This is a genomic window from Arthrobacter sp. 05T423 (assembly GCF_056396245.1).
The window spans coordinates 55,889-107,164 of record NZ_JBFTLC010000016.1 but is presented as its reverse complement, the minus strand read 5'-3'; the positions used below and the strand labels follow the sequence as shown (position 1 = coordinate 107,164).

Annotated in this window: 48 protein-coding genes; 26 read left to right on the top strand and 22 right to left on the bottom strand. The window is 65.8% G+C overall.

Annotated elements, in window-relative coordinates:
- Both AC1DFE_RS13520 and AC1DFE_RS13515 read left to right on the top strand, forming a co-directional pair.
- Nucleotides 1-231, top strand: a 231-nt coding sequence (locus tag AC1DFE_RS13520; protein WP_476906388.1) for an SRPBCC family protein, incomplete at its 5' end; no start/stop codon positions are given.
- Between the two features lie 108 nt (nucleotides 232-339).
- A complete protein-coding gene (locus tag AC1DFE_RS13515; protein WP_476906387.1) occupies nucleotides 340-1,590 on the top strand; it encodes a macrolide family glycosyltransferase in 1,251 nt (416 codons plus the stop codon).
- Here AC1DFE_RS13515 and AC1DFE_RS13510 read toward each other — a convergent pair.
- On the bottom strand, nucleotides 1,587-2,408 hold the full coding sequence (locus AC1DFE_RS13510) for an IclR family transcriptional regulator (RefSeq protein WP_476906386.1): 822 nt from the start codon (nucleotides 2,406-2,408) through the stop codon (nucleotides 1,587-1,589). The two genes, AC1DFE_RS13515 and AC1DFE_RS13510, sit on opposite strands and share 4 nt — an antisense overlap.
- A 362-nt stretch (nucleotides 2,409-2,770) precedes the next feature.
- On the opposite strand from AC1DFE_RS13510, the gene hxlA reads away from it, so the two are divergent.
- Entirely contained in the window at nucleotides 2,771-3,394 is a 624-nt protein-coding gene (gene hxlA / locus AC1DFE_RS13505; RefSeq protein WP_476906385.1) for a 3-hexulose-6-phosphate synthase, read from the top strand.
- Nucleotides 3,395-3,536: 142 nt separating this feature from the next.
- Here hxlA and AC1DFE_RS13500 read toward each other — a convergent pair whose 3' ends face one another.
- Both AC1DFE_RS13500 and AC1DFE_RS13495 read right to left on the bottom strand, forming a co-directional pair.
- Nucleotides 3,537-3,887, bottom strand: coding sequence for a hypothetical protein (locus AC1DFE_RS13500; protein ID WP_476906384.1), 351 nt, complete (start codon nucleotides 3,885-3,887; stop codon nucleotides 3,537-3,539).
- 267 nt (nucleotides 3,888-4,154) lie between these two features.
- Nucleotides 4,155-5,171, bottom strand: coding sequence for an EAL domain-containing protein (locus tag AC1DFE_RS13495; RefSeq protein WP_476906389.1), 1,017 nt, complete (start codon nucleotides 5,169-5,171; stop codon nucleotides 4,155-4,157).
- Nucleotides 5,172-5,397: 226 nt separating this feature from the next.
- Between AC1DFE_RS13495 and AC1DFE_RS13490 the strand changes: the two genes are divergently transcribed.
- Nucleotides 5,398-5,937 (top strand): hypothetical protein, encoded by a 540-nt coding sequence (locus AC1DFE_RS13490; protein WP_476906383.1) that lies wholly within the window; start codon nucleotides 5,398-5,400, stop codon nucleotides 5,935-5,937.
- A gap of 161 nt (nucleotides 5,938-6,098) precedes the next feature.
- Here AC1DFE_RS13490 and AC1DFE_RS13485 read toward each other — a convergent pair whose 3' ends face one another.
- On the bottom strand, nucleotides 6,099-6,515 hold the full coding sequence (locus AC1DFE_RS13485; RefSeq protein ID WP_476906382.1) for a response regulator transcription factor: 417 nt from the start codon (nucleotides 6,513-6,515) through the stop codon (nucleotides 6,099-6,101).
- A gap of 758 nt (nucleotides 6,516-7,273) precedes the next feature.
- Between AC1DFE_RS13485 and AC1DFE_RS13480 the strand changes: the two genes are divergently transcribed.
- Nucleotides 7,274-8,743: a CBM96 family carbohydrate-binding protein gene (locus AC1DFE_RS13480; protein WP_476906381.1), complete on the top strand. Its 1,470-nt coding sequence runs from the start codon at nucleotides 7,274-7,276 to the stop codon at nucleotides 8,741-8,743.
- Nucleotides 8,744-8,756: 13 nt separating this feature from the next.
- Here the strand turns inward: AC1DFE_RS13480 and AC1DFE_RS13475 are convergent, their stop codons facing one another.
- Together AC1DFE_RS13475 and AC1DFE_RS13470 are read right to left on the bottom strand one after the other, a co-directional pair.
- Complete coding sequence (locus AC1DFE_RS13475) at nucleotides 8,757-9,224, bottom strand: hypothetical protein (RefSeq protein ID WP_476906380.1); 468 nt, start codon at nucleotides 9,222-9,224, stop codon at nucleotides 8,757-8,759.
- Between the two features lie 144 nt (nucleotides 9,225-9,368).
- Nucleotides 9,369-10,040, bottom strand: coding sequence for a GntR family transcriptional regulator (locus tag AC1DFE_RS13470; RefSeq protein WP_476906379.1), 672 nt, complete (start codon nucleotides 10,038-10,040; stop codon nucleotides 9,369-9,371).
- A 144-nt stretch (nucleotides 10,041-10,184) separates the two neighbouring features.
- Here AC1DFE_RS13470 and AC1DFE_RS13465 point away from each other — a divergent pair, with 144 nt between their 5' ends.
- The 7 genes from AC1DFE_RS13465 to purU are packed head-to-tail and all read left to right on the top strand — an operon-like array spanning nucleotide 10,185 to nucleotide 19,008.
- On the top strand, nucleotides 10,185-11,540 hold the full coding sequence (locus AC1DFE_RS13465) for a serine hydroxymethyltransferase (RefSeq protein ID WP_476906378.1): 1,356 nt from the start codon (nucleotides 10,185-10,187) through the stop codon (nucleotides 11,538-11,540).
- Nucleotides 11,537-12,757 (top strand): sarcosine oxidase subunit beta family protein, encoded by a 1,221-nt coding sequence (locus tag AC1DFE_RS13460; RefSeq protein ID WP_307105398.1) that lies wholly within the window; start codon nucleotides 11,537-11,539, stop codon nucleotides 12,755-12,757. The genes AC1DFE_RS13465 and AC1DFE_RS13460 overlap by 4 nt, the downstream gene beginning before the upstream one ends.
- Nucleotides 12,758-12,784: 27 nt before the next feature.
- The gene (locus AC1DFE_RS13455; protein ID WP_476906377.1) at nucleotides 12,785-13,156 is read left to right on the top strand and encodes a sarcosine oxidase subunit delta; all 372 of its coding nucleotides are present in this window, start codon (nucleotides 12,785-12,787) and stop codon (nucleotides 13,154-13,156) included.
- Nucleotides 13,153-16,104, top strand: a complete 2,952-nt coding sequence (locus tag AC1DFE_RS13450) for a sarcosine oxidase subunit alpha family protein (protein WP_476906376.1) — start codon at nucleotides 13,153-13,155, stop codon at nucleotides 16,102-16,104. Before AC1DFE_RS13455 ends, AC1DFE_RS13450 begins: the two co-directional genes overlap by 4 nt.
- The gene (locus AC1DFE_RS13445; protein ID WP_476906375.1) at nucleotides 16,097-16,732 is read left to right on the top strand and encodes a sarcosine oxidase subunit gamma; all 636 of its coding nucleotides are present in this window, start codon (nucleotides 16,097-16,099) and stop codon (nucleotides 16,730-16,732) included. Before AC1DFE_RS13450 ends, AC1DFE_RS13445 begins: the two co-directional genes overlap by 8 nt.
- Nucleotides 16,732-18,105 (top strand): L-serine ammonia-lyase, encoded by a 1,374-nt coding sequence (locus tag AC1DFE_RS13440; RefSeq protein WP_476906374.1) that lies wholly within the window; start codon nucleotides 16,732-16,734, stop codon nucleotides 18,103-18,105. Before AC1DFE_RS13445 ends, AC1DFE_RS13440 begins: the two co-directional genes overlap by 1 nt.
- Nucleotides 18,106-18,108: 3 nt before the next feature.
- A complete protein-coding gene (gene purU, locus AC1DFE_RS13435) occupies nucleotides 18,109-19,008 on the top strand; it encodes a formyltetrahydrofolate deformylase (protein ID WP_476906373.1) in 900 nt (299 codons plus the stop codon).
- A gap of 176 nt (nucleotides 19,009-19,184) precedes the next feature.
- Here purU and bcp read toward each other — a convergent pair whose 3' ends face one another.
- The 7 genes from bcp to AC1DFE_RS13400 all read right to left on the bottom strand — a co-directional run bounded on the left by bcp (nucleotide 19,185) and on the right by AC1DFE_RS13400 (nucleotide 26,826).
- The gene (bcp, locus tag AC1DFE_RS13430) at nucleotides 19,185-19,664 is read right to left on the bottom strand and encodes a thioredoxin-dependent thiol peroxidase (RefSeq protein WP_476906372.1); all 480 of its coding nucleotides are present in this window, start codon (nucleotides 19,662-19,664) and stop codon (nucleotides 19,185-19,187) included.
- A gap of 81 nt (nucleotides 19,665-19,745) precedes the next feature.
- Nucleotides 19,746-20,459, bottom strand: coding sequence for a winged helix-turn-helix domain-containing protein (locus AC1DFE_RS13425; RefSeq protein WP_476906371.1), 714 nt, complete (start codon nucleotides 20,457-20,459; stop codon nucleotides 19,746-19,748).
- 10 nt (nucleotides 20,460-20,469) lie between these two features.
- On the bottom strand, nucleotides 20,470-21,813 hold the full coding sequence (gene allB / locus AC1DFE_RS13420) for an allantoinase AllB (protein WP_476906370.1): 1,344 nt from the start codon (nucleotides 21,811-21,813) through the stop codon (nucleotides 20,470-20,472).
- Nucleotides 21,806-23,032 carry a glycerate kinase gene (locus AC1DFE_RS13415; protein ID WP_476906369.1) on the bottom strand — a complete coding sequence of 409 codons (1,227 nt, stop codon included), beginning with the start codon at nucleotides 23,030-23,032 and terminating at the stop codon, nucleotides 21,806-21,808. The genes allB and AC1DFE_RS13415 overlap by 8 nt, the downstream gene beginning before the upstream one ends.
- 56 nt (nucleotides 23,033-23,088) lie before the next feature.
- Complete coding sequence (gene gcl, locus AC1DFE_RS13410; protein ID WP_476906368.1) at nucleotides 23,089-24,867, bottom strand: glyoxylate carboligase; 1,779 nt, start codon at nucleotides 24,865-24,867, stop codon at nucleotides 23,089-23,091.
- Between the two features lie 215 nt (nucleotides 24,868-25,082).
- Entirely contained in the window at nucleotides 25,083-25,961 is an 879-nt protein-coding gene (locus tag AC1DFE_RS13405; RefSeq protein WP_476906367.1) for a 2-hydroxy-3-oxopropionate reductase, read from the bottom strand.
- A gap of 64 nt (nucleotides 25,962-26,025) precedes the next feature.
- A complete protein-coding gene (locus AC1DFE_RS13400; protein ID WP_476906366.1) occupies nucleotides 26,026-26,826 on the bottom strand; it encodes a hydroxypyruvate isomerase family protein in 801 nt (266 codons plus the stop codon).
- Nucleotides 26,827-27,031: 205 nt separating this feature from the next.
- Between AC1DFE_RS13400 and AC1DFE_RS13395 the strand changes: the two genes are divergently transcribed.
- Nucleotides 27,032-27,166, top strand: coding sequence for a hypothetical protein (locus AC1DFE_RS13395; RefSeq protein ID WP_476906365.1), 135 nt, complete (start codon nucleotides 27,032-27,034; stop codon nucleotides 27,164-27,166).
- A gap of 89 nt (nucleotides 27,167-27,255) precedes the next feature.
- Here the strand turns inward: AC1DFE_RS13395 and AC1DFE_RS13390 are convergent, their stop codons facing one another.
- Nucleotides 27,256-27,669: an SRPBCC family protein gene (locus AC1DFE_RS13390; protein WP_476906364.1), complete on the bottom strand. Its 414-nt coding sequence runs from the start codon at nucleotides 27,667-27,669 to the stop codon at nucleotides 27,256-27,258.
- Nucleotides 27,666-27,980 carry an ArsR/SmtB family transcription factor gene (locus AC1DFE_RS13385; protein WP_476906363.1) on the bottom strand — a complete coding sequence of 105 codons (315 nt, stop codon included), beginning with the start codon at nucleotides 27,978-27,980 and terminating at the stop codon, nucleotides 27,666-27,668. The genes AC1DFE_RS13390 and AC1DFE_RS13385 overlap by 4 nt, the downstream gene beginning before the upstream one ends.
- 303 nt (nucleotides 27,981-28,283) lie before the next feature.
- Here AC1DFE_RS13385 and AC1DFE_RS13380 point away from each other — a divergent pair, with 303 nt between their 5' ends.
- Nucleotides 28,284-28,490: a hypothetical protein gene (locus AC1DFE_RS13380; RefSeq protein WP_476906362.1), complete on the top strand. Its 207-nt coding sequence runs from the start codon at nucleotides 28,284-28,286 to the stop codon at nucleotides 28,488-28,490.
- Nucleotides 28,491-28,708: 218 nt separating this feature from the next.
- Here AC1DFE_RS13380 and AC1DFE_RS13375 read toward each other — a convergent pair whose 3' ends face one another.
- From AC1DFE_RS13375 to AC1DFE_RS13360, 4 genes are all read right to left on the bottom strand, one after another.
- Nucleotides 28,709-29,668 carry an SRPBCC family protein gene (locus AC1DFE_RS13375; protein ID WP_476906361.1) on the bottom strand — a complete coding sequence of 320 codons (960 nt, stop codon included), beginning with the start codon at nucleotides 29,666-29,668 and terminating at the stop codon, nucleotides 28,709-28,711.
- Between the two features lie 651 nt (nucleotides 29,669-30,319).
- A complete protein-coding gene (locus AC1DFE_RS13370; RefSeq protein ID WP_476906360.1) occupies nucleotides 30,320-31,168 on the bottom strand; it encodes a PhzF family phenazine biosynthesis protein in 849 nt (282 codons plus the stop codon).
- 184 nt (nucleotides 31,169-31,352) lie between these two features.
- Complete coding sequence (locus AC1DFE_RS13365; RefSeq protein WP_476906359.1) at nucleotides 31,353-31,871, bottom strand: YbaK/EbsC family protein; 519 nt, start codon at nucleotides 31,869-31,871, stop codon at nucleotides 31,353-31,355.
- Nucleotides 31,868-32,380, bottom strand: a complete 513-nt coding sequence (locus tag AC1DFE_RS13360) for a hypothetical protein (RefSeq protein ID WP_476906358.1) — start codon at nucleotides 32,378-32,380, stop codon at nucleotides 31,868-31,870. The genes AC1DFE_RS13365 and AC1DFE_RS13360 overlap by 4 nt, the downstream gene beginning before the upstream one ends.
- A 161-nt stretch (nucleotides 32,381-32,541) precedes the next feature.
- On the opposite strand from AC1DFE_RS13360, the gene AC1DFE_RS13355 reads away from it, so the two are divergent.
- From AC1DFE_RS13355 to AC1DFE_RS13330, 6 genes are all read left to right on the top strand, one after another.
- Nucleotides 32,542-34,311 (top strand): ABC transporter ATP-binding protein, encoded by a 1,770-nt coding sequence (locus AC1DFE_RS13355; protein WP_476906357.1) that lies wholly within the window; start codon nucleotides 32,542-32,544, stop codon nucleotides 34,309-34,311.
- Nucleotides 34,308-36,389 (top strand): ABC transporter ATP-binding protein, encoded by a 2,082-nt coding sequence (locus AC1DFE_RS13350; RefSeq protein WP_476906356.1) that lies wholly within the window; start codon nucleotides 34,308-34,310, stop codon nucleotides 36,387-36,389. The genes AC1DFE_RS13355 and AC1DFE_RS13350 overlap by 4 nt, the downstream gene beginning before the upstream one ends.
- Nucleotides 36,390-36,935: 546 nt before the next feature.
- Nucleotides 36,936-37,439, top strand: a complete 504-nt coding sequence (locus AC1DFE_RS13345) for a site-specific integrase (RefSeq protein ID WP_476906355.1) — start codon at nucleotides 36,936-36,938, stop codon at nucleotides 37,437-37,439.
- Entirely contained in the window at nucleotides 37,439-37,915 is a 477-nt protein-coding gene (locus tag AC1DFE_RS13340) for a tyrosine-type recombinase/integrase (RefSeq protein WP_476906354.1), read from the top strand. Before AC1DFE_RS13345 ends, AC1DFE_RS13340 begins: the two co-directional genes overlap by 1 nt.
- A complete protein-coding gene (locus tag AC1DFE_RS13335) occupies nucleotides 37,912-38,844 on the top strand; it encodes a tyrosine-type recombinase/integrase (protein ID WP_476906353.1) in 933 nt (310 codons plus the stop codon). Before AC1DFE_RS13340 ends, AC1DFE_RS13335 begins: the two co-directional genes overlap by 4 nt.
- Before the next feature lie 474 nt (nucleotides 38,845-39,318).
- Nucleotides 39,319-39,858: a tyrosine-type recombinase/integrase gene (locus AC1DFE_RS13330; protein WP_476906352.1), complete on the top strand. Its 540-nt coding sequence runs from the start codon at nucleotides 39,319-39,321 to the stop codon at nucleotides 39,856-39,858.
- A gap of 1,027 nt (nucleotides 39,859-40,885) precedes the next feature.
- Here the strand turns inward: AC1DFE_RS13330 and AC1DFE_RS13325 are convergent.
- The 3 genes from AC1DFE_RS13325 to AC1DFE_RS13315 all read right to left on the bottom strand — a co-directional run bounded on the left by AC1DFE_RS13325 (nucleotide 40,886) and on the right by AC1DFE_RS13315 (nucleotide 43,539).
- Nucleotides 40,886-41,395 carry a DUF6036 family nucleotidyltransferase gene (locus tag AC1DFE_RS13325; protein ID WP_476906351.1) on the bottom strand — a complete coding sequence of 170 codons (510 nt, stop codon included), beginning with the start codon at nucleotides 41,393-41,395 and terminating at the stop codon, nucleotides 40,886-40,888.
- Between the two features lie 48 nt (nucleotides 41,396-41,443).
- Nucleotides 41,444-41,989, bottom strand: coding sequence for a hypothetical protein (locus AC1DFE_RS13320; RefSeq protein WP_476906350.1), 546 nt, complete (start codon nucleotides 41,987-41,989; stop codon nucleotides 41,444-41,446).
- A 440-nt stretch (nucleotides 41,990-42,429) separates the two neighbouring features.
- Nucleotides 42,430-43,539 carry a LacI family DNA-binding transcriptional regulator gene (locus AC1DFE_RS13315; protein ID WP_476906349.1) on the bottom strand — a complete coding sequence of 370 codons (1,110 nt, stop codon included), beginning with the start codon at nucleotides 43,537-43,539 and terminating at the stop codon, nucleotides 42,430-42,432.
- Nucleotides 43,540-43,858: 319 nt separating this feature from the next.
- Between AC1DFE_RS13315 and AC1DFE_RS13310 the strand changes: the two genes are divergently transcribed.
- From AC1DFE_RS13310 to AC1DFE_RS13285, 6 genes are all read left to right on the top strand, one after another.
- Nucleotides 43,859-44,950, top strand: coding sequence for a sugar ABC transporter substrate-binding protein (locus tag AC1DFE_RS13310; RefSeq protein ID WP_476906348.1), 1,092 nt, complete (start codon nucleotides 43,859-43,861; stop codon nucleotides 44,948-44,950).
- Nucleotides 44,951-45,021: 71 nt separating this feature from the next.
- On the top strand, nucleotides 45,022-46,599 hold the full coding sequence (locus AC1DFE_RS13305) for a sugar ABC transporter ATP-binding protein (protein WP_476906347.1): 1,578 nt from the start codon (nucleotides 45,022-45,024) through the stop codon (nucleotides 46,597-46,599).
- Between the two features lie 38 nt (nucleotides 46,600-46,637).
- The gene (locus AC1DFE_RS13300; protein WP_476906346.1) at nucleotides 46,638-47,696 is read left to right on the top strand and encodes an ABC transporter permease; all 1,059 of its coding nucleotides are present in this window, start codon (nucleotides 46,638-46,640) and stop codon (nucleotides 47,694-47,696) included.
- 58 nt (nucleotides 47,697-47,754) lie between these two features.
- The gene (locus tag AC1DFE_RS13295; RefSeq protein ID WP_476906345.1) at nucleotides 47,755-48,705 is read left to right on the top strand and encodes an aldo/keto reductase; all 951 of its coding nucleotides are present in this window, start codon (nucleotides 47,755-47,757) and stop codon (nucleotides 48,703-48,705) included.
- 45 nt (nucleotides 48,706-48,750) lie between these two features.
- Nucleotides 48,751-50,403, top strand: coding sequence for a GMC family oxidoreductase (locus tag AC1DFE_RS13290; protein ID WP_476906344.1), 1,653 nt, complete (start codon nucleotides 48,751-48,753; stop codon nucleotides 50,401-50,403).
- A 36-nt stretch (nucleotides 50,404-50,439) separates the two neighbouring features.
- A complete protein-coding gene (locus AC1DFE_RS13285; protein WP_476906343.1) occupies nucleotides 50,440-51,153 on the top strand; it encodes a gluconate 2-dehydrogenase subunit 3 family protein in 714 nt (237 codons plus the stop codon).
- Nucleotides 51,154-51,276 lie beyond the last annotated feature (123 nt).

The window sequence follows — 51,276 nt, the reverse complement described above, 5'->3', positions numbered from 1 at the left end:
GACTTCGACGCGTGCGAACGCTGCCAGCCGGGCATGGGCTCCAAGTCCTACGCCAAGGGCGGCGTGCTGGTTCCGAGCGAGCACCACATCGGCGCGTTCCACGACTGGATCCACGAACTGGTCGGCGACGTCCCGCCCACAGGAGAAGCACTCCTGGGCATCAACGAGAACACCCCGCCACTGGAGGAACGCGCCGAAACCCTCCAACGCAAAGAAACCCCCGCAACCTAAGGCACGCCTAAACGGCCGATGATTGAGCCTCCCGAAATCGCGGGAGGCTCAATCGCTTTTTAAGCGCGTACGATGATCCTGTCGCTGCCCGGCGAAGGAGTATCTGCCATGCATTTCGCCTTTGTTTGTCTGCCTGCCACGGGCCACGTGAACCCGACGCTTCCGGTGGTCGCAGAGCTGGTTCGCAGGGGCCACCGCGTCACGTATGCCACCTCGGCCAAGTACGCGGACGCCGTCGAATCTGCCGGGGCCATCTTTTTCGAGAACGGCGAGGACCTGTCCGCGCAGTTCCCCAGGTTCGGCAACACGGCTCCAGGCGGTTCCGCGGACGACGCCGGCCGGTCGCCCCGGGCGGGCATGCTCGCGGGGCTAGGGTCAGGGATGATGTCCGGACTGCTCGAACGGCTTCTGGAGAGGGCACGGGAAGAGTTTCCCGCCCTGGTGGCCAGGCTGGCTGCCGATCGGCCGGATGCGGTCTGCTACGACGCCATGACCCTTGCCGGGAAGATGGCCGCCATGAAACTTTCCCTGCCCGACATCGCGTTGCTGCCGACCTATGCCACCAATGAACATTTCTCGATGCGGGAGCTGATGCCGGCCCGTCCGCCGGCAGAAATGCTACGCGCCTGGAAACAGGTCCGTCAGCTTATCGAGGACTTCGCCAGCGAGCAGGGCCTGGCAGGGTTCAACTTTATGGAAGGACCCTCGGCGTCCTTGAACATCTGCTTCATCCCGCGGGAATTCCAACCGGCGGGGGACACGTTCGATGAGCGTTTCCACTTCGTGGGCCCCAGCCTTGGCCGGAGGGGAAATGAGGAGGAGTGGCAGCCCCGCCTGAAAGACGCGCCGCTACTGTTCATTTCGCTGGGAACCACCCCGCTGAACGACCGGCCGGGCTTCTTCCGGATGTGCCTGGAAGCCTTTGCCGGCACTGAATGGCAGGTGGCCATGGCCATCGGCGACCGCCTGAATGTGGCCGAACTGGGGGAGATTCCGCAGAACGTTGAAGTCCGGCCCTTCTTTCCGCAGCTGGATGTTTTGCGCCACGCCGACGTTTTCCTCTCCCATACGGGGATGAACTCGACCATGGAGGCGCTGTATCTGGGCGTCCCGATTGTTGCGTCTCCGCTGCAGCCTGAGCAGGAGGCCAACGCCCGCCGCGTCGAGGACTTGGGTTTGGGACACCGACTTCCTGCCGATGGACTCACCCCGGAAATGATTCGGGGCGCCGTGACGGACGTCAGTCAGGACCAGGGGATCCGGAGCGCCATTGCAGCGATGAGTCAGCGCGTTCGCGGCTCCGGCGGGGCGACGGCGGCCGCAGACGCCATGGAGCAGTACCTGTTGGACTTGGCCTAGCGGCGCGTGTAACCCATGTTGGCGCTGATCCGCAGGCCGGCCAGCCCCAGTCCCTCGATGAGGCCGGGAGTTTTCTCCGGGTCGAAGCGGAAGGCCGGGCCGGAGATGCTGACAGCGCCGATGACCGTTCCCAGGTGGTTGTAGACCGGCACTGCCATCGAGTTCAGCCCGATTTCGAACTCTTCAAGGACCACCGCATAGCCGTCGTGGGCGACGTCGAGAAGCTGCTTTTCGAGTTTGTCACGGCTTGTAATGGTCCGCTGGGTGCGGGCCGGCAAACCGGTCTCCTTCAGGATCCGTTCCCGTTCTTCCACAGTCAGCGCCGCCAACAAAACTTTGCCGCTCGACGTCGCGTGCAAAGGAGTCAAGCTGCCCACCCAGTCATACGTAGCCAATGTTGACGGCCCCATGGCCTGGTCCACGTTCACGGCGTAATTGGACCGGAGTACGGCAAGGTTCACCGTTTCCTTGAACTCGTCGGCCAGGCTTTCGAGAACAGGGCGTGCCTCGCGGACCAGGCTCAGCCGGCCGGGAATGGAACTGGCCAGGCGCAGGATGCCGAAGCCCAGCTGATACTTGCCCCGTTCGCTGTTCTGGTGGACCATCTCCCTGCTCACCAGGGAGCCGAGGAGCCTGGACGCCGTGGACTTGTGAATGCCCATTTCCGCGGCAATCTCACTCACGCCTGCATGGCCTTCGCGGGCCAGGATCTCCAGGACGGCGAGGGCCCGGTCCACAGACTGGACGCCGCCATGCTGGCCACCCTCGCCCTCGCCCTCGGCGTCGGCATCGGATTCAAGGACGTTGTTCGAAGCCATGTCCTGATCCTATGCCGGGAAGTGTGACGGAGCCGACATTGCGTTAAGCCGGGTTAACACCTGCACGCAATCTCAGGAGCCGCCTATCCCTTTGGGTGGGAAAGACTGTCCGATCATGGCGTAGTGCACGCCCCCTTAGCGTTCCAAGATGGAAGGGCAGCATCGTCGATCCAGCGGACAGTCGCCCGGGTGGATCGGGAACAGGTTGCCGCCCTCGCTTCAGAAATCCGGCGCGGCGAGCGGATCTTCGTCACGGGTGCCGGCCGCAGCGGCCTCGAGCCCCGGTCAGCAGTCTCGCGACAATGAGCCTCGAAAAAGCCAACCAGCCATCAAAACCCACTCAATAACTAAGGAATAGACACATGAAACTCCAAGTCGCTATCGACCTCCTCACCACCGAAGCCGCCCTCGAACTGGCCGGCAAGGTTGCCGAACACGTCGACATCATCGAACTCGGCACGCCCCTGGTGAAGAGCGAAGGGCTCTCCGTCATCACCGCCATCAAGAACGCCCACCCGGACAAGATCGTCTTCGCTGACCTAAAGACCATGGATGCCGGCGAACTTGAAGCCGACATCGCGTTCAAGGCCGGCGCCGACCTGGTCACCGTGCTCGGCGCGGCCGACGACTCCACCATCGCCGGCGCCGTCAAGGCTGCCAAGGCCCACAGCAAAGGCGTCGTCGTCGACCTCATCGGCGTCGCAGACAAGGTCACCCGCGCCAAGGAAGTCCGCGCTCTGGGTGCCAAGTTCGTCGAGATGCACGCCGGCCTGGACGAGCAGGCCAAGCCCGGCTACAACCTGAACGTGCTCCTGAGCGCCGGCGAGGAATCCCGCGTTCCGTTCTCCGTGGCCGGCGGCGTGAACCTTTCCACCATCGAGGCGGTCCAGCGTGCGGGCGCCGATGTGGCCGTCGTCGGCGGTTCCATCTACAGCGCCGCGGACCCGGAGCTGGCCGCGAAGGAACTGCGCGCAGCTATCATCTAGGTCTTTCTCACCAACGCCGACGGCGGCACCGCCGCCGGGGCGGCCCTCACCGGGAGGTGGGGGCCGCCATTGGCGTTGGAAGCAGGCCGTTCCGGAAACAGGGCTACGGTGACCCGGCTGCTCGTGTGGAACGCCGGTGCGGCTAGGAACACGAATCCCCGTCTGGCTCGAGACCGGGCAGGGACTTGAGGACAACCTCCAGCCCAGCACCGTTCGGTGACTGGCCAGCGGACTGACCCGATGCGCCTGCGTCAGCGGCGGCCTCCACCCCAGCCTCCACCCCGACCTCTGCCGGCCTGTTCTTGCTGCGGTGGGTGGTCCTGTGCTCCGCGCGGGCGTGGTGGGCCGGGGAAGTAGCTGATACCAGGATCACGGCATCGTGGGTGATCTGTTGTTTCGCCTGCCCCTGCGCGGCTAGTGTTCCACTGCCGGCCGCCGCCACGAGGATGGCTATGCCCGCCACGGCGGCGGCCCTACGCGTACGTGTTTTCATGCTGGCCTCTTCCGGACCTGTCGGCCGAGATCTCCAGCGCGGGCGCCAAGGAGAAGTGGCCCTTTCTCGAAAGTTACGCCTGCTCGGCCGAGACAAAAAGCCCGCCGGTCAGATTAAGAGGGAACTCCCAGCTTGGCTCGAGCTTCCGACTACATCCGCAGAGAAGTGATGGGAGCCTCCTGTCACGAAGCCGCACAGCGGCAGCCATGCCACTCCTTGAAAAGTGCGCTCAAAGAGTGGCCCATAAAAACCGAGTGCGCACTGTTTTTATCCGCGACCCTCCACCGGATCGGTGTGGCCGGTCCACGCAGCCCAGTCCCTGGGATCCACCGACGGCCTGCCGAGCAGGTAGCCCTGGCCTCTGAGGATTCCCATTTCCACGACGGCGGCCAGTTCCTCGGTACTTTCGATTCCCTCGGCGGATAGCGTGGCGCCGGTTTCCTCGGCAAGTTCGAAAACCGAAGGGGCGGCAGCCAGCCCGGCGCCTGTTGCCACGGCGCCGGCGAGGAAGTCGCGGTCCACTTTGATGATGTCCGGCAGCAGGTGCAGGATCTGCTTCGCCGAGGTGGCGGCTGGCCCTGACCCGTCCACGGCAAGGCGCACCCCCCGCTGGCGCAGTGGTCTCAGGACCGCGGCAAGTGCGGCCAGTTGCCCATCCGCAAGGTCGCCCATGATTTCGATGACCATCCTGTCCGGCGCGACGGTCCCGCCCAGCATCAGCGTCTGCACACGGGGGTCTGCGCACGCTGTTGGACTGAGGTTGAACGATGCGAACAGGTGGGGCGGAATCTCTGCTGTTGCGGCGAGAGCGAGATGCAGGGCGGCGATTTCAAGGTCAGGCCCCAGCCCCATGGCGGCAGCTCCGCGGAACCAGATGTCGGCGCTGGTTCCTTCATGGCTGACGAACCGCGCCAGCGCCTCAACTCCGATCACTTCTCCGCCGGGCAGTTGCCGGATGGGCTGAAAGGCCGTCAGCAGCATCCTCGTTCCCTGGCCGGCCGGGGTGTGCTCGGATGCAGCCTCCCCTGAATCATAAGCTGCATCCTCTAGCGAGGAATCCGGGACGTTCCGGGTGCTGACCAGGTGGTGCAGCAGAGCCTGTTCAGGCTCATCCATGTGCGCCGCCAGCAGGTCGAGCAGCTGCTCCCTGGCCCAGGCCTTCTGCGGATCGGAGTCTGCCAGGACGTCGCTGATGATCTCCAGCACCTGGCGCCGAAGCGTTTCTCCGTCCACGTTACGGAACAGTTCCGGTGTATGTTCACCGTCCGGAGGCGACTCGTCCATGGCCTTCACACTACTCCTCGGTAGTTGATGCCGCGATTGACGGGAAGGCTCAAGGCCGCCGCCGCTGCCCTGGCCAGGGACGCCGGTTTCCCAGTTTCAGGGCTCACAGCCTCCTGACAGTGTCCGAACAGCGGTGCCCTAACCTGCTGCCGGATCTTTGGTGAAGGGGCTAGGACAGATGCCCTTCCGTTCAAAGCCGTATCGCACGGCCGATTAAGGAGACACCATGTCACGAACCAAGAGAATCACCCTCGGCATCACCGCTGGCGCCCTGGCGGCGGGCGCCGGCCTGGGGGTTACCGGAATGGCCTCGGCCGCCACCACTCCGAGCCCCAGCGCAACGTCGAGCACATCGACGGACAAAAGCGCATCGACTGACGGATTCAGGGGCCACAAGGGCGACCGCGGCCAGATTGCGGCAGACCTTGCCACCAAGCTGGGTGTTGACGAAGCGAAGGTGACCGCGGCAATCCAGGCGTTCCGTGATGCCAACAAGCCGACAACGGCGCCTACGGAGGGCACCGGACCTGACCGCACAGCCCAGGATGCCGCAATGGCCAAAAACTTGGCGACGGCACTCGGAGTGGATGAATCCAAAGTCACTGCGGCCCTGACGGAAATCCGCACGGCGGAGCAGGCGGAACACGCAGCCGCGCTGAAGACCAAGATGGACACGGCTGTCAAGGACGGCACCCTGACCCAGGCCGAAGCCGATGCCGTCACGAAGGCCGTCGAGAAAGGCGTGATCGGAGGTGGCGGCCACTAGAAACTCCTACACGAGGCTGCCGGCACCGTCAGCCCCTGAAGTCACCCATGACCTGAATTCACCCATGAACGAGGAATCCCCCGGGAAAGTCCCGGGGGATTCTCATCCCCGCATTCCCCAAACGCTCCCGCAGATCCCGTCGCTTTGCGCGGATCCCTTCCTCAGCTGCTGCCGTTTGATACCGCCGCCAGTGCCTGGTCCAGCAGACCCAACCGGGCGGCCTTCTGGACGGCCATCAGCCGGTCGCCCACGTCAAGCTTGCGGTAGATGTGTTCGAGGTGCTTCTGCGCTGTGCGCGGGGAGATGTTGAAGCGATGGCCCAGCGACGTTGCGGTCAGACCCTGGCCAAGCAGCCCCAGGATCGCGAGTTCCCGCTGGGTCAGTCCGGGCGCATCCGCGAGCTGGGTCTCCGAGGCCCACGTGATTTGGTGGTACAGGCCTGTCAGTATCGGCTGAAGGGCCACGGCCAGCGTGAATTCGTTCTCGTCGAATTCGCGGTCGGGCCTCGCGAGCAGATAGGCGCGGTGAACCGGGCCCTCCAGGAGCAACGGGATGGCCAGCTGGTAGTTGTTTCCCATGGGCCTCGCCAAGTCCTGCCATTCGGATTGCATGCGCCAGTCAGCCACTTGGCTGGGTACCCGGGCAAGGGACTGCGGGCCCGAAAGTCCGGATACGGCATACCAGCGCAGCAGCGGCTGCCAGGAGGCGTCAGGAATGCGCGGTCCCGGAGGGAGGTTAGGGAGATAATCACCGGGCCAACAGCCCTCCACATGATCAACCCAGTCCGGCCCGACGCTGCTGCGGCTGCAGCAAGCAGCGCTGAACGAAGCCGTGAGCCGCTTCGATATTTCCTCCTCCGGGCGGGGATGGGCCGCAAAAGGGCGCTGCAGGAATTCGCCGATAAATTCCAGCCAGTCCCGATATAACGCTTCATTGCGCGCCATCCGAGCATTCTAGCAATCAGGGCCGCGGCTACACAGTTTTAATTTTGAATTTGTCGATGACAATTAACGGAAACTATTTGCAAAACTTACTGACTGACCGTCCGCAAGAAAGATACTCATAAAAGCCATACGCATAAGTGCGTACAGCCCTCCATTTATCGGGCTTCATATAATGAGGCCACCGGCAATAGGCACCGCTCCGTCCAGTCAGTCAGGGACGTGGAAGCCATCGCCAGCCGAGCTCCCGCGGGCAAGGCCCGGGGTGCATTAAAACAATATTTTACCGACAGGGCATTGTTTATCCGTTCCCACCCTGCCGCAGGCGGAGGGTGCATGCGCGGCACTGTAAGGCCGCGCACCGGGACAATGCCCGGCAAGATGGGAATTTTCTCATGAAACCGCAATTACGCTCCGCGCTCCAGCGGGGCAATGTGCAGGATGACCGTCATTGTTCGAAGAACGCGCATCTTCGGCCCGCTGCCGTGGTTGCAGCATTGCTGCTCACGGCCACTTTTTCTTTAACTGCCGTTCCTGCCCGGGCCGCGACAATTACCCTTGGGCCGACGGCCGATGCGGTCGTGAAAAGTGCGACCCCAGGCACCAATTACGGCAACGCGACGGGCCTGAAGGCCGACAACAGCCCCGTGGAGATGTCGTTCCTGAAATTCGTTGTCACGGGTACCGGAGGTACCGTCACGGCCGCCAAGCTGCGGCTCTTCGTGGCAGACCCGTCGCCGGTTGGCGGCCAGTTCCGGAACGTGCCCGACAACAGCTGGGCTGAAGGTTCGGTGACCTGGTCGAATGCCCCTGCCGCCAGCAGCACGAACATCGCATCACTGGGAGCCGTCAGCACCGGGACCTGGGTGGAAGTGGATGTCTTCAGCCTGATCAAAGGCGACGGAACGTACTCCCTGCGCATCAGCAGCACGTCCTCGGACGGCGCAATCTACGACTCAAAGGAATTCAGCGACGCCGCCCGCCGGCCGCAACTGGTCCTCACCACCGGCTCCACGCCGCCGCCCCCGCCGCCGCCGGGCTCACCTTGCGGAACAGCAGCCGCACCGCCGTCCACTTATGACCACGTCATCTGGATCATTTTCGAGAACAAGAAGTACTCCCAGGTCATCGGCAGCCCCAGCGCACCGTACATGACCCAGATGTCCCAGAAGTGCGCCAGCCTTACCAGCTGGACCGACGCCGGGTCCGCGTTTCCTTCGCTGCCGAACTATATCGCCCTGACCTCCGGAAGCAACCAGGGCGTGACATCGGACAGCAGTCCGGGCAGCCTTCCGGCCATCACCGCGGATAATCTCTTCCGCCAGGTCCGGGCACGTGGGCTGACCGAGAGGAGCTACCAGGAAGACATGCCGTCGAACTGCAGGTTGACCGATTCGAGCCCGTACGCGGTTCGGCACAATCCCGGCGTGTACTACCAGGGGACGGGCGACAGGGCGGCGTGCGCAACGAACAACGTGTCGCTTGGGACCACCACGTCCGGGAACCTGTTCAGAGACCTGGCGAACAATACGCTTCCCGGCTTCTCGCTGATCACCCCGAACGTCTGCAATGACATGCATGACTGCAGCATCACCACGGGCGACTCCTGGCTCTCGAGATGGCTGCCAGTGATCCTGGCGAGCCAAAGCTACCAGGCGGGACGAACCGCCGTCGTGGTTCTGTTCGACGAGGACACCCCCATTCCGAACATCGTGGTGGCACCCTCCGTGGTTCCGGCAACGGTCGTGACAGGGGCCTACAACCACTATTCGCTGCTGCGGGCCACCGAGGAAATGCTTGGCATTACCAACTTCCTGCTGAATGCCAGGACAGCGCCGAGCCTTCGGCAGCCGCTGAACCTATAGCCCGCTCCAGGTTCTAGCCCCGCTCCAGGTTCACAGTCCAGGAGCCGCTGGCATTGACCGAGGAGCACTGGAACTCCGTGGGAGAGGCCTTACCGGCGGAAGGGTCAGTGTAGGAGCCGGTGGTTTCGAAGGTGCCCCTCTTCGCCTTGGCAGTGGATTTGGTGCCGGGCTGGACCTCGGCGGTGGGGTACTTCTCAGTCACGCGCATTTCGCACACCGTGCTGGCCTCGTCCAGGAGCTCCGCGGCCGCCGGCTTCGCGGCTTGCTCTGTGGGGGAGGCGGAAGCCGGGGACGCGGAGCTCTGAGCGTCGGGGGCCGTGGCCGCAGGTGAAGGGGGAGCGGTGGCAGCCTGCTGTTCTGCCCGCGGAGCCAGCGCGGACACGGCGATGGCCACGCCGGCCAGGACCACCACCATGGCGGCAAGGAGGATGAAAAGCAAACGACGCCGGGACGCGGCTTGGGGGGTGGGGTCAACGGACACGGCGTGCCTCTTTCGAAACGCTGGTCAGGCCTGGAAGCGGCAGGTACCTGGCCCTGCGGTCACCCTCATTGGCGGCGGACGTTTCTGGCAGAATATCGGTCCGGCTGGCCGGCAACAAGGCATGCGGCGATCCCAAGGTGCTCCCTATAGCACCTTGCGGATGGTCTCCTCGAAGCTCGTGACGTGGTGCAGCGCGAGCTCCCCTGCCTTGTCCGCGTCCCCCTCGGCCACCGCCCGGAGCAGGTCCACGTGCTCGCTGATGTGGCCGCTCACCGACGGGACCTTGTCCAGGACCAGGCACCAGATGCGCGTGGCGAGGTTGTCGTAACGGACCAGGGTGTCCTCGAGGTGCGGGTTCGCCGCGGCGCGGTAGATCAGGCGGTGCACCGTCAGGTCGTAGCGCATGAGCTCGCGCGACTGGGCGGGGGTGGGGGCCAGCTCCGAGATGGCCTTGGCGACATCCAGCAGTTCCCCGCGCATGGCGGTGTTGGCCCGCTTGGCGGCCCGGCGCGCCGCGAGCGGTTCAAGCAGCTCCCGGATCTCCGAGACGTCGGCCAGTTCCGTGAAGTCGACGGTGGTGGCGAATGTCCCCCGGCGCGGGTACGACACCACCAGATGATCCACCTCCAGCCGCTTGATGGCCTCACGCACGGGCGTGCGCCCGAAACCGAGTTCAGTCGCCAGCTGGCCGTCATTGATGGGTTCGCCCGGCCGGATGTCCAGCATGATCAGTTTGTCGCGCAGCTGCCGGTACGCAGCCTCGGCCTGGGACAGCACTTCGTCCTCGGCGGGGGGCATGGCGGGAAGAGCATTCACAGCGAGACTCCGTTCATGGGCTCCAAGCGGAAGCTAAGTGCCATTTTGCTTCCTGCTATTGACTCTGTTGTGAGCTCAATCATACCATTGACCTCACACTGATATATCAGTCATAAGCAAAGTGGTATTTCATAAGGAGCATTCGTGGTTGAGCAGTTGAACGACCGACTTTCCGCAGTCGATCCCGAGATCCAGCAAGCAGTCGCCCGCGAGCTGGACCGCCAGCAGTCGACGCTGGAAATGATCGCCTCGGAGAACTTCGCTCCTGCGGCCGTCATGGAGGCGCAGGGTTCGGTCCTCACCAACAAGTACGCCGAGGGCTACCCCGGCAAGCGCTACTACGGCGGCTGCGAGCACGTGGACGTCGTTGAGCAGCTGGCCATCGACCGCGTGAAGGCACTGTTCGGCGCCGAGTTCGCCAACGTCCAGCCGCACTCCGGCGCCCAGGCCAACGCGGCCGCCATGTTCGCCCTGCTGAACCCGGGCGACACCATCATGGGCCTGGACCTGGCCCACGGCGGCCACCTCACCCACGGCATGCGCATCAACTTCTCCGGCAAGCTCTACAACGTGGTCCCGTACCACGTCCGCGAAGCTGACTTCCGCGTGGACATGGCCGAGGTCGAGGCACTGGCACTGGAGCACAAACCGAAGCTGATCGTGGCCGGCTGGTCCGCCTACTCCCGCCAGCTCGACTTCGCCGAGTTCCGCCGGATCGCCGACCTCGTCGGTGCCTACCTGATGGTGGACATGGCCCACTTCGCCGGCCTCGTCGCCGCCGGCCTCCACCCCAACCCGGTGCCGTACGCCGACGTCGTCACCACCACCACGCACAAGACCCTCGGCGGCCCCCGAGGCGGCGTCATCCTCGCCAAGGAGCAGTACGCCAAGAAGATCAACAGCGCCGTCTTCCCCGGCCAGCAGGGCGGCCCGCTGGAGCACGTCATCGCCGCCAAGGCCGTGGCCTTCAAGCTGGCAGCAACCGAGGGCTTCAAGGAACGCCAGGAGCGCGTCCTGGAGGGCGCCAAGCTGCTGGCCGAGCGCTTCCTGCAGCCCGACGTTGAAGCCGCCGGCATCACGGTGGTCAACGGCGGCACGGACGTCCACCTGGTGCTCGTTGACCTGCGGAACTCCGAACTGGACGGCCAGCAGGCAGAGGACACGCTGCACCGCATCGGCATCACCGTCAACCGCAACGCCGTCCCGTTCGACCCCCGCCCGCCGATGGTCTCCTCCGGCCTCCGGATCGGCACCCCCGCCCTGGCCACCCGCGGCTTCGGCGCCGCCGAGTTCACCGAGGTTGCTGACATCATCGCCACGGCGCTGATTGCCTCTGTCAATGCCGGCACAGACGGCACCGGAACGCTCGACGACGGCACCGCCGTCGAACTCCGCGCCCGCGTCACTGCTCTCGCCGAGCAGTTCCCCCTGTACCCCCAGCTCAGCGGCGCAACCGAGATCGCCGCGTTTGAAGATGACATGATTGGAGCGGCCCAGTGAGCACCCACCAGCTCCCGGAGCACCCGGATTTCCTGTGGCACAACCCGGAGCCCAAGTCCTCCTATGACGCCGTGATCGTCGGCGGTGGCGGGCACGGCCTGGCCACCGCGTACTTCCTGGCCAAGAACCACGGCATGACCAACATCGCCGTCCTGGAAAAGGGCTGGCTGGCTGGCGGCAACATGGCGCGGAACACCACCATCATCCGTTCCAACTACCTTTGGGACGAGAGCGCCGCCATCTACGAGCACGCCCTGAAGCTGTGGGAGATCCTGCCCGAGGAGCTGGAGTACGACTTCCTCTTCAGCCAGCGCGGCGTGATGAACCTGGCCCACACCCTGGGCGACGTGCGCGAGAGCATCCGCCGTGTGGGCGCCAACAAGCTCAACGGCGTGGACGCCGAGTGGCTGGACCCGCAGCAGGTCAAGGAACTCTGCCCCATCCTGAACATCCGCGACGACATCCGCTACCCGGTCATGGGCGCCACCTACCAGCCGCGCGCCGGCATCGCCAAGCACGACCACGTCGCCTGGGCCTTCGCCCGCAAGTGCGACGAGCTGGGCGTGGACATCATCCAGAACTGCGAAGTCACCGGCTTCGTGAAGGACGGCAACCGCGTGGTGGGCGTCAAGACCAACCGCGGCACCATCAACACCGAAAAGGTGGGCCTCTGCGCCGCCGGCCACAGCTCGGTCCTGGCGGAAATGGCAGGTTTCCGCCTCCCCATCCAGTCCCACCCGCTGCAGGCACTCGTCTCCGAGCTCCACGAGCCGGTCCACCCCACCGTCGTCATGTCCAACCACGTCCACGTGTACGTCTCCCAGGCACACAAGGGCGAACTGGTCATGGGCGCCGGCGTCGACTCGTACAACGGCTACGGCCAGCGCGGTTCCTTCCACGTCATCGAGCACCAGATGGCTGCCGCCGTCGAGCTGTTCCCGATCTTTGCCCGGGCACACGTGCTCCGGACCTGGGGCGGCATCGTGGACACCACGCTGGACGCCTCGCCGATCGTGGGCACCACCCCGGTGGACAACATGTTCGTCAACTGCGGCTGGGGAACCGGCGGCTTCAAGGGCACGCCGGCCGCCGGCCTGACCTTCGCGCACACCATCGCCACCGGCGCACCGCACAAGCTCAACAGGCCATTTGCCCTGGAACGCTTCGAAACCGGTGCCCTGATCGACGAACACGGCGCTGCCGCCGTCGCCCACTAGCCACGGTCCACAAGAAAGAAGACGCACATGCTGCTTATCTCCTGCCCCAACTGCGGCCCGCGGGACGAAACCGAGTTCCACTACGGCGGCCAGGCCCACGTGCCCTACCCCGAGAACCCCAACGACCTCACCGACCGGGAATGGGCCGAGTACCTGTTCTACCGCGAGAACACCAAGGGCACCTTCGCCGAACGATGGGTGCACAGCACCGGCTGCCGGCAGTGGTTCAACATGCTTCGCGACACGGTCACGTACGACATCCAGGCCGTCTACCAGATGGGGGTGCCGCGGCCTGCCGCGCCCGCCCCACGCGCAGCTGATACCGGCACCGCCAGCACCGGCGCCGCCAGCACCACCCCCCTCAGCCCCAGCACCGCCCCGGAAGGAGCGACCAAGTGACCTCCCAGAACGCGCGCCTCAGCACCGGCGGCCGCATCGACCGCAGCATCTCCTGGCGCTTCACCGTGGACGGCGAGGAATTCACCGGACACCCGGGCGACACCCTGGCCTCCGCGCTGCTGGCCAACGGCCGCATCGCCGCCGGCAACTCGCTGTACGAGGACCGTGCCCGCGGCATCCTGGCCGCCGGCGTGGAAGAGCCCAACGCCCTGGTCCGCATCGAGGCCCGGTTCCCCGGCGACGTGGCCGAGTCCATGCTCCCTGCCACCACCGTTTCCCTGGTGGATGGCCTGCAGGCCGGCTTCCTGAACGGCCTGGGCAAGCTGGATCCGGCCGATGACCGCGCCGAGTACGACAAGAAGTACGTCCACACCGACGTCCTGGTGATCGGTGGCGGCCCCGCCGGCCTGGCTGCGGCCCGCGAAGCTGTCCGCAGCGGCGCCCGCGTCATCCTGATGGACGACCAGCCTGAACTCGGCGGATCGCTGCTGTCCGGATCCACCGCGCCCGGCCTGGCTGAAACCATCGAGGGCAAGCCCGCCTTGGAATGGGTTGCCGACGTCGAGGCTGAGCTGGTCTCCGGCGCCGAAAGCACCGTGCTGAACCGCACCACCGCGTTCGGTGCCTATGACGCCAACTACGTCATCGCCGTGCAGAACCGCACCGACCACCTCTCCAGCCCGGCCGCCGCCGGCGTCTCCCGCCAGCGTATTTGGCACATCCGTGCCAACCAGGTTGTCCTAGCCCCGGGCGCCCACGAGCGTCCCCTGGTGTTCGAGAACAACGACCGCCCGGGCGTCATGCTCGCCTCGGCGGCCCGCAGCTACCTGAACCGCTACGCCGTGGCCGCCGGGTCCCGCGTGGTCATCAGCACCACGAACGACTCCGCCTACGCCCTGGCTTCGGACCTGCGCGCCGCCGGCATCAAGGTCGCGGCCGTTGTGGACGCCCGCTCCAGCCTCACGCCGGTGGCTTCCGCCGCCGTGGAAGCCGGCACCCGGGTGCTCATCGGCAGCGCGGTCGCCAACACCTCTTCCTCGGAGGACACCGAAGACGGCCGGCTGAACGGCGTCACCGTCCGCAGCATTAACGACGACGGCGAACTCACCTCGGGCATCGAAGAGATCGCCGCCGACCTGCTGGCAGTCTCCGGCGGCTGGAGCCCGCTGGTGCACCTGCACTCGCAGCGCCAGGGCAAGCTGCGCTGGGACGAGGACCTCGCGGCCTTCGTGCCGGCCACCATCGTCCCGAACCAGCAGACCATCGGCTCGGGCCGCGGCAGCTTCGAACTCGCTGACTGCCTGGCCGAAGGCATCTCGGCCGGAGCTTCGGCGGCCATCGCCGCCGGCTTCGAGTCCGCCGTCGAGCCCTCCGCCCTCGGGGAGCCGAAGGCATCCGCCCCGACCCGGCAGCTGTGGCTGGTTCCCGGCCAGACCGGAACCCCCGACGACTGGCACCACCACTTCGTCGACTTCCAGCGTGACCAGTCCGTGGCCGACGTCCTGCGCTCCACCGGCGCCGGCATGCGGTCCGTGGAGCACATCAAGCGCTACACCTCCATCAGCACCGCCAACGACCAGGGCAAGACGTCCGGCGTAAACGCCATCGGCGTCATCGCCGCGGCGCTCCGCCAAGCCGGCGAGGCGTCCCGGGGCATCGGCGACATCGGCACCACCACCTACCGTGCACCGTTCACCCCCGTGGCCTTCGCGGCACTGGCCGGACGCCAGCGCGGCGAGCTGTTCGACCCCGCCCGTGTCACCTCGATCCACCCGTGGCACGTTGCCCAGGGTGCACTGTTCGAGGACGTCGGGCAGTGGAAGCGGCCCTGGTATTACCCGCAGAACGGCGAGGACATGGACGAAGCGGTGCTCCGCGAGTGCGCCGCCGTCCGCGATTCCGTGGGCTTCATGGACGCCACCACCCTCGGCAAGATCGAGATCCGTGGCAAGGACGCCGGTGAGTTCCTGAACCGGATCTACACCAACGCGTTCAAGAAGCTGGCTCCGGGTTCCGCCCGCTACGGCGTCATGTGCCTCCCGGACGGGATGATCTTCGATGACGGCGTGACCCTGCGCCTGGACGAGGAAACCTACTTCATGACCACCACCACCGGCGGCGCCGCCAAGGTGCTGGACTGGCTGGAGGAATGGCTGCAGACCGAATGGCCGGAACTCGATGTGCACTGCACCTCGGTGACCGAACAGTGGAGCACGATCGCCGTCGTCGGACCCAAGTCCCGCGACGTCATCGCCAAGGTTGCCCCGGAACTGGCTGCCAACGGCGGCCTGGACGCCGAGGCCTTCCCGTTCATGACCTTCCGCGAAACCACCCTTGCGTCCGGCGTGAAGGCCCGCATCTGCCGGATCTCGTTCTCCGGTGAACTGGCCTACGAAATCAACGTGCCGTCCTGGTACGGGCTGAACACCTGGGAGTCCGTTGCCGCAGCCGGTGCCGAGTTCAACATCACCCCCTACGGCACCGAAACCATGCACGTGCTCCGCGCCGAGAAGGGCTACCCGATCGTCGGGCAGGACACCGACGGCACCGTCACCCCGCAGGACGCGGGCATGGAGTGGATCGTCTCCAAGGCCAAGGACTTCATCGGCAAGCGCTCCTACTCCCGCATGGACCAACAGCGCGATGACCGCAAGCACCTGGTCAGCGTCCTGCCAGTGGACGGCTCGCTGAGGCTGCCGGAAGGAACCCAGCTGGTGGAGAAGGGCATCCCGGCGAACCCCGCCTACGGCCCGGTCCCGATGCAGGGCTTCGTGACCTCCAGCTACCACAGTGCCGCCCTGGGCCGGTCGTTCGGCCTGGCCCTGATCAAGAACGGCCGCAACCGGATCGGCGAGACCCTGGTGGCCGCCGCCGGCAACCAGCTCGTCGACGTAGTCGTGGCAGAAACCGTACTGTTTGACCCCGAAGGGACCCGCAAAGATGGCTAACACCGCAGCCTTCACAGGCATCAATGGACTCCGGGAAATCCGCCGCAGCCCAGCCCTACACCTGGCCGAAGCATTCAACTCCGGGTCCGTGCAGGGAACAGTCACCCTCAAAGAGGGCCCGTTCCAGACCATGGCCGGCGTCCGGGTGGACCCCAGCTCCGAGGCCGGCGCCCGGATCGGCTCCGTCACCGGCGGCCTGCCGGAGCGCTGTGGCGATGTCCGCGGCACGGACCGGCTCAGCGTCCTGTGGCTCGGCCCCCAGGAGTTCCTCATCGTGGCGCCGGAAGACGCCCACGACTCCCTCGGCGGGGACCTGATCGGCTCCCTCAAGTCCGCCCTGGGCGACGCCGCCGGGCAGGTGGTGGACCTGTCCGCCAACCGCACCACGTTCGAGCTGTCCGGACCGCGGGCCCGCGCAGTGCTGGAGAAGGGCTGTGCCCTGGACCTGCACCCGCGCACCCTCAACCCGGGCACTGCCCTGAACACCGAGGTGGGCAACATCCCTGTGGTCCTGTTCAAGACCGGGGAGGAAAGCTTCCGGCTGTTCCCCCGCGCCTCGTTCGCGGACTACCTGGGCCGTTGGCTCCTGGACGCCATGAGGGAGTTCGCTTCCCCTGAGGTGCCCTGATGGCGCTGAGCGCCCTGGACCTGTTTTCCGTTGGCATCGGGCCGTCGTCGTCACACACGGTCGGCCCGATGCGGGCGGCAAAGCAGTTCGCCGACGGGCTCAAGGGCGGCGGACTGCTGAGCTCCACCACGCGGGTCCAGGCAGAGCTGTTCGGGTCCCTGGGTGCCACCGGGCGCGGCCACGGCTCCGACAAGGCCGTGGTGTTGGGCCTGCAGGGCCTGGTTCCGGAGACCGTGGACACGGCCACCGCCGATGACCAGGTGGCGGCCGCCGCCCTGGACGCGGAACTCCGCATCGGCGGGGACCACCGGGTGGACTTCAACTGGGACGAGGACGTGGTGCTGCACCGGCGCAAGTCGCTGCCTGCCCACCCCAACGGCATGACCTTCCGCGCCCTGGACCACGCCGGCACGGTGCTCAGCGAACGGAGCTTCTACTCCATCGGCGGCGGCTTCGTCGTTGACGGCGATGCCGACGCCGGCGCCAAGGTGGTGGCGGACGAAACCCCGCTGCCGTACCCCTTCACCACGGCCAACGAGCTCCTGGAGATCTGCAGCCGCGAAAACATGTCGATCTCGGACGTGATGCTCGCCAACGAGCTGGTGTGGCGCAGCGAGGCGGAACTCCGCGAGGAACTGCTGAAGCTGTGGGCCGTCATGCGCGAATGCGTGGACAACGGCTGCGCCGCCGAAGGCATCCTGCCCGGCGGGCTGAACGTGCGGCGGCGGGCGCCGTCGCTCTTCCAGACCCTCTCGAAGGACTCCGGCAGCACCGACCCGCTGCGCGCCATGGAATGGGTAAATCTCTTCGCACTGGCCGTCAACGAGGAGAATGCGGCCGGCGGCCGCATCGTCACCGCCCCCACCAACGGGGCGGCCGGCATCGTGCCGGCGGTCCTGCACTACTACATGAAGTTTGTTCCCGGAGCGGACGACGACGGTGTGGTGCGCTTCCTGCTGGCGGCGGCCGCCGTCGGGATTCTGTTCAAAATCAATGCCTCCATCTCCGGCGCGGAGGTGGGCTGCCAGGGTGAGGTGGGCTCGGCCTGCTCCATGGCCGCCGCCGGGCTCTGCGAGGTGCTGGGCGGCACGCCCGAACAGGTGGAGAACGCCGCCGAGGTGGGGATCGAACACAACCTGGGCCTGACCTGCGACCCCGTGGGCGGCCTGGTGCAGATCCCGTGTATCGAACGGAACGCGATCGCCAGCGTCAAGGCGATCAACGCCGCGCGCCTGGCCCTGCACGGGGACGGCAGCCACAAGGTGTCGCTGGATAAGGCCATCAAGACCATGCGCGAGACCGGCGCCGACATGAAAACCAAGTACAAGGAAACCTCTCGAGGAGGCCTCGCTGTGAATGTAATTGAGTGCTGAACCATGACTGCTATTCAGACTGAGGAGCGTGCCGCGGGGCAGGCAGCCAACGGCGTCGAGCACGTGCTGACCCTGGACTGCCCCGAAGGCCCGGGCATCGTGCACGCCGTCTCCGGCTTCCTGCTGGAGTATGGCTGCGACATCATCGACAACAAGCAGTTCGGCGACCGGTCCGAAGGCCACTTCTTCATGCGGGTGCACTTTGCGTCGGACGGCAACGAGTCCACGCTGGAGCAGCTGCGCACCGGGTTCACTCCGGTTGCGGAGAAGTACAACATGAAGTGGCGGCTGGAACGGAACGGGTCCCGCCGCAAGGTCCTGATCATGGTCTCTAAGTTCGGCCACTGCCTCAATGACTTGCTCTTCAGGTCCCGGGTGGGGGAGCTGCCCATCGAGGTTGTGGGCGTGGTGTCCAACCACACGGACCACCAGGGCCTCGTGGAGTGGCACGGCATCCCGTTCTTCCACGTCCCCGTCACCGCGGCCACCAAGCCGCAGGCGGAGGCGCGGCTGCTGGAAATCGTGGACGAGCTCGATGTTGAGCTGGTGGTGCTGGCCCGCTACATGCAGGTCCTCAGCGACGACCTGGCCCGGAAGCTGGACGGCAAGGCGATCAACATCCACCACTCGTTCCTGCCGTCGTTCAAGGGTGCCAAGCCGTACCACCAGGCCTACGCCCGCGGCGTGAAGACCGTTGGTGCCACCGCGCACTACGTCAATGCGGAACTCGACGAGGGCCCGATCATCGCGCAGCAGGTGGTCGAGGTGGACCACACCTTCGGCCCGGAGGACCTGGTCGCCGCCGGCCGGGACACCGAGTGCAAGGCGCTCAGCAACGCCGTCCGCTGGCACTGCGAAGGCCGCATCATCCTGAACGGCAACCGGACCGTGGTCCTCAAGTAGGGACGCTCTCTCACTTCCTGCCGCTTAAACCCGGACGCTCTATCAGGTCCTGCCGCTTAAACCGAAACGCTCCTGCAGTTCATGCAGGAGCGTTTCGCTTTAAGCTGCGAAAGGTGAGAGAGCGTTGGTGGTAACGCTGCGAAAGGTGACAGAGCGTTTGTGGTGAGGGAGCGTGCTTAGACGCCGAGCTCTTCGCGGAGCGCCTGGACGTGGCCCTGCGCCTTGACCTGGTAGTGGGCCAGCGTGACCTTGCCTTCGGGGTCCAGGACCACGGTGGAGCGGACGATGCCCTCATGCACTTCGCCGTCGATGAGCTTCTCGCCCCAGGCGCCGTAGGCCAGGGCCACGGCGTGGTCCTCGTCGGCCAGCAGCGGGAAGGTGAGCGCGAAGTCGCCCGTGAAGTTGGCCAGCTTCTCCGGTGCGTCGGGGGAGATGCCCAGCACCGCGTAGCCCGAGCCCTGGAAGGAGGCCAGGTTGTCGCGGAAGTCGCAGGCCTCGGTGGTGCAGCCGGGGGTTGCTGCCTCGGGGTAGAAGTATACGATGACGTTCTTGCCGCGGTAGTCGGCCAGCGTGGTCTGCTTGCCTTCTGCGTCCCGCAGGGTGAAGTCCGGCGCCTGGGTTCCGGGCTGGAGCTTGGTGGTCAGTTTGGGGCTCATGGCATTCCTTCTGGATCTGGGTCGAGCGAAAAATCTGGTCAAGCACAATGACTGATCGGACTGATATGGATAACAGCAGCCTTAGATACTGTATTCCGCCGGACCTCGCACGGTGGCTGCGGGTCCGCAGATGAAGCGGTAGCCGCCGCCGCGGACCGTGGCAATCGCGTGCCGGCCGCCGCGCAGCTTCCGCCGCACCCGGCCCACGTAGACGTCGATGGAGCGCGTCGCGGCGCCGGGGCTGTCGAACGACTCCAGGAACAGCCGCAGCTCCTCCCGGTCAACGGTCCGCGAACAGTGCTCCACGAGGTAGCGAAGCAGCTTGAATTCGACGCCGGTCAGGGGCACCCGCTCGCCGTCCAGCAGGACTTCGGATTGGGCAAGGTCCACGGCCACCTGGCTGACGCGCCCGGCCGACGGCGGGAGGTGGGTTGCGCCGCCGTCGTCCGTTTCCGGGGACTGCAGTTCCGAGGAGTCCGGTTGCGGGGAATCCTCCAGGGAGGACGACGGTGGCACGGGAGTTCCGCCGTCGGGCGCACCTTGGTGTTCCCCCTCCCCTGGGGGTGTGCCCGGGTGCGTCCCGGCGGCGGAAGTTGCAGCTCCGGCGGCGGGCCAGTGGACTTCCGCCTCCGGAGCAAATTGAAGGGCCCGCGCCAGCACAAGCTCGGCGGCCCGGGCCAGGATGTCCGGATCGATGTCCTGGCCTTCGGGGGGAGCTACCCACACGGCCAGGCCGTGGGCCTTGGCGCCCCAGGGGGCGGAAGAGCCGCGCGGTGAATGGGCATGCACAGCCACCGCGCGGTCCTCAGATGCCGCCGCGGCGGATCAGCTTGCCGCCGGGGGTCTGGCCGTTCACCACGTTGCCGCGCAGGTACGTGCGGCGGACCACGCCGGAGAGTGCCTTGCCGTCGTACGGGGTGATGGGGTTCTTGTGCTTGAGCTTGGACACGTCCACCACGAAGGCCTCGTCCTGGGCGAAGACAGAGAAGTCGGCGTCGTAGCCCAGAGCCAGCTGGCCCTTGTTGGAAAGGCGGGCCAGGGCAGCCGGCTTCTCAGCCATCCACGACACCACCTGCTCCAGCGGGATGCCGCGGTGCCGGGCCTCGGTCCAGATCAGGGACAGGCCCAACTGCAGCGAGGAGACCCCGCCCCAGGCCACGGCGAAGTCACCGTTTTCCAGGTCCTTCAGGTCCAGCGTCGAGGGCGAATGGTCGGAGACGATGCAGTCGATGGTGCCGTCCTGCAGGCCCTGCCAGAGGAGCTCGCGGTTGGAGGCCTCGCGGATGGGCGGGCAGCACTTGTACGCGGTGGCGCCGTCGGGGATTTCCTCGGCCATCAGCGTGAGGTAGTGCGGGCAGGTCTCCACGGTGAGGTGCACGCCGTCGCGCTTTGCCGAAGCGATCATGGGCAGCGCGTCAGACGACGAGAGGTGCAGGATGTGGGCGCGGGCACCGGTCCAGCGGGCACGCTCGATCACCTCGGCGATGGCCTTGTTCTCGGCGCCGCGGGGGCGGGAGGCGAGGAACGTGGAGTAGTGTGCGCCGCCGGGGTGGGGTGCGTGGTCGATCGCGTGCGAGTCCTCGGCGTGGACGATCATGAGTGAGTCGAAGGACTTCAGCTCGCGCATGTCCTCTTCCATCTCGTCCGCCTCCAGGTGCGGGAACTCGTCCACGCCGGAGTGCAGCAGGAAGCACTTGAAGCCGAAAACGCCCTCGTCGTGCAGCGGGCGCAGGTCGGCCTTGTTGCCGGGGATGGCACCGCCCCAGAACCCGACGTCAACGAACGCCTGGTCCTCGGCCACCTCGCGTTTGAGCTTGAGGCCCTCCACATTGGTGGTGGGTGGTATGGAGTTCAGCGGCATGTCGATGATGGTGGTGACGCCGCCGGCTGCCGCGGCGCGGGTGGCGGAGGCGAAACCCTCCCACTCGGTGCGGCCGGGCTCGTTGACGTGGACGTGGGTGTCCACCAGGCCGGGGATCAGGGTTTCGTCGTCGGCGAGTTCGATGACCTCGGCCCCGGCGAGGCCGTTGCCGAGCGGTTCGAGGGCGACGATCTTGCCGCCGCGCACGCCCACTTCACGGGCCGCGATCCCGGCGGTGGTGAGGATGCGCCGGCCCCGGATGACCAGGTCAAAGCGTTCTTCAGACATTCAGGGGCTCCTTCGTGTAAGCACTGTCGGTCAGGTGCACGCCGATGTGCTGACCCAATTCTTCAAGCAGTCGGCCTGCTTCAGCTATACATATCTCTACATTGCTTTCCAATGCCGTCAGAGGGTAGACCTGCCGGAAACCGGAATTCTGCTGCTGTTCAGGCGAAAGCGTGGTACGGCCGCACACGGCGACCACCGGCACTCCGGCCCCTGCGGCAGCGCGGGCAACACCCATGGGGGTCTTGCCCAGCAGGCTTTGTTCGTCGAGGCTGCCTTCGCCCGTGATCACCAGGTCCGCGCCGGCCAGCCGTTCCGCCAGGCGGGTGAATTCAAGCACGACGTCGATGCCCGGGCGGCGTGATGCCGCCAGTGCCGCGATGGCGGCGTATCCGACGCCGCCGGCCGCTCCGGCACCCGGCGCGTTGGCGGCCTTGACCGCCCGCGGCCCGATCTCCGCGGCGAGCACCTGGACGAAGTTGGCGAGGGCGGCGTCCAGTTCGCCGACGTCGGCGGGGGTGGCGCCCTTCTGCGGCCCGAAGATGGCTGCCGCGCCTTCCGGGCCGAGCAGCGGGTTGTCCACGTCGCTCGCGAGGATGAAACGGGACTCCTCCAGCCGGGTGTCGAAGCCGGAGAAGTCGATGGCCGCCAGGTCTGCGAGGGCGGCGCCGCCCAGGGGCAGTTCGTTGCCGGCGGCGTCGAGCAGCCGCGCGCCGAGCCCCTGCAGCACACCCGCGCCGCCGTCGGTGTTGGCGCTGCCGCCGACGCCCAGGATGAACTGGCGGCAGCCGGCGTCGAGCGCCGCGCGGATCAGCTCGCCGGTGCCCAGGCTGCTGGCAGTCCGGGCAGAGTCCGAACCCGGCCGCGCGCCGTCGTCCTTGGACACCGCGGAGGGCGGCAGGACGGCGAGGCCGGACGCGGCAGCCATTTCGATCACGGCCTCCCGGCCGCGGACCGCGAACTCCGCCGTTAGCGGCTGCCCGGTGGGGCCGCTGACCACGGCGCGGCGGCGGGTGAAGCCGGAGCCGACGGCGGCGTCGAGGGTGCCCTCGCCGCCGTCGGCCACGGGAATCCGCAGTACCTCAAGGGTGCCCTGTCCCTCCAGGCTGCCTGGGCCGGCCGCTGTGGCGGAGCCCTTCCGGAGCCCTGATTCCAGGTGCCGGGCCACGTCCGGGGCGGAGAGTGAACCCTTGAACTTGTCCGGCGCGATCACGATGCGCATTGCTTGCCTATCTTCGGTACTTTTTCGGTGCGGCTGGTTTTTAGTCCTGCAGGCTGTTAGTCCTGCAGGGCCAGGATGGCGGTGGGGGCGTCGGCTGCGGTGGCGGCCAGTTCCTCGAACTCGTTCACGGCGTTGATCTCCAGGCCCATGGAGATGTTGGTGACCTTTTCCAGGATCACTTCAACCACCACGGGAACCTGGAACTCGCCCATCAGTGCCTTGGCCTTGTCGAACGCGGCGGGCATGTCCTCCGGGCTGGTCACGCGGATGGCCTTGCAGCCCAGGCCCTCGGCCACCTTGATGTGGTCCACGCCGTAGCCCTCGGTCTCGGGGGAGTTGATGTTATCGAAGCCCAGGGACACGTGGTAATCCATGCTGAACCCGCGCTGGGACTGGCGGATCAGGCCCAGGTAGGAGTTGTTCACCACCACGTGGATGTACGGCAGGTTGAACTGCGCACCCACGGCCAGTTCCTCGATCATGAACTGGAAGTCGTAGTCGCCGGAGAGCGCCACCACGTTCTCGCCCGGTTTGCCGCGCACGACGCCGAGGGCGGCCGGTGCGGTCCAGCCCAGCGGGCCTGCCTGGCCGGCATTGATCCACTTGCGGGCGCCGAACACGTGCAGCATCTGGGCGCCGGCGATCTGGGACAGGCCGATGGTGGACACGTAGGTGGTGTCCTTGCCGAAGGCCTTGTTCATCTCCTCGTACACGCGCTGCGGCTTCATTGGCACGTTGTCGAAGTGGGTCTTGCGGTGCAGGGTGGCCTTGCGCCCCGCGCACTCGGCTACCCAGCCCTTGTAGTCCGGGAGGGTTCCGGCGGCTTGGCGTTCGCGGGCGATTTCCAGCAGTCCGTCCAGGGCGGCGCCGGCGTCGGAGGCGATGCCGAAGTCCGGGGAGAACACGCGGCCGATCTGGGTGGGCTCGATGTCGATGTGCACGAACTTGCGGCCCGCAGTGTAGGTGTCCAGGCCGCCGGTGTGGCGGTTGGCCCAGCGGTTGCCGATGCCGATCACGAAGTCGCTGCGCAGGAAGGACTCGTTGCCGTAGCGGTGGGACGTCTGCAGGCCCACCATGCCGGCCATCAGTTCGTGGTCGTCCGGGATGGCGCCCCAGCCCATCAGCGTGGGGATGACGGGAACGTTCAGCAACTCGGCCAGTTCCACCAGCTGGGCGGAGGCGCCGGCGTTGATGATGCCGCCGCCGGCCACGATCAGCGGGCGCTCGCCTGCCGTCAGCATGTCCAGGGCCTTTTCGAGCTGCTTGCGGGAAGCCTTGGGCTTTTCGACGGGCAGCGGCTCGTAGGTGTCGATGTCGAATTCGATCTCGGTCATCTGCACGTCGATCGGCAGGTCCAGCAGCACCGGGCCGGGGCGGCCGGAGCGCATCAGCTGGAAGGCCTTCTGGAAGGCGCCGGGGACCTGACCGGGCTCCAGGACGGTCATGGCCATTTTGGTGACGGGCTTGGCGATGGACTCGATGTCCACGGCCTGGAAGTCTTCCTTGTGCAGCTTGGCCACGGGGGCCTGGCCGGTGATGCAGAGCATGGGGATGGAGTCGGCCCACGCGGCGTACAGGCCGGTGATCATGTCGGTGCCGGCCGGGCCGGAGGTGCCGATGCAGATGCCGATGTTGCCGTCCTTGGCCCGGCTGTAGCCATCGGCCATGTGGCTGGCGCCTTCAACGTGCCGGGCCAGGGTGTGGCGGATGCCGCCGTGGGCTTTCATGGCGGAGTAGAACGGGTTGATCGCCGCACCCGGCAGGCCGAACGCCTCGGTGGCGCCCTCCTTTTCCAGGATGGCGATGGCAGCGTCTACGGTGCGCATCTTGGTCATGGTGTGCTCCTAAAAAGTCTGTTTTTGGGTGTGCTGAAGTGACCCCGCGACTATCGCCGGGCACTCTATTGGGGTGCCGCCGTCGTACTTCCCGACGGCGGGCGGTGAGTTTGGTGGGCCAGTTTTTGTCCAGATAATGGCCGCTAAAGGTCCCTTTAGGGCCGATTATCTGGACAAAAACTCCGGGTGAGGTGGGCTGTTACTCCCGGCCTGGCTTACTCCCGGCCGCTGAGCTGGAGGACCTGCTTGAAGAGTCCGGAGTGGTCCAGGCCGCCGTCGCCCTGGTTGACGGTGGCGGCGACGAGCTGGGCGACGACGGCGCCGAGCGGGATGGAGACGTTGGCTTCGCGGGCGGCGGAGGTGACGATGCCCAGGTCCTTGTGGTGCAGGGCGAGGCGGAAGCCGGGGTCGAAGTTGCGGTCGAGCATCTTCTGGCCCTTCTGGTCGAGGACCTTGGAGCCGGCCAGGCCGCCGCCGAGGACCTTGAGGGCGGCGTCGGTGTCCACGCCGTAGGCCTCGAGGAAGGCGATGGCCTCGCCGAGGACCTCGATGTTGACGGCGACGATTAGCTGGTTCGCAGCCTTGACGGTCTGGCCGGAGCCGGAGGGGCCGACGTGGACGATGGTCTTGCCGACGGCGTTCAGGACGTCCTGGCCTGCCGCGAAGTCGGCCTTGTCGCCGCCGACCATGATGGACAGGACGGCGTCAATGGCGCCCTGTTCGCCGCCGGAGACCGGTGCGTCGAGCGGGCGGATGCCTGCTGCTGTTGCTTCGTCCGAGAGGCGCTTGGCGACGTCGGGGCGGATGCTGGATGCGTCGATCCAGAGGGTTCCCTTCTTCGCGTTGGCGAAGACACCGTCCGGGCCGGTGACAACGCCCTCGACGTCGGGGGAGTCGGGAACCATGGTGATGACGACGTCGGCGTCCTTGACCGCGTCGGCGATGCTGGAGGCGCCCTTACCGCCTTCGGAGACGAGCTTGTCGATCTTGTCCTGGCTGCGGTTGAAGCCGGTGACGGTGTGGCCGGCCTTGACGAGGTTGATGGCCATGGGCAGGCCCATGATTCCGAGTCCGATGACTGCAACGTTGCTCATGATGGTTCTCTTTCTGAAGTCTTTTTGGTGGTGCCGTGGTTCCAGGCGTGGGAGCGGGAGGGGATTAGCCGGCGGCGTGTTCGCGGATCGCCCAGCTGAAGGCGGTTTCCTGCGGTTCCTTGTATTCGAGGCCGATGTAGCCGTCGTAGCCGAGTTCGCGGCTGCGGGCGATCCACTCGCCGAGGGGAAGCTCTCCGGTTCCGGGAGCCCCGCGGCCGGGGTTGTCGGCAATCTGGATGTGGCCGAAGGCCTTGGCGTGATTCTCGATGACCGCGGCGACGTCGTCCCCGTTGACGGCCAGGTGGTAGAAGTCCGCGAGCAGCTTGATGTTCTGGGCGCCGGATTCCGCCTTGACCCGGGCGATCACGTCGAGCGCATCCCGGGCCTTGAGGAGCGGGTAGCGCGGGGCTCCGCTGACCGGCTCGAGGAGGACGGTGCCGCCGATCCGGGCCACGCCTTCGGCAGCGGCGGCCAGGTTCCCGGCGGCCAGTTCGTCCTGCTCCTCCGGGCTGAAGTCCTCCTGGCGATTGCCGTAGAGGGCGTTGAAGGCCTTGCAGCCGAGGCGCTCGCCGATGCCGGCAACGACGTCGATGTTGTCCTTGAACTCGGAGCAGCGTCCCTTCCAGGACACCAGGCCGCGGTCACCGCCCGGCATGTTGCCGGCGTTGAAGTTCAGGCCGGAGAGCTGGACGCCGGCGTCGGTGATGGCGCGCTCGAAAGCCGTGGTCTCGGCGTCGGAAGGGACTGAGCTCTCGAAGGGCCACCAGAACTCGACGGCGTCAAAGCCCGCCGCCTTCGCAGCTGCGGGGCGCTCGAGCAGGGGCAGCTCCGTCAGGAGGATGGAGCAGTTCACTGTGTACGTCATCGTAGGTCCTTCCGGGGAGGGGCTTTTGATCTATCTTCCTGCTTGGCCGGCTCTTCTGCGGTTTCCGCTTTGTGGAATTTAGATTCTGCTTTATGAAAAGTGTAGGGAACGGATGGCAGAGGAGTCAAGAGGGGGGGCGGTTAGGGTGAAAGGACGACGCCGTTAGACCATCGAGCGAGGAGAAGCCGTGGCCGCAGGATTCCGCATGACCGATGACGACAGGGTTGGGCCCGACGCGAGCCTGGCTGAAGACCTGCTTGAGTTGAGTTTGCTGACCGTGGAGGACCGCGGGCTGGGCGCCGTCGACTGGGCCGAGGGCGACCATCCGCTCGACAGGTAGCAGAAATCCGCGCGTGGAAATGCGGGAAGGGCCGGCACCCGAGGTGCCGGCCCTTCCTGATATTTGCAGTCCGCTTTCGCGCTGAAGCCTTACGGCCGCGCCGCGTCGACCAGGACGCCGTCGATACGGGAAAGCACCCCGGGCCAGCCGTTGCCCATGCCCAGGAAGGCCTCCTCGCCCATTGGGGTGTCGAGGCGGAAGCCAGCGTGCTCGAGGTGCAGGATAGTTCCGTCCTCGACGGTCTCAAGCGTCCATGTGATGGTGGTGTCCAGGGTGCCTTCGGCGAAGAGGAACTTGATCGAGGTGCCGGGATCGGCGTTGAGGATTTCGCACTGCTGCTGACCCCAGGCACCCATGTCCAGTGTGAAGCGGTGCCCAACGGTGGGGGCGACGTCACCGGGTGCCCACCAGCGGGCGAGCAGCTCCGGAGTCGTGAGCGCCTTCCACACTGCCTCCGGCGGGTGGGGGAAGTGGCGCGTGAGGCGGATCTTATTGTCGGTCATGAAGGGTTCTCCTCGTCCAGTAAGTTGCCCAGCGCGTCGAGGCGCTGGTTCCAGTAGTGCTCGTAATGCTTTAGCCAGCCGCCCACCTCGGCCAGGCCGGCGGCCTGAAGGTGGTACACCCGGTGCCGCCCGCGCCGCTCTTCCCTGACGAGTCCGGCCTCGCGGAGCACGGCGAGGTGTTCCGACGCTGCGGAGCGGCTCTGCTCGAGCAGTCCGGTGAGGTCACCCGCTGTCCGCGGCCCGTTCCGGAGCTCGTCGAGAATGGTGCGCCGTGCCGGGTTGGCCAGGGCGCCGAAGATGTCGGGAAGCACGCCTGCAGGATATGTCGGATATATCCGAAATGAAAGTGCCGCCGGGCGGGGTGAGCAGCAACCGGTGCGGGTGGCTGTTCGGCGTTCCGATGGCAAGAAGCGCAAAAAACCACTGTCTGACGGGGCCCCGGGCCCGTAAAATAGAGGTGGGGCCGACGGCAAGAGCCCCGGAGAGCGATCCTTACGAGCCCGGGGCGCCTTCCCAAACGCCGCCGGCCCTTACGAGTGCCAACAGCGCATGCCACCAGGTTCCGATCCGGTCACGGCTCTTCCCGCAAGATCACGGCCATGTGACCATGGGGCATGAGCGAAGAACTTATGGCGGCGGCACCCTCCGGCGGTGGCGCTCCCCGTAATCGAACGGCCGGAATGATCCACCCCGAAGGCTCCGAGGCAACACGGAAAATGCGCGAGCAGGCCAAACGGCGCCGGGAAGCAGAAGCAAAACTGCAGCTGCACCTCACGGAAACCCGCAACAAATCAGCAGGAACACCGGACCCTGCACTGTAGTGCACAGCACTCTGACGGCACCGCCCGGAACTCCGCAAAACAGCAATCACGGCGGCACCATTCCGGTGCCGCCAGCGTGCCGCCAGCGTGCCGCCAGCGTGCCGCCAGCGTGCCGCCGTCTCGCCAGTTAACCGTCTAGCCAATCAGCTGTCCGGCCAATTACGTCCGACGGCGGCACCAGCATTCTCGGCGCTGGGCCGTGTCAGCGCCGGCTCGCGTTAGTGCTGGCCGGAGGTGCCGCCCAGGGGCGGGATGGTGCCCGGGGCGCGGTCCGCGCTTTCGGCCCGGTCTGCGGCGCTTCGCGTGTCGCTTGCTATGGTCTCGTCCGAGTCGCCTTCGTCGTCAATCAGGCCGTTGGTCTGGTCAAAGGGATGGGCGACGGTCTCGTCCGTCAGCGCCGAGCCGGTGCCAGCCGCGGTTCCACCGCCAACAGCTTCGCCGGGTACGGTGTCCGCCGCGGTTCCGCCGGCGAAGCCCGGGACGTCCGTGGTATCGGTAACGACAGTGGTTTCGGTGTATTCAGGAACCACCGGGGTGACGGTTTCGTCGACGACATACACAGTGTCGGCGTCCTTGTCCTTGCCGCTCGCGGCAACTGCCGCTGCCGCGCCTGCTGCCGCGGCAACTCCGGCCGCCGCCGCCATCTTGCCGGAGACGCCTGCCTTGCCGCTGTCGCCGAGCGACCCGGCCGCATGCTCAACGCCCGGCGTGCCCACCGAGCCGCCTTCATTCACCGAGCCCCGCCAGGCGCCGCTGGCGTAGCCTTCGTCCTCGATGAACGCCTTGAACTTTTTGAGGTCGGCCTCGGCCTGGTGCTCCACGACATGGAGCTTGTCGCCGATCTTCTCCACGAGCCCTTCGGGTTCGTAGTCGATGAACAGCTTGATGGAGGTCTGTCCGCCGCCCACGTCTTCGAACTCCACCGAGCCGGCGTTGGTGGCGCCCTCGGTGGCGGCCCAGGCAACCTTTTGGTCCGGCTTCTGTTCGAGGATCCGCGCCTCCCACTTGCGCTTCACGCCCGCGATCTCGGCCACCCATTCGAGGCGGTCGTCGCTGAGCTGGGTCACTTTCTTGACGCCGCCCATGAAGTGCGGAAAGTCTTCGAACTGGGTCCACTGGTTGTATGCCGTGCTGACCGGCACGTTCACCAGAATGCGCTTCTCAACCCTCGTGCTCATAGTGTCTCCTTCGTCGAAGTGAACAGATGATGGTCCGGGATTCCGAAGTCATCAGCATGCTTACTATATCGTCGACGGCGGGGCGTGGCCAGAGCAGGTGACGCCCGGAGCGAGGTGATGAGGGGAAAAGGGGAAGCCTCTGCGCGAATCAAAGGACTCCAGCGCAGAGGCTTCCAGCGCTCCGATTTGGGGGGAAAGAGGAGAGCTGGGACTAATGTACAGCCGGATGGACTCCAGGGAACGCGCATTTGGCCGTTTCGGGAATTCTTGACTAAACCTTGAGTAGTTGTAGTGAATCGGCGGCGCTGGTCAGCCCGGCGAGCACATCGGCCGGCGGCCCGCCGGCGTCGATCCTTACCATGTCCGTGTACTCCGGCAGTGCCCACACCCCAAGACGGACGACGGCGAGCCCCGCCGGATCTTGTAGGGATCCTGCCGGAAAGTTGCGCCATTCTTGAGCCTTGCGGGGGACAGTATTGCGCAGGGGCCGTGCAGAAGCGCCGCGGCCCCCACAAAACACCAGGCACAAAGATCACCCCACACGGATCACCCAGACAGACCTTGGACTGGGACGGGCAGGCGCAATGGGGCACCGGCCCGTCCTTGGCACGTTCGTGGAATTAGCGGCGGGCAGTTGAGGGGCAGCTGGAATCACAGGAAGACGCTGCCCCGGATGACTGTGCGGCTGGCGCCGCCCACCCAGATGCTGTCGCCTTCGGTGGTGATGGTCAGCCGGCCGCCGCGGCCCAGGGCAGTGCCTTGGCTGACGGTGTAGTTGCCCTCGGCCACGCCTGAGCCGATGAGCCATTGCGCGAGGCCGGCGTTCAGGCTTCCGGTGACCGGGTCCTCGGGGATGTCCAGGCCGGGAACGAAGCCGCGCACCTCGAAGTCCGCCGGGCCGCCGTCCCCGTAGGCGCCGATGACGCCCACGTTCAGCCGTCCCATGGCCACGAAGTCCGGCGTCAGGTCGAGCACCTGCCGGGCAGAGGCCAGCCGGATGCCGAGCCAGCCCGGTCCGTTGTCCACCCAGTTGCTGTCCAGGACCTGCTCGGGCGTGATGCCCAGGCTGGCGATGGCCCGCTCCAGCACCTCGGGTTCCACGGGACCGGAACGGCGGAGCGGCGGGGCCTCGAAGAACTGTTCGCCGGCGGTCTGACTGATTTTGACGAGCCCCACCTCGCATTCCTGTACGAGTTCGCCCGGGCGCTGCGGCTGGCCGCCGATCTCCAGCCATGCATGCGCGGAGCCGAGCGTGGGGTGGCCGGCGAAGGGAAGCTCGGACGCCGGCGTGAAGATCCGCAGCCGGTAATCCGCTTCCGGTTGTGTCGGCTTCAGCAGGAACGTGGTTTCGGAGAGGTTGGTCCAGTTCGCGAAGCTCTGCATCTGTTCGGCGGACAGGCCGTCGGCGTTATGGACGACGGCGACCGGGTTGCCGGGCTTGGGCCCGGGGGCAAAAACGTCGACCTGCGAAAAGGGATATTCGTTCACGGTGGCGGCCATGCTGTTCTTTCTCTGGAAAGTCGACTTCGAATGCTCCTGCGGAGTCCCTAACCACGGTAGGTATCCGGACGCACCGGGCACCAGAGCCAATTCAGGAAAGTGGCCTGCCGGGAAAATGGCCTGCCCGCGCGCCCGCCTTGCCCGGACGCCGCCGGGAACGCCTCAGGCAGCAGGCGCCACAGCCTCAGTCGCCCGGCACTTCCACCGGTTCGCGCGGCGTGGCGAGCCCGTCCACCACCTCCACGCCCGGCAGCTTGAGGAGTTCGGCGGGGTCGAGGACGATCTTGCTGGACCTGTTGCCGCCGCCCATGACCACCCGGGGCACGTCCATCACGGCGCGGTCCACGTAGACGGGCAGCCCTTCGATGCCGGGCACGGTGACTCCGCCCACCAGCATGCCGGTCAGCGCGGTGGTGGTGCTGGCGTCGGCGAAGGAGGCCCGCTTGACCTCGAGCAGGGACCGGACGGAACGGTTCACGTCCAGCCGGGTGGTGCCGAGGACCACGCACACCGCATACCGGGCGGGCTCCACCTTCTTCGAGGCGACCAGGATGGTGTTGGCCGCCTGCTCAAGGCTGAAGCCGTAGTGGGCGCAGAACTCCGCCGTGTCCGCCAGCTCCGGCGAACATTCGAGGACCTCGTGGGTCACGCCGTGGACGGCCAGGGCCTCGGCCACCGCGGGCAGCAGGAGCGTGTCAGTCACAGGAGTCCTCCCTTGAGGGCACCGTCTTTGAGGGCTGTGTCTTTGACGGCGGGATCCGGACCAGCATCGGCAGGAACCGGATAGGCGCCCACGTTCCGGCGCAGGAGGAAGAACCGGTTGGAGGCGGGCAGCCACATCAGCGTGGCGCCTGCCAGCGTCAGGACCAGGCCGGCCAGGATCAGGGCTGTCAGGTCGACGGGTGCGCCGAGCGCCGACAGGGCTGCGGCGACGGTCAAAAGAAGGCGGGCCCAGCGCGCGCCGTACATCAAATGCTGCGCGGCCAGTACCTGCAGGGCGGTGAGCGGGACGGCGAACGCCACGAGATAGGGCACCGCCCAGTCCGGGATGGACTGGCCAAAGTCGATTCCGGCCACCTCCAGGATGACGGGCATCATACCGGCCACCACGGCGCTGGCTACCCAGCAGGCTGCCGCGAGCCGGACAGCCTGCGGTATGTTTCCTGGCCCAATGTTTCCGGACTCGCGAAAGCCCAGCTGCTGATCGCTCAATGAAGTCCCCATTCTTCAATTTGCGGTGTTCAATTTGCGGTGCTCATTTTGCGGTGTTTCCGGATTACCGGCGACGGCCTCAGCTTACAGTCTGTCTTAAGCCGCTGGACGTACACTGGCCTTCCCATCACTTCGAGGACCCGCAGCGAGGGTGCACCTGCATGCTTTGGAAGCTTCTTGTCCGGTACCTGCAGCCGCAACAGCGGTTGCTGATCGCCGTCGTCGTTTTTCAGCTGGCGCAGTCCATTGCGTCCCTGTATCTCCCCACGCTGAACGCGGACATCATTGACCTGGGTGTGGCCACGGGGGACACCGGCTACATCCTGCGTGTCGGCAGCTTGATGCTGCTCATCACCCTGCTCCAGATTTCGTGCGCGGTGACGGCCGTGTACTTCGGGGCCAAGGCGGCGATGGGCATGGGCCGGGACCTGCGCGGGGCGATCTTCACCCGGGTGGGTGGTTTCTCGGAACAGGAGGTCACCCGGTTCGGCCCGGCCAGCCTCATCACGCGGTCCACGAACGACGTCCAGCAGGTCCAGCAGTTGGTGCTGATGTCCGCCACGCTGATGGTGGCGGCGCCCATGCTCAGCATCGGCGGCGTGGTGATGGCCGTCCGGCAGGATGCCCAGCTGTCATGGCTGATCGCGGTGAGCGTGCCGGCGCTGCTGCTCGGCGTTGGGCTGATCGTGAGCCGGATGGTGCCGCTGTTCCGCCTGATGCAGCTGCGGATCGATGCCGTCAACAGGGTGCTGCGCGAGCAGCTTGCGGGCATCCGGGTGGTGCGGGCGTTCGTGCGCGAGGACCTGGAAACCGAGCGGTTCGCGGGCGCCAACGCGGATGTCACGGACACGGCGCTGCGTGCCGGGCGGCTGATGGCGCTCGCCTTTCCCGTGGTGATGCTGGTGCTGAACGTGTCCAGCGTGGCGGTGATCTGGTTCGGGTCGTTCCGGATCGAGGACGGTTCCATGCAGGTGGGCACGCTGGTTGCGTTCCTCAGCTACCTGCTGCAGATCCTGATGTCCGTGATGATGGCCACCTTCATGGCCGTGATGATCCCGCGTGCGGCCGTCTCGGCGGACCGGATCGGAGAGGTGCTGGAGACGGAGTCGTCCGTGCGTCCTCCGGTGAACCCGGTGATGTTTGCCGACGACGATTCCCGCAGCACCGGCACCGGCACCGGGACCGCCCCCGGTGAGCTGCAAATGCGCGACGTCGGATTCGCCTACCCGGGTGCCGAGCGGCCGGTCCTCAGCGGCGTCAGCTTTACCGCCGCCGCGGGCAGGACGACCGCGGTGATCGGCAGCACGGGCTCGGGGAAAACGACTCTGGTGAACCTCATGCCGCGGCTCTTCGACGCCACGTCCGGCGCCGTACTGATGGGCGGCGTGGACGTGCGGGAGCTGCACCCGGATCTGCTGTGGGGGCACATCGGCCTGGTGCCGCAGCGGCCGTACCTGTTTTCCGGAACCGTGCGCAGCAACCTGCTGTACGGCAAGCCGGATGCCACCGAGGAGGAACTGTGGCACGCACTGGCCACCGCCCAGGCCGCGGACTTCGTGCGCCAGATGGAGGGCGGCCTGGAGGCTCCCATCTCACAGGGCGGCACCAACGTCTCCGGCGGGCAGCGGCAGCGGCTGGCGATCGCCAGGGCGCTGGTGAAACGGCCCGAGCTGTACATTTTTGACGACTCGTTTTCCTCGCTGGACACCGCCACGGACGCCCGGCTCCGGCAGGCGCTGCGGCGGGACACTGCCGGGGCCACGCTGGTGATCATCGCGCAGCGCGTCTCCAGCATCGTTGACGCGGACCAGATTTTAGTGCTCGACGGCGGCAGGATCGTCGGGCGCGGAACGCACGGGGAGCTTTTGGAGACGTCGGAGACGTACCGCGAAATCGTGTCCTCGCAGCTGGCGGCGGAGGAGGCGGCATGAGCACCTCAAGCCGCGCCCGCGGCACTGGTACCGCCCCCGGAGCCGACGCCCCTGGAGCCGGCGCCCCTGGAGCCGGGGCCCACGGAACCGGCGCTGCCCCGGGAACCCAGCGGGCCGACGTCGTACGCATTCCCCGGCCCACGGGAGGGCCGGGACGCGGCGGACCGTTTGCCGGGATGAGTGTTCCGGCGGAGAAGGCAATGAATTTCGGGCCGTCGGCCCGGCGGCTGCTGGGGGAGCTGCGTCCCGAGCGGGCGTGGCTGGCGCTGGTACTGGCTCTCGCCGTCGTAAGCGTGGCGTTTTCGGTGACCGGGCCGCGGCTGCTGGGCGAGGGCACCAACCTGATCTTCGCCGGAGTTGTGTCCAAAAACCTGCCGGCCGGGGCGAGCAAGGAGCAGGTGATCGCCGGGCTGCGGGCATCCGGCAAGGATGCGCAGGCGGACATGCTCGGGGCGATGACCCTGACGCCGGGGGCGGGGATCGACTTCGCGGCGCTGGCGAATGTGCTGCTGTGGGCGCTGGCGCTGTATGTGCTGGCGTCAGCGTTCGGGTGGATCCAGGCGTACGTGCTCAACGGCGTGGTGCAGCGGACCGTGTACCGGCTGCGCGAGCGGATCGAGGCGAAGATCCACCGGCTGCCGCTGCGGTACTTCGACTCCATTCAGCGCGGCGAGCTGCTCAGCCGCGTGACGAACGACGTGGACAATATCTCGCAGAGCCTGCAGCAGTCGATCAGCCAGGCGGTCACGTCGCTGCTCACGGTGCTGGGCGTGCTGGTGATGATGTTCCTGCTCTCGCCGGTGCTCGCGCTGATTGCGCTGGTGACGGTGCCGCTGACGCTGGTGACCACGGCGCTGATCGCCAAGCGCTCGCAGAAGCTGTTCGTGGCGCAGTGGAAGCACACGGGGGAGCTGAACGGGCAGATTGAGGAGACGTACACGGGGCACGCGCTGGTGAAGGTGTTTGGCCGGCAGCGGGAGGTGGAGGAGCGGTTCCGGCAGAAGAACGCGGAGCTGTTCGAAGCGAGTTTTGGGGCGCAGTTCATTTCTGGCCTGATCATGCCTGCGCTGACGTTCATCGGGAACCTGGTGTACGTGGGGGTCGCGGTGGTTGGCGCGCTGCAGGTGGCGTCCGGCGCCATGCAGCTGGGCGACGTGCAGGCGTTCATCCAGTACTCGCGGCAGTTCACGCAGCCCTTGGCGCAGCTGGGGTCCATGGCCAACCTGCTGCAGTCCGGGGTGGCGTCCGCCGAACGGGTGTTCGAGCTGCTGGATACGGAGGAGCAGTCGGCGGATCCGGTGCCTGGTTTTACGGACCGTTCGTTTGACGGCGGGCGGGGCCGGCTGGTGTTCGAGAACGTCTCGTTCTCCTATTCACCCGACAAGCCGCTGATTACGGACCTCAGCCTCGTGGCGGAACCGGGGCAGACCGTGGCGATCGTAGGACCTACCGGGGCCGGCAAGACCACCCTGGTGAATTTGATGATGCGGTTCTACGAGCTGGATGCCGGGCGGATAACGCTCGACGGCGTGGACGTCACCTCTGTCCCCCGGCGCGAGCTGCGCTCGCGGATGGGCATGGTGCTGCAGGATACGTGGCTGTTCGGCGGGACCATCCGGGACAACATCGCGTACGGACGGCCCTCGGCGTCGGAGGCCGAGATCGTGGAAGCGGCGCAGGCGACCTACGTGGACCGCTTCGTGCGCGCCTTGCCGGAAGGGTACGACACTGTGCTCGAGGACGAGGGCTCCAATGTGTCGGCCGGCGAGAAGCAGCTGCTGACGATTGCGCGGGCGTTCCTGTCGCGGCCGTCGGTGTTGATCCTTGACGAGGCGACGAGTTCGGTGGATACCCGGACGGAGCTGCTGGTGCAGAAGGCGATGAGCGCGCTGCGGAGCGACCGGACGAGCTTCGTGATCGCGCACCGCCTCTCCACGATCCGCGATGCCGACCTCATCCTGGTGATGGAGGCCGGGCGGATCGTGGAGCAGGGCACGCACGCTTCTCTTTTGGCTGCCGGTGGGGCGTATGCGCGGCTGTACGAGGCGCAGTTCGCGGCGCCCGCGGCCGAGGTCTAATTCGCCCGCTGAGCGCGAACGGAGACTTCTGATCCCCTGGTTCGGGGCCTCAGGTGTCTGTTCGCTGCAAGGGCCATGCTGGAAGGGTGTTCGTTGCTCGCAACTGCTGCCACGGCTTCGTGCAGACCTGGCGGGCCCGGCTCCTCGTGTGCCGGTGTAGCTCTTGGGGCACCCTCAGCGGTTATGCCGAGGTCGCGGTTATGCCGATAGATGTGGCGGCGGATTGCGGCTTGGCGGCGTGGGGCGCGCGAAGTTCGGCATAACGAAAAGGCCGAACGTGGAGTGATACTTCTTTCTCCATTGTCTGGAGAGGAGCAGTGTCATGGCAGGTCCGCGCAGGGCCACAGTGTCTGGTCCGCTTGGTGGGTATGTGGAGGGCTTTGTATCGGAGCTCGTCCAGCTCGGGTATTCGCCGCCCAGTTTCGAGGCGCAACTCCGGTTATTGAGGTTCCTGTCGGGGTGGCTGGCGGCGGAGGGGCTGTCAGCTGAGGAGTTGACGGTTGCAGTGGCCGGGCGCTTTCTTGATGAGCGCCGCAGAGTCGGAAGATGCGGTCGGAGCGGGCGCTAGCGCCGCTACTGGGGTACCTTCGGCGGCTGCGTGTGGCACCTGCGCCAGAGCCGGTTGCGCCCGGATCCCCGGCAGAGGTGCTGCTGGCGGGATTCACTAATTACCTGTTGGTGGAGCGCGGGTTGGCGCCGCGCACGGTGGCTGGCTACGTGGGCCATGTTAGGCCTTTCCTCGCCACGTTCCCTGGCCCTGACAGCTGGCAAGGGCTCACCGCAAGGCAAGTAGATGGGTTCGTGACCCGGTGGGCGGTTGGGCGCCCTATGGCGTCGGTGAAGGGGCGGGCGAAGGCGCTGCGGGCATTGCTTCGTTGGATGTGGCTGGAGGGGACGATCTCAGCGCCTCTGGCTGAGGCGGTTGGTTCGTTCGCGCCGGAGAGAGGGACACGGCCACCCAGGGCATTGGCCGCTGCCGAAGTGGCCGCCCTGAGGATGGCGGTGAGCGAGGGAGCAGATCGCGTTCGGAACGAGGCGATGGTGCCTTGATGCTGGGGATGGGTTTGCGCGCCGGGGAGATCGCGGGACTGCTCCTGGAAGACATCGACTGGCGGGCCGGCCTCGTTCGAGTCCATGGCGAAGCCGACCGCGTTGATGTGCTCCCTCTGCCGCCTGACGTGGGCGCGGCCGTGGCCGCGTATGTGGTGGAGGAACGCCCGTCTGTCGCGGGAAGTCGCCAGGTGTTCTTGAGATCGCCCGCTCCGCACGCTGGTCTGTCGGTTCCCGGCGTTTCACTCATGGTGACGGCGGCGTTGCGCCGAGGCGGGGTCACTGGCCCAGGTGCCGCGCATAGATTGCGCCACACCGCCGCCTGCGGAGTACTCGCAGCAGGTGGCGGCCTGATCGAGGCGAGCCAGCTGCTGCGGCATTCACAGGTGGGTTCCGCCGGCATTTATGCCAAGGCGGACCTTCCGGCCCTGGGGACTTTGGCCCGTCCATGGCCAACAGCGGAGGAGAGGCAATGAGCATTGATCTGACTGCAGCCGCCGAAGCATGGCTGGCTGAGCGCCACGCCCGCGGCTACCTGATGAGGGATCAGCGCTGGCTGATCGCAGGCTTCCTCCACGGTCTGGTCCTGCAGGGGATCAACAAGATCACCACTGCCGATGCCCTGGCCTACGCCTACCAGCCGCGAACCAGCACTCAACGGTGGCAGGCGGCCCGACTGCGAGCCGTCGCCGGGCTGGCCGCCTACGTGCACGACGTTGATCCGGAGGCCGCCGAACTGATCCCTCCCGGGCTGATCCGTTCCCGAACTACGCGTCGGCTGCCTTATCTCTACTCTGCTGAGCAGGTCAGCCGTCTGATGGTGGCTGCAACCACAGTGCTCACTCCGCAGCTGTTCGGGCTCAGCGTTCGCACGCTGATCGGCCTGCTGGCGGTGACCGGAATGCGCAGCGGCGAGGCCTTTGCGCTTAACGTCGAGGACCTTGATGCCGACCAGGCGCTGTTGATGGTAACCGGCAAGTACGACCACCAGCGGTTGATTCCGTTGCATCCCACATCCCTTGCCGCCCTCCGGACCTACCAGGCGCAGCGGCCACACAAGGTGGCCAAACCGGGGCGCCCGCTGCTGTTCGGCCCCCAGGGCGGTCGGCTGAACCAGGACAAAGCCCGAGCCGCTTTCGCCCGCCTGGTCAGGGAGTGTCAACTGCCGGACAGGGCTGGCTGCGGGTCTCCCCGCCCGCACGACCTGCGCCACAGCTTCGCAGTCAACACCCTCATCGACGCCCACCATCAAGGTGCTAATGTCGACGCCCGGCTGGCTACTCTCGCTACCTTCCTCGGCCAAGCCCAGCCTGCCAACACTTACTGGTATCTCACTGCCAGCCCCGAACTAATGGCTGTCGTCGCCCGACGGGCGGCGGGCCCTGAAAGGAGGGCCCTGCCATGACCGCACTGGCACCTACCCTCGAATCGTTCTTCACCGGCTTCCTGCTCGCTCAGCGTGCTGCCAGTCCTCACACCGTCGCGGCTTACCGTGACACGCTGCGTCTGTTCTTGGTTTAAGTCCATGACCACAAAGGGATCGCACCCAGTGACCTGGATTTCTCAGTGCTCGACGCTCCTCTAGTCGGCGAGTTCCTCGCCGCCCTCGAACAGCAGCGACACAACAGTGTCCGGACCCGCAATGCCCGCCTGGCTGTCATCCACTCGTTGTTTCGCCATGCAGCGCTGCGCCACCCCGAGCATGCCTCCCAGATCGCGCGGGTCCTGGCCATCCCCGCGAAGAACACCCGCCGGGGCGTCATCTCCTGGCTCACCGACCCCGAGGTCGAGTCACTGCTCGCCAGCCCCGACCAGAAAACCTGGACAGGCCGACGGGACCACCTGCTGATGCCGACGGGACCACCTGCTGATAAGGATCATGATCACCACCGGAATGCGCGTCGGGGAGACGACCGGCCTCACCAGAGGTGACGTTTACCTCGGCAAGCCCGGCGCCCACATCGCTTGCCACGGCAAAGGCCGCAAAGACCGCGCGACCCCCATCGATGTCCTCACAGCCACCACCTTGAAGAACTGGCTGGCTGAAACGCCGGGCCCAGTCACGAGGGCCCTGTTCTGTCCGCGTGGCACCGCCAGGAAGATGTCAACCGATGCAGTGGCCCAAAGAATCACCCTCCACGCATCCCGAGCAGCGAGCACCTGCCCGACGATCGCCGCCAAGAACGTCACACCACACGTGCTGCGCCACACCTGCGCCATGCGGATGCTCGCTGTCGGAATAGACTCCACAACCATTGCGCTGTGGCTCGGCCACGAGTCGCCGGCGTCGACGAATGCCTACCTCCACGCCGACCTCGATCTCAAACAGCGAGCTCTAGACCGCACCGCCCCGCCGCGGGGCAAACCCGGACGTTACCAGCCAACCGAGAAGCTGCTCGCCTTCCTCGAAGCCCTCTAACACCAGCCACTTATGCCGAACTTTCCTCTCGCGCGCCCACGGGGCCAACAGCAATCAGGGGACAACATCGGCATAACCGCGACCTCGGCATAACCGCTGGAGGTGCGCCAAAAGCGACACTGCCTGCCCGGCTCGGTCCGCCCCAGCTACGCGGATCTCGGCTGGAGAATCCAGTCTTTACAGCCCAGGAAACGCTCATTTATAGCCCGCGGGGTGCCTGTGGACGGCACAGGTTCGAAAATCGTGCCACCTTTCGGACTCGAGGACCCCAACCGAGAGATAGCTGGCAAGCAGGATCTTCTATTTACACTCTCGAATTTGGCTAGATGACGGGGGAGTAGCTGTGAGGTGTCGCTGGAGGACCGTCATACGCGACTGAAGCAGCCTTAGCCTGGCCTATCAGGATGTGGACGCATAAAGGGTCATACAGCAGCGGTGAAGTCCCGGACGCGAGAGCTCTAAAGCGGATGAGGCCTGGCTTCTCAAACGCCGATATCAGGCCTTCCGTCAACCTGGAGCGGTGCGAGGAACGAAGATGTTGACCCTGCAGATTGGCTATCCGGTCCGGGACTACGAGGCATGGAAGAAAGTCTTCGACACCGACCCCGCAGGCCGGGCCGCCTCAGGCGCCCGGTCTGTCCGCGTGTTCCGGGATGCAGAGGACCAGAACAGCGTGGCCGTGCTCCTGGACTTCGACTCTAAGGATGCTGCGAGCGGCTTTCTGGAAAAGCTGCGCAGCCAGGTGTGGGATAAGCCGGATGTGATCGGGCAGCTGATGAGGCATCGCCGACAGCCAAAATTCTGGAAGAGGTGGCCCGCGAAGGCCAGGCCGCGGGCTGACCCAGCTTCAAAAAGGGGCGGCCTGCGCCGCTCATCGAATGCAATATCAACCGAAGTTGCTGGTGGACCGGTGTATTCGGAACCTGCGAATGCCACTGCTTCAATTGCTTGTATTACACTGCCCGCCGCAGCGCCGACTACCGGCGTTCTCGGCTTGGACGAGGCTGTCTACGGCTGCATTAGTCGATCAAAACGGGCGGGCAGTTGCCCACGCTATCGATCGTTGCCGCCGATACTCCAGGACTTCGAGGTCCTGATCGCTTTCGACCGATGCCAGGTTGATGGAGGCCAGCCGTTGCGCCAGGACGGTCGGGTCGATAAGGCGTGCCTCTATCAGGGCTTCGACAAACTCGAAGTCCTTCTCCCGGTGCGCCATGAGCTTTGCCGCGCATAAGTCGTGGGGTTCCAGGCAAAGCCCTGTGGCGTTGTTTGTGGCTTCGTTGCGCACTCCGACCAGACGGTATTCCCAGTCCGGAGGCAGAATTGCCGTTCTCTTGCCGACGCCTTCGATGTAGAAGCCGTAAGTGGTGTGGAACTCTGACCATTCGCCCGCGTCAAAGCTGAGCTGATCGCTCAAGGCGTCTGCGTCTTCGTCCCGCATTGGAGCGATGTCCACTTCGGGGGACATGGTGGCCGCTGCCGGGAGTTGATCCTCGGTGTAGGAGCCCAGGATCGACTGGCTGCCGATGATGATCACCTGGTCACCTGAACGATTTGGGTCGCGGCACGGATGGCGTGTTCGAGTTCAGCCCTTCGCAAGCAATTGCGCTTTCTTCATCGCGACAAGCCTGTCCTCAGGGCTCAAAGCGCCTGCAAAGGGGCTGATCTGGCGAAGGTCGCTGCCTTCTTCGGTATCGGCGAGCATGGCCCTTTCCAGTTCGTCATCGGGTAGCTGGAGAAGTTCTTCCCACCGGTCCAGCCAACGTTCAGCGACGGCGGCACGCGGGGTGTGGCGCAGGCGTTCAAGGTTCGTCCGCGCCAGGCTGCGCAACCGCAAAGGTTCCTCATGTAGGCGCATCCCCAGAATGACGTGCAGCTCGTAAGGGAACCGTTGCTCACGGCGGCCGACAGGATGCCGGCCTTTTGCTGCACGAAGGGCATCCTGAATCACCGCGGGACTGCTTCCCACCCGCTGCGCAATGGCCCGCACTGAAAGCCCCGAGGCGTGGAGGCCGAGAATGCATTCCTGCCGGCGCCGGGCGTAGCTCAGCATCCGCTGCCGGGCCTCTTCCGTCTCGGCGGCCAAGTCCCTGGCTTCAGCAGCTAGCTGCTCAATGACGCCGTCTTCCATTTCTGTATGGTACCCCCATACAGATGCTCTGCCAAAGGCGGGTGGGCCAGAAAGGGGCCCGGCCGATCCATATGCACGCTGATCCTGTTGAGGTATACCCCGCCCTAGAAAAAGCCGGGTGGGGGTAGGGCAAAAGCGACACTGCCTCGCATGCCCAGGCTTACTCGAATAAACCGTGTCGGCTAACGAATGCACTCTTTACCGGCCCCGAACACGCATTCATAGGCCGCAGGTTGCCTGTAAACGCCAGGTCTGGTGAAACCTTGGCCCCTGCGGTTACGCGGAACTCCATCGGGGAGATGGTCGAAGATCGTGGTCCTCTATTCACCTGCTCGAAATCGGCGCCGTGACAGGGGAGTAGCCGTGAGATGTCGCGTTGGAGGACCGTCATACGCGACTGAGTCACCACGCCGGGCCACGATGCCTCCGTTCATGAGGACCTACAGTTCATTTGGCGCCGGCCGCTTTCGGGGAGCGGCCGTGCTTTGGCGGATCACGAGTCGGGAGGGGACGAGAGTTACGCCCGGCTCGGTGGTGTTGGTGCGGATTTGCTGGAGGACGTTGTCGACGCATTCGTTGCCGACGTCGGAGAAGTTCTGGTGGATCGTGGTCAGCGGGGGTGCGAAGGAGGAGGCTTCGGGGACATCGTCGAAGCCGACCAGGCTGATGTCTTCGGGGACGGATTTCCCTTTTTCCCGCAGGGCCCGGAGTACGCCGAGGGCCATGTGGTCGTTGGCGGCGAAAACGGCGGTGCAGCCCGGTTCGTCAGCGAGCCGGAGCCCTGCTGCATAGCCGGAGTCCGCTGACCAGTCGCCGCGGAGCACCGGCGGTACGGGCCTGCCGGCGGCGGTGAGGGTGGTGCGCCACGCGGTGGCGCGGCGTTTGCTGGCAAAGGACTCCTCGGGGCCGGTGACGTGCCAGACGGTCTCGTGGCCCAAATCCAGGAGGTGCTTGACTGCCTTGTGGGCGCCGTCGGCCTGGTCGGTGTCCACCACGCTGTAGCCGTCACCGGCGTCCGAGTCGACGACGACGACCTTCACTCCCGGGGGCAGCGTAACTGTCGCTGCCTCGAGGAGGTGGACCTCCATGATGGCGATCACCGCGTCGACGGCGAGTTCACCCAGGCGGGAGAACGCGCCCTGGATGCTGGCCTGTGTCGGGGCGGTGACCGGGATCAGCGTGATGGCGAAGTCTTGCCGGGCTGCGTGCAGGGCAATGGCCTCCAGGGTGCGCATGTTGCCAAGTGAGGACAGCGAGAACGTGATCACCCCGATGGTCCTAAAACTGCCGCGCCTCAGTGCCCGTGCCGCACTGTTGGGCCGGTACCCCAGCTCATTCATCGCAGCAATGACGTGCCGCCTGGTGGCAGCGCGCACGTCAGGGCTCCCGTTCGCCACCCGGGACACAGTCTGCGTCGAGACTCCCGCCAGCACCGCGACGTCCACCATCGACACAGGATTAGTGGCCGTCTCCGCAGGTTTGGCAACCGCATTTTTCAGTCCGGCGTCCGGTCGGGACCGGCCGCGTGACCCCGAGTCGGGACTTTCCAATCGACCTCGTTGCTCCCGGGGCCGGTTCTCGTCAAGATCCGAGCACATCTGTCCTACCTAGTTTGCCGCGAGCCGTTTAGATGGCACTCGCTAGAAGAAAAGTCAGTTGAGTTAGCGATAAATCAGCACCCTTACTAGTGCAACCGATCATAGAATGCCCGCCTTCTCCTTCATTCTCCGCGGTTTCCAGCGGAAATACCAGCACGCATCAAAACTTCAGAAAATTTCCTGCGGCTCTTGATAGTGCGCTAACTCAGCGTGTAAGTTGGGCCACATAGCCCCAGAGGCGGGGCGCTCACTGACACAAGGGAGTGTTTTCATGCAGAGAACTACAACTGGATTGCGTCCGAGCAAGAGGCTGGCCATGGCGGCCCTGTGCACGTCGATTTTGACGGTCGCAACGCTGGGGCTGGCGGGATGCAAGAGCGGCAGCGTGGCGGCGGACGGGGGTGAAAAGGCTTCAGGCAAGGGATTGGTTATCGGCTGGAGCCAGCGCGGCATCAGCGGCAGCGACTGGTGGAAGACCCTGGTCGAGGGCGGCCAGGCCGAGGCCGGCAAGGTCGGGGCGCGCTTGGAACTGCTGGACGCCAACGGCGACACTGTACGGCAAAACGCCGACGTGCAGACTCTCATTACCAAGGGCGTGGACGTCGTCGTCATGAATCCGAACGACCCGATTGGGGTCGGACCCTCGATCCAGGCGCTGAAAGACGCTGGTATACCGGTGGTGACAGTCAACTCAAGCATCGACAAGTCTTTGGTTCCCGACATGTTCTGCTACGTGGCTGAGGATCAGGAGCACACAGGCTCGCTCGCCGGCAAGGTAGCGGCAGAGCGGGCACTTGAGAAGTATGGCGACAAGGGGCCGGTCAAGATCGTCGGCATCGGTGGCTTCCCCGGAGATGTTCTTAGCGACCTACGTTTCAACGGCTTCATGGCCGGGTGGAACAGCGTCATGGACAAGCACCCCGGTGTCAAAACGGTGAAGCTGGACACCAAGTACGGCGAGTGGAAGCCCGACAAGGCGCTGGCCCCGATCCGTGACGTCGCTACCGCCAATCCCGACCTTAAGGTCGTCTACAGCATGAGCGATGTCATGCACGGCGGCATCGTCCAGGGTTTGCAGCAGGCCGGCCTCTGGGGTGACGGGATCATCATGGCCAGCTATGACGGTGGCATGGGAGCCATCAAGGAAATGGTGGACAACCCGAAGGGCCCCCTCCAGGCTGACGCGTCCAATCAGCCGTGGGACCAGGGAGCGGCCGCTGTCCGCATGGCAATCGCAGCCGTCAAGGGTGACCAGGCCCAGTGTCCGGACAAGACGAACTACATCGACACAACGGTGGTCACGCCCGCGGACGCGCCCAAGTACTACGTCCCCCAGGACACTTACGTCCGCGCCCACGGCTAAGGCCTCCCGGCTTTGACGAGCGGTCTGCAGCCAGCCAATTCTTCCCCTAAAGTCCTAGTTAAGGAACAGCTATGTCCGCCAGCAACCCGGCACCGGTAGCGTCAGCCTCCGGGACCGCAGGGCAATCACATCGAAATGCCCCGGAACTCGAACTCGACGGCATCACCAAGTCCTACCCGGGCGTAAAGGCTCTGAAAGGCGTCAGCTTCCGCGTCGCCCACGGGTCCATCCATGCGCTGGCAGGGCAGAACGGGGCCGGCAAGTCCACCCTCGTCAAGATTCTTTCCGGCGCCGAGTCCCCGGACTCAGGAAGCATTCGCCTTGGTGGCGAGCTCCAGCATTTCCGGGATCCGACGGACGCCCAGCGGGCTGGTATTCACACCATTTACCAGGAACTCTCCCTCGTGCCGTCCCTGTCCGTGGCCGAGAACATTTTCCTCGGCCAACTGCCCCTGCGCGGCGGTGCGGCCGTGGACTGGCAGCGGATGCAGGTACAGGCACGCAACGCCCTGGACCGGGTGGGCTTTGACCTGGACGTACGCCGTCCGGCCGGCAGCTACTCCACCGCAGAACAGCAGGCAGTGGAACTCGCCAAGGCCCTGCACAAGGACGCAAGGGTCCTCCTGTTGGACGAACCCACGTCGACCTTGCCCATGCCTGACGTGGAACGGCTCTTCACGGTCCTCCGGTCCCTGTCCGAGCAGGGCGTGACGCTCCTGTACATCTCCCATCGCATGGACGAACTCTTCTCGCTCTGTGATGCGGTAACCGTGCTGCGTGATGGGGTGAATGCCGCGGACTTGAAGACGGCGAACTCGAAGCCGGCGGACGTCGTAACGGCGATGGTCGGGAAGAGCCTCGAAGGGTCCATTGCGGACGCCGCGCTCCGCGGAGAACGCTCACCACGCCTCGGCCCCGGCGCCCGCGAACGCGTAATTCTCTCCGCTCGCGACCTCTCCGAGCAAGGATACGTGGACAAGGTGTCGTTCGAACTGCGCGAAGGCGAAGTCCTCGGCATCTCCGGGCTCATCGGCAGCGGCCAGTCCGAGCTCGCAGGCCTCATCGCCGGGGCACGGAAGCGGACCTCCGGCGAGATCAGCGTCGATGGGCAGACAGTAGACTTCCGCGCGCCGCGGGACGCGATCCGCCGCGGCATAGGCCTGCTGCCGCAGGACCGGAAGGCCGCAGGCTTCATCCCTGACATGGGTGTCGCCGGCAACATCACACTGGCCAGCCTGCCGCAGTTCAGCCGCCTGAGCGTGATCCAATCCAGGCGGGAGCGCAGCATCGCCACCGACATGATCGACCGCCTGGGAATGAAGGTCTCCGGCGTGACCCAGCCCTTGAAAACACTGAGCGGCGGAACCCAGCAGAAGGCCATCCTGGCCCGATGGCTCGTCCGTCAGTCACGCATCCTCGTATGCGACGAACCCACCCGCGGAGTGGACGTCGGAGCCAAGGAAGACATGTATGAGCTCATCCGCGAGTTCGCGCAGGCTGGAGGAACCGTCGTGGTCGCGAGCTCGGAGATCACGGAGGCGGTGATGTGCGACCGTGTCCTCGTCATGGCCCGCGGCCGTGTCGTCGCAGAACTCGACCACGACGAGATCGACCCCTCCGGCAACGCCATCCTCGAACGCTTCGCCTGACAGCGCCATCCACCAGATTTCTATCCAGGAGAACAACCATGTCCCGGACCCTGTCGCCTCTGCCCCAGCGCAGCGGCACCACGTCCTCATCGCCGAGCATCGCCTCGCGCCTGCGGAGCAGCGCCCTGCGCGCCCTACCCAAGAGCTATCTCATCCTGGTGCTCCTCGTGATCATCGCGGTGGGCTACTACGTCTCCGATGACTTTCTGACGTTCCGTAACGCAGAGAATGTCATCACCGCTGCATCGATCGTCGTCGTGCTCGCCATAGGCCAGTACTTCGTGATCCTGACCGGCGGTATCGATCTCTCCGTCGGGTCCATCCTCGCGATGTCCACGGTCCTCACCGCACTCACCCTGCAGGCCGGCATGCCCACAGGCGTGTCCGTGCTGTTCGTCCTGGCCAGCTGCGGGATCGCAGGCCTCGTAAACGGCATCCTCGTCGTGGGGCTGAACATCCCTCCGTTCATCGCGACACTGGCCATGATGAGTGCCGTGAAAGGCTTCAGCTACATCATCCAGTCAACGAGCCTCATCGAGATCCGGGACCAGTCGTTCATCCAGGCCTTCTCCCGCGGTACGTTCCTCGGGATGCGCAACCCGGTTTTGATCTTCATCATCGTGGCGGTCGTTGCGGCGCTCGTGGCCAAGTACACGACGTTCGGCCGCTCGCTGTACGCGATCGGCGGCAACCCTGAGGCCTCCCGGCTTTCCGGGCTGCCCGTCGCCCGGAACCTGATCATCACCTACACCATCTCCGGAGTGCTCGCGGGCCTGGCAGGCCTGGTCGCAGCGGCCCAGCTGCGGCAGGGAAGTTCCCTCATCGGCGTCGGCTATGAACTTGACGCCATCGCAGCCGTCGTCGTGGGCGGGGCCTCCCTCATGGGCGGCAAGGGCGACCCCCTGAACGCGGTGATCGGCGTGTTCATCCTGACGACCATCATCAACATCATGAACCTCGTCGGGATCTCCTCCGAGCCGCAGCTGGTGATTAAGGGCGCGGTGATCGTTCTCGCCGTTTTCCTGTCCAGCGCAGGTGGCGTCCAAAGGATCTCCGGCTTCTTCTCCAAACATTTCCGGCGTACCCAAGCTGCCTAAAACCCAGCCCGCTTAACCGCCCATCATCAACTCATTCAGCTTCAGAAAGCAGGAATACATGTCCATTCGTCCCTTCGGCCGCACCAGGCTCACTGTCTCCGATATCTGTGTCGGCACGAGTGCGCTCGGCAGCTTTCCCGCCCAATACGGCTACGAAGTCGATGAAGATACCGCCGTCGCCACGATCCACCGTGTCTTCGACGGACCCTTCACCTTCATCGACACGTCCAACGAGTACGGCGGAGGTGCCAGTGAAGAGCGGATTGGCCGGGCGATCGCCGAGCGCGGCGGCATCCCCGAGGGATACGTCGTCGCCACGAAGGTCGACCCGGTTCCCGGGAGCACCGATTTCTCCGGGGACCGGGTCCGCCGGTCCGTCGAGGAGAGCCTGGAACGCCTCGGCCTGGACCGGCTCCAGCTCGTCTACCTGCACGACCCCGAGAAGATCTCGTTCGAGGAGGGTGTGGCCAAGGGAGGCCCGCTCGAAGCCCTCATCGATCTCCGGGATCAGGGTGTTATCCAGTACCTGGGGGTCGCCGGGGGGCCGATCGATCTGGAGCTGCAGTACCTTGCCACAGACGCGTTCGACGCCGTTATCAGCCACAACCGTTACACCCTCGTGGAACAGACCGCCGAGCCGCTCCTCGAGGACGCAGCCCGGCGCGGGGTCGCCTTCGTCAATGCTGCGCCCTTCGGCGGCGGGATGCTTGTCAAGGGACCGCGGGCCGTCCCGCGGTACTGCTACGCGCCTGTCAACCAGGCGACGATCGACCGGGTCCTGCGCATGGAAGCGCTGTGCGGGCAGCACGGCGTCCCACTCGCCGCAGCCGCCCTGCAATTCTCCGTGCGCGACGAGCGCGTGGCGTCCACCATCGTTGGAATGTCCCGCCCGAACCGTGTCGAGGAGACCCTTCGTCTGCTAAACCATGACATCCCGCAGGAACTCTGGGACCAGCTCCTGCCACTTGCAAACGCGGGCCGGAACGGAATCGAAGCCGTGACAGTCTGACCCCGCCGGGGCGCGAAGCAGGAATTTACGAAAGGAAACGAAGCAATGACCAGGAAGAAGCAGCCTGAGCCGGTGGACGTCGTCATCGTCGGCGCAGGCGCCGGCGGGGCCACCGCGGCAAAGGTGCTGTCCGAGGCTGGCCTGAAGGTGGTGGGCCTCGAGCGAGGCCCATGGTTGAAGCCCGAGCACGCCTCGGGAGACGAGCTTAAGTTCCTCAACCGGAACTTCATCTGGCAGGACCCGAAGGTGAAACCACGGACTTACCGTCCGAACGACACGGTCGAGGCTGAGATCACCAACTTCTCTGCCACGCCGCAGGTGGTCGGCGGGGGCACGACCCACTGGGGTGGCATGGTGCCGCGCATGGCGGAGAGCGATTTCAAGTTGCGAAGCCTGCACGGCGACGTTCCGGGCGCGAGCCTGGTCGACTGGCCCATCTCCTATGACGAGCTGGAGCCGTACTACACGCGGGTCGAGTGGGAGTTCGGCACGTCGGGCCTGGCGGGGGCGAACAAGTGGGAGGCGTGGCGCAGCCGCGGCTACCCGACCAAGCCGTCACCGCTGAGCCAGATCGGCCGGACCTTCGCCACCGCGATGTCCAAGCTCGGCCACAGCACCTTCCCCATGCCCCAGGGCATGGTTACCGAACCCTACCGCGGCCGCCAACCGTTCAGCGAGAACGGCTTCTGGCAGCAGTACCCCGACCCGGGCAACGGCAAGTCCTCCACACTGATCAGCTTCATCCCGGACGCGGTCGCGACCGGGCGCTACGACCTCCGCTCCGACTCTTACGTCAGCGAGATCCTCGTCGGCAAGGACGGCCGCGCCACCGGTGTCCGCTACCAGGACGAAGACGGCGACGAGTTCGTCCAGCACGCGAAAGCCGTAATCGTCTGCGGCGGCGGCATCGAAACCCCCCGGCTTCTGCTCATGTCGAAGTCAGGGCTCTTCCCGGACGGCCTGGGCAACGGCAACGGCATGGTCGGCAAGAACGCCACCTTCCACCAGTACTCCTTCTCGGTCGGCTTGTTCGACCGTGAGGTCAGCGACCCTCTGTACGGGTGGGCGGGCCACTACATGAGCCTGTGTTCGTTCGACTTCTACGAAACGGACGAAAGCCGCGGCCACATTCTCGGATCGCTCATCTTCCCGTCGATGATCGGCCACCCGGTGAACTGGAGCTTCCCGGGCCGGCCCACCTGGGGCCACGCTGCCAAGGATGCAGACCGCGAGTTCTTCAACCACAGCATGAAGATCGGCGTCCTGCTGCACGATCTGCCGGTCGAGGACAACCGCGTCGACCTTGACCCGAACGTCAAGGACGCATGGGGCCTGCCGGTAGCCCGCATTACCCACACCCCCCACTCCAACGACTTCGCCCAGGAACGCTGGCAGGTCGCCAAAAACGGGGAAATCCTCGAGGCCGCCGGGGCGAAAAAGGTCATCCCGGTCAACATGGAGCGGATCACGGGCAACACCTCGCACGAACTGGGCACCGCACGGATGGGCAAAGACCCGGCAACGTCCGTCGTCGACCGCTGGTGCCGCACGCACGAGGTACCAAACCTCTATGTCTTCGACGCAAGTTTCTTCCCGACCGCGACCGGCATCAATCCGGCCCTGACGATCATGGCCAACGCCTGGCGGTGCTCGGACCGCATCCTCCAGGTCGACCGCCACGGCTGGTCAGAAAACTAATTCACACTTCACAGGACACGAAAGGACAGATGCCACATGGGACAGGCGGAATGGGCCACGGTGCCCATCTCAACGCGGGACGTCGACGGCCCCGTCTTCTTCACCGAACACGAGTGGAACACGATCGAGGCGGCAACGGCCCGGATCATCCCCACCGACCACCACCCGGGCGCGCGTGAGGCCAAGGTCGTGCGCTTCATCGACCGGATGCTGGCCGGAACACAGTTCATCTTCCCGGCTGCGGACGGCAACGGGTTCCTCCGCATGGAGGGCCGCGACGAGACCGCGTGGCAGGAGCGCATCAAGCAGCGCCGGGAGTTTTACCGCGAAGGCGTCGTGGAGTTGGACCGGCTGGCGAAAGAGCGTGCTGACGTCGAGTTCCTCGGGCTTTCGGAAGAGGACCAGGACGCGGTGCTCGAGACGCTTGCGGGCGCCACGAAACCGGCCGCTTTCTCGCTGGAGCACTCCGAAGCCGGGCTCGGGGGTGCGCCGGCAGGCAACCAGCCGGTCAACGAGGACTTTCTGGAGTTCTTCCCGCTGCTCGTACTGAACACCCGCCAGGGGTTTTACGGTGACCCGGTGTACGGCGGCAACGAGAACCGGGTCGGTTGGGGTGTCATCGGCTTTGACGGGCCCCCGTCGCTGGCGTCAACCATGGACGGCAGCTACACGACCCGTAAGTACATGGTGGAGGGGGCGGAGTGGCCGTACGATCAGCATCCCGAGGTGTTGCGGTACCGGCGCCCGTGACGGCCGGCGCAACGCCCGGGGTCACCATGACGGGCCGGGCGGGGGTAGGCGGGGATAATGGAGTGGTGTCCACGACTCCCGCGCCCTCCGAAGCCCGAAATCCCAATGGGCGCGGGGAGCGGC

Excerpts from the sequence above, each read along its gene's own strand:
- AC1DFE_RS13515 (WP_476906387.1), top strand. The coding sequence starts at position 340 with ATGCATTTCGCCTTTGTTTGTCTGCCTGCCACGGGCCACGTGAACCCG.
- AC1DFE_RS13510 (WP_476906386.1), bottom strand. The coding sequence starts at position 2,408 with ATGGCTTCGAACAACGTCCTTGAATCCGATGCCGACGCCGAGGGCGAG.
- hxlA (WP_476906385.1), top strand. The coding sequence starts at position 2,771 with ATGAAACTCCAAGTCGCTATCGACCTCCTCACCACCGAAGCCGCCCTC.
- AC1DFE_RS13500 (WP_476906384.1), bottom strand. The coding sequence starts at position 3,887 with ATGAAAACACGTACGCGTAGGGCCGCCGCCGTGGCGGGCATAGCCATC.
- AC1DFE_RS13495 (WP_476906389.1), bottom strand. The coding sequence starts at position 5,171 with ATGGACGAGTCGCCTCCGGACGGTGAACATACACCGGAACTGTTCCGT.
- AC1DFE_RS13490 (WP_476906383.1), top strand. The coding sequence starts at position 5,398 with ATGTCACGAACCAAGAGAATCACCCTCGGCATCACCGCTGGCGCCCTG.
- AC1DFE_RS13485 (WP_476906382.1), bottom strand. The coding sequence starts at position 6,515 with ATGGGAAACAACTACCAGCTGGCCATCCCGTTGCTCCTGGAGGGCCCG.
- AC1DFE_RS13480 (WP_476906381.1), top strand. The coding sequence starts at position 7,274 with ATGAAACCGCAATTACGCTCCGCGCTCCAGCGGGGCAATGTGCAGGAT.
- AC1DFE_RS13455 (WP_476906377.1), top strand. The coding sequence starts at position 12,785 with ATGCTGCTTATCTCCTGCCCCAACTGCGGCCCGCGGGACGAAACCGAG.
- AC1DFE_RS13445 (WP_476906375.1), top strand. The coding sequence starts at position 16,097 with ATGGCTAACACCGCAGCCTTCACAGGCATCAATGGACTCCGGGAAATC.
- AC1DFE_RS13440 (WP_476906374.1), top strand. The coding sequence starts at position 16,732 with ATGGCGCTGAGCGCCCTGGACCTGTTTTCCGTTGGCATCGGGCCGTCG.
- purU (WP_476906373.1), top strand. The coding sequence starts at position 18,109 with ATGACTGCTATTCAGACTGAGGAGCGTGCCGCGGGGCAGGCAGCCAAC.
- bcp (WP_476906372.1), bottom strand. The coding sequence starts at position 19,664 with ATGAGCCCCAAACTGACCACCAAGCTCCAGCCCGGAACCCAGGCGCCG.
- allB (WP_476906370.1), bottom strand. The coding sequence starts at position 21,813 with ATGTCTGAAGAACGCTTTGACCTGGTCATCCGGGGCCGGCGCATCCTC.
- AC1DFE_RS13415 (WP_476906369.1), bottom strand. The coding sequence starts at position 23,032 with ATGCGCATCGTGATCGCGCCGGACAAGTTCAAGGGTTCACTCTCCGCC.
- gcl (WP_476906368.1), bottom strand. The coding sequence starts at position 24,867 with ATGACCAAGATGCGCACCGTAGACGCTGCCATCGCCATCCTGGAAAAG.
- AC1DFE_RS13405 (WP_476906367.1), bottom strand. The coding sequence starts at position 25,961 with ATGAGCAACGTTGCAGTCATCGGACTCGGAATCATGGGCCTGCCCATG.
- AC1DFE_RS13400 (WP_476906366.1), bottom strand. The coding sequence starts at position 26,826 with ATGACGTACACAGTGAACTGCTCCATCCTCCTGACGGAGCTGCCCCTG.
- AC1DFE_RS13395 (WP_476906365.1), top strand. The coding sequence starts at position 27,032 with ATGACCGATGACGACAGGGTTGGGCCCGACGCGAGCCTGGCTGAAGAC.
- AC1DFE_RS13390 (WP_476906364.1), bottom strand. The coding sequence starts at position 27,669 with ATGACCGACAATAAGATCCGCCTCACGCGCCACTTCCCCCACCCGCCG.
- AC1DFE_RS13380 (WP_476906362.1), top strand. The coding sequence starts at position 28,284 with ATGAGCGAAGAACTTATGGCGGCGGCACCCTCCGGCGGTGGCGCTCCC.
- AC1DFE_RS13375 (WP_476906361.1), bottom strand. The coding sequence starts at position 29,668 with ATGAGCACGAGGGTTGAGAAGCGCATTCTGGTGAACGTGCCGGTCAGC.
- AC1DFE_RS13370 (WP_476906360.1), bottom strand. The coding sequence starts at position 31,168 with ATGGCCGCCACCGTGAACGAATATCCCTTTTCGCAGGTCGACGTTTTT.
- AC1DFE_RS13355 (WP_476906357.1), top strand. The coding sequence starts at position 32,542 with ATGCTTTGGAAGCTTCTTGTCCGGTACCTGCAGCCGCAACAGCGGTTG.
- AC1DFE_RS13350 (WP_476906356.1), top strand. The coding sequence starts at position 34,308 with ATGAGCACCTCAAGCCGCGCCCGCGGCACTGGTACCGCCCCCGGAGCC.
- AC1DFE_RS13345 (WP_476906355.1), top strand. The coding sequence starts at position 36,936 with ATGCGGTCGGAGCGGGCGCTAGCGCCGCTACTGGGGTACCTTCGGCGG.
- AC1DFE_RS13340 (WP_476906354.1), top strand. The coding sequence starts at position 37,439 with ATGCTGGGGATGGGTTTGCGCGCCGGGGAGATCGCGGGACTGCTCCTG.
- AC1DFE_RS13335 (WP_476906353.1), top strand. The coding sequence starts at position 37,912 with ATGAGCATTGATCTGACTGCAGCCGCCGAAGCATGGCTGGCTGAGCGC.
- AC1DFE_RS13330 (WP_476906352.1), top strand. The coding sequence starts at position 39,319 with ATGATCACCACCGGAATGCGCGTCGGGGAGACGACCGGCCTCACCAGA.
- AC1DFE_RS13320 (WP_476906350.1), bottom strand. The coding sequence starts at position 41,989 with ATGGAAGACGGCGTCATTGAGCAGCTAGCTGCTGAAGCCAGGGACTTG.
- AC1DFE_RS13310 (WP_476906348.1), top strand. The coding sequence starts at position 43,859 with ATGCAGAGAACTACAACTGGATTGCGTCCGAGCAAGAGGCTGGCCATG.
- AC1DFE_RS13305 (WP_476906347.1), top strand. The coding sequence starts at position 45,022 with ATGTCCGCCAGCAACCCGGCACCGGTAGCGTCAGCCTCCGGGACCGCA.
- AC1DFE_RS13300 (WP_476906346.1), top strand. The coding sequence starts at position 46,638 with ATGTCCCGGACCCTGTCGCCTCTGCCCCAGCGCAGCGGCACCACGTCC.
- AC1DFE_RS13295 (WP_476906345.1), top strand. The coding sequence starts at position 47,755 with ATGTCCATTCGTCCCTTCGGCCGCACCAGGCTCACTGTCTCCGATATC.
- AC1DFE_RS13290 (WP_476906344.1), top strand. The coding sequence starts at position 48,751 with ATGACCAGGAAGAAGCAGCCTGAGCCGGTGGACGTCGTCATCGTCGGC.
- AC1DFE_RS13285 (WP_476906343.1), top strand. The coding sequence starts at position 50,440 with ATGGGACAGGCGGAATGGGCCACGGTGCCCATCTCAACGCGGGACGTC.